The sequence below is a fragment of the Methanoregula sp. genome, assembly GCF_023227875.1.
Lineage (GTDB): Archaea > Halobacteriota > Methanomicrobia > Methanomicrobiales > Methanospirillaceae > Methanoregula.
Genome location: NZ_JALOCH010000009.1, coordinates 1 through 57,317, shown reverse-complemented (window position 1 = coordinate 57,317; position 57,317 = coordinate 1). Strand labels below are relative to the sequence as shown.

General features: G+C 56.7%; 54 protein-coding genes and 1 pseudogene (1 of these 55 running past the window's edge). 35 read left to right on the top strand and 20 right to left on the bottom strand.

The window, feature by feature from the left end; all coding sequences use genetic code 11:
* The 9 genes from M0R30_RS10450 to M0R30_RS10410 form a co-directional block, all read left to right on the top strand.
* On the top strand, positions 1-219 hold the 3' portion of the coding sequence (locus M0R30_RS10450) for a DUF4062 domain-containing protein (protein ID WP_292546591.1). Its footprint begins 69 nt before the window's first position; 219 of the gene's 288 nt are visible here — the last part of the coding sequence; its start codon lies beyond the left edge, outside the window; it ends in the stop codon at positions 217-219.
* A gap of 126 nt (positions 220-345) precedes the next feature.
* Complete coding sequence (locus tag M0R30_RS10445) at positions 346-1,167, top strand: hypothetical protein (protein ID WP_292546589.1); 822 nt, start codon at positions 346-348, stop codon at positions 1,165-1,167.
* Positions 1,168-1,284: 117 nt separating this feature from the next.
* Positions 1,285-1,611 carry a transcriptional regulator gene (locus M0R30_RS10440; RefSeq protein WP_292546587.1) on the top strand — a complete coding sequence of 109 codons (327 nt, stop codon included), beginning with the start codon at positions 1,285-1,287 and terminating at the stop codon, positions 1,609-1,611.
* Between the two features lie 3 nt (positions 1,612-1,614).
* Positions 1,615-2,145 (top strand): hypothetical protein, encoded by a 531-nt coding sequence (locus M0R30_RS10435; RefSeq protein WP_292546585.1) that lies wholly within the window; start codon positions 1,615-1,617, stop codon positions 2,143-2,145.
* Between the two features lie 4 nt (positions 2,146-2,149).
* The gene (locus tag M0R30_RS10430) at positions 2,150-2,476 is read left to right on the top strand and encodes a type II toxin-antitoxin system PemK/MazF family toxin (RefSeq protein ID WP_292546584.1); all 327 of its coding nucleotides are present in this window, start codon (positions 2,150-2,152) and stop codon (positions 2,474-2,476) included.
* Between the two features lie 791 nt (positions 2,477-3,267).
* A complete protein-coding gene (locus tag M0R30_RS10425; protein ID WP_292546582.1) occupies positions 3,268-4,734 on the top strand; it encodes a 2-isopropylmalate synthase in 1,467 nt (488 codons plus the stop codon).
* Positions 4,731-6,407, top strand: coding sequence for a biosynthetic-type acetolactate synthase large subunit (gene ilvB / locus M0R30_RS10420; RefSeq protein ID WP_292546580.1), 1,677 nt, complete (start codon positions 4,731-4,733; stop codon positions 6,405-6,407). The genes M0R30_RS10425 and ilvB overlap by 4 nt, the downstream gene beginning before the upstream one ends.
* Positions 6,404-6,907: an acetolactate synthase small subunit gene (ilvN, locus tag M0R30_RS10415; protein ID WP_292546578.1), complete on the top strand. Its 504-nt coding sequence runs from the start codon at positions 6,404-6,406 to the stop codon at positions 6,905-6,907. The genes ilvB and ilvN overlap by 4 nt, the downstream gene beginning before the upstream one ends.
* A 134-nt stretch (positions 6,908-7,041) precedes the next feature.
* Positions 7,042-7,953 (top strand): 4Fe-4S dicluster domain-containing protein, encoded by a 912-nt coding sequence (locus M0R30_RS10410; protein WP_292546576.1) that lies wholly within the window; start codon positions 7,042-7,044, stop codon positions 7,951-7,953.
* 77 nt (positions 7,954-8,030) lie between these two features.
* Here M0R30_RS10410 and M0R30_RS10405 read toward each other — a convergent pair whose 3' ends face one another.
* Complete coding sequence (locus tag M0R30_RS10405; RefSeq protein WP_292546574.1) at positions 8,031-8,942, bottom strand: ATP-binding protein; 912 nt, start codon at positions 8,940-8,942, stop codon at positions 8,031-8,033.
* Positions 8,943-9,220: 278 nt separating this feature from the next.
* On the opposite strand from M0R30_RS10405, the gene M0R30_RS10400 reads away from it, so the two are divergent.
* The gene (locus tag M0R30_RS10400; protein ID WP_292546572.1) at positions 9,221-9,910 is read left to right on the top strand and encodes a hypothetical protein; all 690 of its coding nucleotides are present in this window, start codon (positions 9,221-9,223) and stop codon (positions 9,908-9,910) included.
* 115 nt (positions 9,911-10,025) lie between these two features.
* On the opposite strand, the gene M0R30_RS10395 is transcribed toward M0R30_RS10400, so the two are convergent.
* A complete protein-coding gene (locus M0R30_RS10395) occupies positions 10,026-10,631 on the bottom strand; it encodes a TetR/AcrR family transcriptional regulator (RefSeq protein ID WP_292546570.1) in 606 nt (201 codons plus the stop codon).
* A gap of 154 nt (positions 10,632-10,785) precedes the next feature.
* On the opposite strand from M0R30_RS10395, the gene M0R30_RS10390 reads away from it, so the two are divergent.
* Genes M0R30_RS10390 through M0R30_RS10380 form a run of 3 tightly spaced genes read left to right on the top strand, consistent with a single transcriptional unit; the run spans position 10,786 to position 14,027 of the window.
* Complete coding sequence (locus M0R30_RS10390) at positions 10,786-12,120, top strand: S-layer protein (protein WP_292546568.1); 1,335 nt, start codon at positions 10,786-10,788, stop codon at positions 12,118-12,120.
* Positions 12,110-13,327: an FtsX-like permease family protein gene (locus tag M0R30_RS10385; protein ID WP_292546565.1), complete on the top strand. Its 1,218-nt coding sequence runs from the start codon at positions 12,110-12,112 to the stop codon at positions 13,325-13,327. Before M0R30_RS10390 ends, M0R30_RS10385 begins: the two co-directional genes overlap by 11 nt.
* Position 13,328: 1 nt before the next feature.
* Positions 13,329-14,027 (top strand): ABC transporter ATP-binding protein, encoded by a 699-nt coding sequence (locus M0R30_RS10380; RefSeq protein WP_292546563.1) that lies wholly within the window; start codon positions 13,329-13,331, stop codon positions 14,025-14,027.
* 58 nt (positions 14,028-14,085) lie between these two features.
* Here M0R30_RS10380 and M0R30_RS10375 read toward each other — a convergent pair whose 3' ends face one another.
* Complete coding sequence (locus M0R30_RS10375) at positions 14,086-15,654, bottom strand: L-lactate permease (RefSeq protein WP_292546561.1); 1,569 nt, start codon at positions 15,652-15,654, stop codon at positions 14,086-14,088.
* A 210-nt stretch (positions 15,655-15,864) separates the two neighbouring features.
* Here M0R30_RS10375 and M0R30_RS10370 point away from each other — a divergent pair, with 210 nt between their 5' ends.
* The 3 genes from M0R30_RS10370 to M0R30_RS10360 all read left to right on the top strand — a co-directional run bounded on the left by M0R30_RS10370 (position 15,865) and on the right by M0R30_RS10360 (position 19,144).
* Entirely contained in the window at positions 15,865-17,196 is a 1,332-nt protein-coding gene (locus M0R30_RS10370; protein WP_292546559.1) for an ABC transporter substrate-binding protein, read from the top strand.
* A 72-nt stretch (positions 17,197-17,268) separates the two neighbouring features.
* Complete coding sequence (locus M0R30_RS10365; protein WP_292546558.1) at positions 17,269-18,147, top strand: branched-chain amino acid ABC transporter permease; 879 nt, start codon at positions 17,269-17,271, stop codon at positions 18,145-18,147.
* 4 nt (positions 18,148-18,151) lie between these two features.
* Positions 18,152-19,144: a branched-chain amino acid ABC transporter permease gene (locus M0R30_RS10360; RefSeq protein WP_292546556.1), complete on the top strand. Its 993-nt coding sequence runs from the start codon at positions 18,152-18,154 to the stop codon at positions 19,142-19,144.
* Positions 19,145-19,442: 298 nt separating this feature from the next.
* Here M0R30_RS10360 and M0R30_RS10355 read toward each other — a convergent pair whose 3' ends face one another.
* Together M0R30_RS10355 and M0R30_RS10350 are read right to left on the bottom strand one after the other, a co-directional pair.
* Positions 19,443-20,138, bottom strand: a complete 696-nt coding sequence (locus tag M0R30_RS10355) for an ABC transporter ATP-binding protein (protein ID WP_292546554.1) — start codon at positions 20,136-20,138, stop codon at positions 19,443-19,445.
* Positions 20,139-20,153: 15 nt separating this feature from the next.
* Positions 20,154-20,891, bottom strand: coding sequence for an ABC transporter ATP-binding protein (locus M0R30_RS10350; RefSeq protein ID WP_292546551.1), 738 nt, complete (start codon positions 20,889-20,891; stop codon positions 20,154-20,156).
* Between the two features lie 200 nt (positions 20,892-21,091).
* Between M0R30_RS10350 and M0R30_RS10345 the strand changes: the two genes are divergently transcribed.
* On the top strand, positions 21,092-22,303 hold the full coding sequence (locus tag M0R30_RS10345; RefSeq protein WP_292546549.1) for a cation:proton antiporter: 1,212 nt from the start codon (positions 21,092-21,094) through the stop codon (positions 22,301-22,303).
* A 274-nt stretch (positions 22,304-22,577) separates the two neighbouring features.
* Here the strand turns inward: M0R30_RS10345 and M0R30_RS10340 are convergent, their stop codons facing one another.
* From M0R30_RS10340 to M0R30_RS10330, 3 genes are all read right to left on the bottom strand, one after another.
* On the bottom strand, positions 22,578-23,441 hold the full coding sequence (locus M0R30_RS10340) for a mechanosensitive ion channel domain-containing protein (protein ID WP_292546547.1): 864 nt from the start codon (positions 23,439-23,441) through the stop codon (positions 22,578-22,580).
* A gap of 2 nt (positions 23,442-23,443) precedes the next feature.
* Positions 23,444-24,481 (bottom strand): hypothetical protein, encoded by a 1,038-nt coding sequence (locus M0R30_RS10335; protein ID WP_292546545.1) that lies wholly within the window; start codon positions 24,479-24,481, stop codon positions 23,444-23,446.
* Between the two features lie 348 nt (positions 24,482-24,829).
* The gene (locus M0R30_RS10330) at positions 24,830-26,626 is read right to left on the bottom strand and encodes a chloride channel protein (protein WP_292546543.1); all 1,797 of its coding nucleotides are present in this window, start codon (positions 26,624-26,626) and stop codon (positions 24,830-24,832) included.
* Positions 26,627-26,937: 311 nt separating this feature from the next.
* Between M0R30_RS10330 and M0R30_RS10325 the strand changes: the two genes are divergently transcribed.
* Positions 26,938-27,474, top strand: coding sequence for an SPASM domain-containing protein (locus tag M0R30_RS10325; protein ID WP_292546541.1), 537 nt, complete (start codon positions 26,938-26,940; stop codon positions 27,472-27,474).
* A 192-nt stretch (positions 27,475-27,666) separates the two neighbouring features.
* On the opposite strand, the gene M0R30_RS10320 is transcribed toward M0R30_RS10325, so the two are convergent.
* On the bottom strand, positions 27,667-28,053 hold the full coding sequence (locus M0R30_RS10320; RefSeq protein ID WP_292546540.1) for a hypothetical protein: 387 nt from the start codon (positions 28,051-28,053) through the stop codon (positions 27,667-27,669).
* Between the two features lie 320 nt (positions 28,054-28,373).
* Between M0R30_RS10320 and M0R30_RS10315 the strand changes: the two genes are divergently transcribed.
* From M0R30_RS10315 to M0R30_RS10300, 4 genes are all read left to right on the top strand, one after another.
* Positions 28,374-28,853: a hypothetical protein gene (locus M0R30_RS10315; protein WP_292546538.1), complete on the top strand. Its 480-nt coding sequence runs from the start codon at positions 28,374-28,376 to the stop codon at positions 28,851-28,853.
* An 11-nt stretch (positions 28,854-28,864) separates the two neighbouring features.
* Positions 28,865-30,325: a lysine 2,3-aminomutase gene (ablA, locus tag M0R30_RS10310; RefSeq protein WP_292546536.1), complete on the top strand. Its 1,461-nt coding sequence runs from the start codon at positions 28,865-28,867 to the stop codon at positions 30,323-30,325.
* Positions 30,312-31,151: a putative beta-lysine N-acetyltransferase gene (gene ablB, locus M0R30_RS10305; RefSeq protein ID WP_292546534.1), complete on the top strand. Its 840-nt coding sequence runs from the start codon at positions 30,312-30,314 to the stop codon at positions 31,149-31,151. The genes ablA and ablB overlap by 14 nt, the downstream gene beginning before the upstream one ends.
* A gap of 102 nt (positions 31,152-31,253) precedes the next feature.
* The gene (locus M0R30_RS10300) at positions 31,254-31,982 is read left to right on the top strand and encodes a YkgJ family cysteine cluster protein (protein WP_292546532.1); all 729 of its coding nucleotides are present in this window, start codon (positions 31,254-31,256) and stop codon (positions 31,980-31,982) included.
* Between the two features lie 12 nt (positions 31,983-31,994).
* On the opposite strand, the gene M0R30_RS10295 is transcribed toward M0R30_RS10300, so the two are convergent.
* On the bottom strand, positions 31,995-32,165 hold the full coding sequence (locus tag M0R30_RS10295) for a hypothetical protein (protein WP_292546530.1): 171 nt from the start codon (positions 32,163-32,165) through the stop codon (positions 31,995-31,997).
* Positions 32,166-32,288: 123 nt separating this feature from the next.
* Here M0R30_RS10295 and M0R30_RS10290 point away from each other — a divergent pair, with 123 nt between their 5' ends.
* The 8 genes and pseudogenes from M0R30_RS10290 (at position 32,289) to M0R30_RS10260 (ending at position 39,395) form a co-directional block, all read left to right on the top strand.
* Positions 32,289-33,539: a cation:proton antiporter gene (locus M0R30_RS10290; RefSeq protein WP_292546528.1), complete on the top strand. Its 1,251-nt coding sequence runs from the start codon at positions 32,289-32,291 to the stop codon at positions 33,537-33,539.
* Between the two features lie 313 nt (positions 33,540-33,852).
* Positions 33,853-35,358, top strand: coding sequence for a sodium/solute symporter (locus tag M0R30_RS10285; protein WP_292546526.1), 1,506 nt, complete (start codon positions 33,853-33,855; stop codon positions 35,356-35,358).
* An 18-nt stretch (positions 35,359-35,376) separates the two neighbouring features.
* Positions 35,377-35,529 (top strand): annotated as a pseudogene (locus M0R30_RS14780) (zinc ribbon domain-containing protein); the annotation flags it as partial.
* Between the two features lie 96 nt (positions 35,530-35,625).
* Entirely contained in the window at positions 35,626-36,177 is a 552-nt protein-coding gene (locus tag M0R30_RS10280) for a hypothetical protein (protein ID WP_292546524.1), read from the top strand.
* Between the two features lie 61 nt (positions 36,178-36,238).
* Entirely contained in the window at positions 36,239-37,555 is a 1,317-nt protein-coding gene (locus M0R30_RS10275) for an FAD-dependent oxidoreductase (RefSeq protein ID WP_292546522.1), read from the top strand.
* Positions 37,556-37,621: 66 nt separating this feature from the next.
* Positions 37,622-38,320, top strand: a complete 699-nt coding sequence (locus tag M0R30_RS10270) for a glycosyltransferase (protein WP_292546521.1) — start codon at positions 37,622-37,624, stop codon at positions 38,318-38,320.
* 30 nt (positions 38,321-38,350) lie between these two features.
* Positions 38,351-38,761, top strand: coding sequence for a PaaI family thioesterase (locus tag M0R30_RS10265; RefSeq protein WP_292546519.1), 411 nt, complete (start codon positions 38,351-38,353; stop codon positions 38,759-38,761).
* A 73-nt stretch (positions 38,762-38,834) separates the two neighbouring features.
* The gene (locus M0R30_RS10260; RefSeq protein WP_292546517.1) at positions 38,835-39,395 is read left to right on the top strand and encodes a DUF2148 domain-containing protein; all 561 of its coding nucleotides are present in this window, start codon (positions 38,835-38,837) and stop codon (positions 39,393-39,395) included.
* A gap of 27 nt (positions 39,396-39,422) precedes the next feature.
* Here M0R30_RS10260 and M0R30_RS10255 read toward each other — a convergent pair whose 3' ends face one another.
* Positions 39,423-41,060, bottom strand: coding sequence for a hypothetical protein (locus M0R30_RS10255; protein WP_292546515.1), 1,638 nt, complete (start codon positions 41,058-41,060; stop codon positions 39,423-39,425).
* 444 nt (positions 41,061-41,504) lie between these two features.
* Here M0R30_RS10255 and M0R30_RS10250 point away from each other — a divergent pair, with 444 nt between their 5' ends.
* Positions 41,505-42,584 (top strand): GHMP kinase, encoded by a 1,080-nt coding sequence (locus M0R30_RS10250; RefSeq protein ID WP_292546513.1) that lies wholly within the window; start codon positions 41,505-41,507, stop codon positions 42,582-42,584.
* Between the two features lie 44 nt (positions 42,585-42,628).
* The gene (locus M0R30_RS10245; RefSeq protein ID WP_292546511.1) at positions 42,629-43,129 is read left to right on the top strand and encodes a YqhA family protein; all 501 of its coding nucleotides are present in this window, start codon (positions 42,629-42,631) and stop codon (positions 43,127-43,129) included.
* 71 nt (positions 43,130-43,200) lie between these two features.
* On the opposite strand, the gene M0R30_RS10240 is transcribed toward M0R30_RS10245, so the two are convergent.
* Positions 43,201-43,869: a VTT domain-containing protein gene (locus M0R30_RS10240; RefSeq protein ID WP_292546509.1), complete on the bottom strand. Its 669-nt coding sequence runs from the start codon at positions 43,867-43,869 to the stop codon at positions 43,201-43,203.
* 183 nt (positions 43,870-44,052) lie between these two features.
* On the opposite strand from M0R30_RS10240, the gene M0R30_RS10235 reads away from it, so the two are divergent.
* Complete coding sequence (locus tag M0R30_RS10235) at positions 44,053-44,925, top strand: PEGA domain-containing protein (RefSeq protein WP_292546507.1); 873 nt, start codon at positions 44,053-44,055, stop codon at positions 44,923-44,925.
* Positions 44,926-45,046: 121 nt separating this feature from the next.
* Here M0R30_RS10235 and M0R30_RS10230 read toward each other — a convergent pair whose 3' ends face one another.
* The 8 genes from M0R30_RS10230 to cdhA all read right to left on the bottom strand — a co-directional run bounded on the left by M0R30_RS10230 (position 45,047) and on the right by cdhA (position 56,078).
* Positions 45,047-46,372 (bottom strand): PEGA domain-containing protein, encoded by a 1,326-nt coding sequence (locus tag M0R30_RS10230; RefSeq protein WP_292546505.1) that lies wholly within the window; start codon positions 46,370-46,372, stop codon positions 45,047-45,049.
* A gap of 58 nt (positions 46,373-46,430) precedes the next feature.
* Positions 46,431-47,057 (bottom strand): class I SAM-dependent methyltransferase, encoded by a 627-nt coding sequence (locus M0R30_RS10225; RefSeq protein WP_292546503.1) that lies wholly within the window; start codon positions 47,055-47,057, stop codon positions 46,431-46,433.
* Positions 47,058-47,173: 116 nt separating this feature from the next.
* A complete protein-coding gene (locus tag M0R30_RS10220) occupies positions 47,174-49,039 on the bottom strand; it encodes an ASKHA domain-containing protein (protein WP_292546501.1) in 1,866 nt (621 codons plus the stop codon).
* A 56-nt stretch (positions 49,040-49,095) separates the two neighbouring features.
* Positions 49,096-50,544, bottom strand: coding sequence for an acetyl-CoA decarbonylase/synthase complex subunit gamma (gene acsC, locus M0R30_RS10215; RefSeq protein ID WP_292546500.1), 1,449 nt, complete (start codon positions 50,542-50,544; stop codon positions 49,096-49,098).
* Positions 50,541-51,788 (bottom strand): CO dehydrogenase/acetyl-CoA synthase subunit delta, encoded by a 1,248-nt coding sequence (gene cdhD / locus M0R30_RS10210; protein WP_292546498.1) that lies wholly within the window; start codon positions 51,786-51,788, stop codon positions 50,541-50,543. The genes acsC and cdhD overlap by 4 nt, the downstream gene beginning before the upstream one ends.
* Positions 51,769-53,172: a CO dehydrogenase/CO-methylating acetyl-CoA synthase complex subunit beta gene (cdhC, locus tag M0R30_RS10205; RefSeq protein WP_292546496.1), complete on the bottom strand. Its 1,404-nt coding sequence runs from the start codon at positions 53,170-53,172 to the stop codon at positions 51,769-51,771. Before cdhC ends, cdhD begins: the two co-directional genes overlap by 20 nt.
* 11 nt (positions 53,173-53,183) lie before the next feature.
* Positions 53,184-53,723, bottom strand: coding sequence for a CO dehydrogenase/acetyl-CoA synthase complex subunit epsilon (gene cdhB / locus M0R30_RS10200; protein WP_292546494.1), 540 nt, complete (start codon positions 53,721-53,723; stop codon positions 53,184-53,186).
* A gap of 3 nt (positions 53,724-53,726) precedes the next feature.
* Positions 53,727-56,078, bottom strand: coding sequence for a CO dehydrogenase/acetyl-CoA synthase complex subunit alpha (gene cdhA / locus M0R30_RS10195; RefSeq protein WP_292546492.1), 2,352 nt, complete (start codon positions 56,076-56,078; stop codon positions 53,727-53,729).
* A gap of 258 nt (positions 56,079-56,336) precedes the next feature.
* Between cdhA and M0R30_RS10190 the strand changes: the two genes are divergently transcribed.
* Both M0R30_RS10190 and M0R30_RS10185 read left to right on the top strand, forming a co-directional pair.
* Complete coding sequence (locus M0R30_RS10190; protein ID WP_292546490.1) at positions 56,337-56,792, top strand: PIN domain-containing protein; 456 nt, start codon at positions 56,337-56,339, stop codon at positions 56,790-56,792.
* A complete protein-coding gene (locus M0R30_RS10185; protein ID WP_292546487.1) occupies positions 56,773-56,982 on the top strand; it encodes a hypothetical protein in 210 nt (69 codons plus the stop codon). Before M0R30_RS10190 ends, M0R30_RS10185 begins: the two co-directional genes overlap by 20 nt.
* Positions 56,983-57,317 lie beyond the last annotated feature (335 nt).

The following is a 57,317-nucleotide window of genomic DNA, read 5'->3' as shown; positions in this document are numbered from 1 at the left end:
AGACAAGTATTGTCACAATTCTCCGTGGACATCCACGGTATGGAGGTCTTTGGTGCACGGACCCAGAAACCGCTCGATACCTGCCTTTCAGAAGTACTCACATCTGAAGTTTTCATCGGTATCATTGGGATGCGCTACGGATCTGTTGATGAAGCAACGGGGAAATTATTCGTTGAACGGGAGTATGAAACTGCAATAAGGAGCAGTCTTGAAATCTAGATTTTCCTAATCGATGAGGAAAATGCCGGGGTCCCTCCGAAATTTGTAGAGTGTGAAAATGCTGAAAAATTAAAAGATTTTAAGAAACGGCTGAAAACCGATCACACGTGCTCTATTTACGTTTCGGTGGACGATCTAACATTAAAAATCAAAGGAAATCTGGAAAAATTTTTTTCCAGGAAAGTGAGTGCCCCGTCAACATCAAGGGCATTTGTCTCCGCAACGGTAAGTTCAGTGACAATTGCCAAAGGTGATGAGATCCATATTACCGGGACTGCAACAGAAACGACCTATTCTGGTATTGCGATCTGGATTTTCGGACCGAATTCATTCAATCATTGGTACGTCAATGTCAATGAAGATGATAGTTATATTTTGACGTTGCCCTCCCAATTTTCCAAAGCCCTTCTCACAGGGCAATATTTTGTCGTGATTCAGCATCCCATGGACAACCATACCTACGATGTCATGCCGGTTGTATCGCAGGATTCTATGATCGTGAAAAATTCCTTTAATAATGAAAAATTCATTGTGACAGGGAAGGGCAGTCTTAACAGTATGGAAGCTGCGGTCAATCGCATTGAATTTCTCAATAAATCTGGTATAGACGACACGTATACAAAGCTTCAATTTCTGATTGAAGAGCCCTTAATCCGGATAGATCCAATCTCTCCAAAAAGATCCGGTGATAAATTCACAATTACCGGAACGACAAACCTTGCAGTTGATGATGAGATTCTTGTTGAAGTGATGTCAAGAATTGTGCCTCATACAGCTGAAGCTTATTTTGGTATACGCGGAGTATCAAAAATTATCAGAGGTGAGGCTGGGATGAATAAATTATCTTTTGATGTCGAACTTGTCGATACTAAACCAGGAGAATATATCATCAATGTCATTTCTTACAAGATAGAAAAATTCTGGAGTCAGATATTCCAGGTAATATGAATTCTCTCACACGATTTTTCGATTTTATCACCATCCAAATTTACTTTAAACTTTAAGTAAATAACAAAGTAAATAAAACTAACCAACCAATCATCATGAAAAGGAGAGACCCAAAAAATGCAGAATGATATCCTCTCCATCCTGAATGAATCCGAAGGGCTCAACGCAAAGGTCTTCTCGCTCGTCCGGCTGAAACTGCTCGCGAGCCTTGCTGCCCTCGGACAGGACGGGGCAACCTACCGCGAACTCAAGGCGGCGCTCGACATCAATGACGGCGTGCTGTTCGCCAACCTCAACGTTCTCAAAGACATGGGATATCTCACCTCCGAGAAGATAACCTCGGAAGGAAAAGAACTCGAACTCTATATCATCACGACCGAAGGACAGGATGAATGGAAAAGAACACGGACCTGGCTGTGCAGGTTCCTCCACTGCGGTGCATGAATTATGGAAAAACGGAAAAAAGTAATTGCCTTCTTTAAGGAACTGAGCTTCGGATTCGATATCTCGCGATTCGACGACCGGCTCATCGCCCAGAAACTCGTCTGCCTACTTGAGCTCAATGGTATCGACCTCGGGTATTCCTGCAGCCTGTATGTACGCGGGCCCTACTCTCCGGACCTGACAAAGGACCTGTTTGCATTCACCCCCGAATTCGAGAACCAAGAAACCGGCTCCCGACTTAATGCTGCAGAAAGAGAGGTCGCAGGGGAGCTCGGCAGGATCTTCGGGCTCAGACCCGTCCCGCTCGAAGTCGGCGCAACCTACGGGTATTATGCGATCCGGCAGAATTGCGATCCGCTTGAAGCACTACGGCAGGTAAAAAGGCTCAAACCGTTCTATTCAGAGGCCCAGATCGCGCTTGGCATCTCGAAAGCAAAGGAGTTCCTCTATACCCCCTCACAAAAGGATCTTGAGGAACTGAAAAAAGAGACGGGAATCTGGCAGAGGGCCTCATTGAAATCACTGGAGCACTGACCCGATGAAGAACGGTGCTGTCTGGCTCGTGGATCTCACCGATGCAAAAGGACATGAGCAGCGGGGGATGCGACCGGCAATTATTGTCGGAAGCGCGAACGGCCTCGTCCTTGTCGTCCCGCTGACCAGCAGCATGGGCAGCGCCAGGTTTTCCCATACCCTCCCTATCTCCCCGGACTCGCACAACGGCCTCGATACAGAGAGTGTCGCACTCGTCTTCCAGATCGTTGCCCTGGACCGGGAACGGTTCCGGGACCGGATTGGGGCCGTCAGTGAACAGCACCGGCTCGCGATCGTTGCGCTTATCCGGGATCTGTTGGGCCTCGATTAAATCTGTTATCAACATCATCGGTTGTATACCGGCAGCCATCAGACCAAGATCTATTTTTGTCAAAATCATCCGGCATCTCTCCCGGGGCCCGACAAGAGTTTATCGTCGGTGAGGGTTTTATCGCCCTCCTGAAATCTCCCGTGGGAATTCTGGTATAACGGAGCCCGTACCGGGCCCGGTTGTACCTCTTTTCCCTCAACCCCCGGATTGGGGAGGTCATAATTCGCAAAAACGCGGAACCGGGCCGGAATGAATCGCTGTTCTCCCTTGGGAATGGATGAGGGTGTATTTAGCAATGTTACAGAGGCCGACAGATGGCAGGCATGTAATTCTGAACCAGGGGGGACAGAAAGAAGGGTTTTCCGGATCCGGGCAAAACCCGGTTCGTCGACACTGCGTTCGTAAATATCCGGGATAATTCCCTCTCGGATTCTTTCAGGTGTTTTCGAGTCTTCAGCCGTTCGGCAAGCCGGATATGGTCTTCAATGATCTCCTTTTTCCGGGTCTGCACCGCAAAATAACTCCGGACAATACGTCACCATTCTGTGTGATGAGGTAACCGACATACACGGGTTAGGAGAATATCTTTGACCTCGCTTCGTGCATCTGACCCAAGGAAAACCATTTTGTTGGCGTCAACAAAATGGTCAGGAACAATATTGCCGAAGGTCTCACAGGATTCTTTGGCTTTTTCAATAACAGACCCTGGTGCAGGAATATTTTTTATATTCTTCATTCCAACGAATATTCATGGTGATTTGCCATGAGTGAATGTTTTATTTGTCAATAACATGCGCTTTTTAGATACCACGTTACGGGACGGGGAACAGACCCCCGGAGTATCGTTAAACCCTGACCAGAAACTTGAGATTGCAACCCGGCTTGCGGCCATAGGTGTCGATGTCATCGAAGCCGGTTCTGCCGCGGCCTCGGATGGCGAGCGCAACGCGATCCGGCTCATTGCAGATGCCGGGCTCTCTTCCGAGATCTGCACGTATGTCCGGGCCATGCACGGGGACATCGATTATGCTGCGGATTTCGGGGCAGACTCGGTCCACCTTGTCATCCCCGTGAGCGACCTGCACATTGCGAAGAAGATGCGGAAGACCCGCGATCAGGTTGCGGCGATGGCCTACGATGCCGTGGAGTACGCGAAAGGCCGGGGGCTGATCGTGGAACTCTCGGGGGAGGACGCGTCACGAGCCGACAAGCAGTTCCTGCACGAGGTCTTCTGTGAAGGCGTGCAGCGGGGAGCCGACCGGCTCTGCTTCTGCGATACGGTAGGGCTCCTGACCCCGGAGAAAGTGGCGGAGTTCATCCCTCCGTTAACCAGGATCGCCCCGCTCTCGATCCACTGCCACGATGACCTTGGCTTTGCCCTGGCGAACACGATGGCGGCCTTAAAGGCCGGCGCCTCGTGCGCCCACGTGACCGTCAACGGCCTTGGTGAACGGGCCGGCAACACGCCGTTCGAGGAAGTTGTGATGGCCCTCGAAATCCTCTACGGGTACAAGACCCGGATCAAAAAAGAGCTGATCTACCCGCTATCGAGCCTTGTCTCCCGGCACACGGGCGTACCGCTCGCGGTGAACAAGGCGATCGTGGGCGAGATGGCGTTCACGCACGAGAGCGGCATCCATGCCCATGGCGTGATCCGCGAACCGTCCACGTACGAGTCCGTGGAACCCGGGATGGTCGGCCGCAAGCGCCGGATCGTGCTCGGCAAACATTCCGGCACCGCATCGGTCGAGGCGGCCCTGCACGAGATGAACTACAAGGCCGAGGACAAGCAGGTCAAAGAAATTGTCAAGCGTGTGAAGCAGCTGGGCGACGATGGCAAGCGGGTCACGGACGCCGACCTGATGGCCGTGGCCGATGCCGTGCTCGCGATCGAGTGCAAGCCGGTCATTAAGATGCGGCAGTTCACCGCCACCTCCGGCAGCCACATGATCCCGACTGCTTCCGTCACGCTGGTCGTGAACGGTGTGGAGATGACCGGGGCGGCGACCGGGGACGGCCCGGTCGATGCGGCCATGCAGGTCCTGCGCAAGTGTGTGGGCGAGGTCGCGGATATCCGGCTCGAAGAGTACCACGTGGACGCGATACAGGGCGGTACCGACGCCCTTGTCGAAGTTACAGTAAGATTAAGTAAAGACGGGAAGATAATTACTTCACGCGGCGCCCGCACCGACATCATTATGGCAAGTGTCGAGGCGATGATCGCCGGTATGAACAGACTACTGAGGGACAGAACATGAAAACCGGGGCAAAAATCCTCGTCGAATCTCTGCAACGCGAAGGGACCGAGATCGTCTTCGGCTACCCGGGCGGGCAGATCCTGCCGGTCTATGATGAACTCTATGATTCTTCATTACGGCACATTCTCGTACGGCACGAACAGGCTGCTGCGCACGCCGCCGATGGCTATGCGCGAGCGAGCGGTCGTGTAGGCGTATGCATCGCCACATCCGGCCCCGGTGCATGCAACCTTGTTACCGGCATTGCCACGGCGTACATGGACTCCGTACCGGTGGTCGCGATCACCGGGCAGGTCCCCACATCCATGCTCGGGAACGACGCATTCCAGGAATCGGACATCACGGGCATCACGATGCCCGTCACCAAGCACAACTACCTTGTCAAGAAGACCGACGAGATCAGCAGGACAGTGCAGGAGGCGTTCTACATTGCCGGGACCGGCCGGCCGGGCCCTGTCCTCATCGATCTCCCCAAGAACACCCAGACCGGGACGGCAAAGGATCTCCCGCGTGCCGACAAAGTCGTGCTCCGGGGATACAATCCCACCTACAAGGGCCATTCCCGCCAGATCGACAAGGTTGTCGCCCTGATCATTGAAGCGGAGCGGCCGCTTATCTACGCCGGTGGCGGCATCATCGCGTCAAATGCTTCAGAAGAACTGGTTGCGCTCGCAACCCGGATGGGAATCCCGGTCACTACGACCCTGATGGGCATCGGCTGCATCCCCGGCGATCACCCGCTCAACCTCGGCATGCTCGGCATGCATGGCACCGAGTACGCGAACTTTGCCGTGACGGAGTGCGATCTCCTCATCGCCATCGGGGCCCGGTTCGATGACCGGGTCACCGGCAAGATCGATACCTTTGCGCCGCACGCGAAGGTGGTCCACATCGATATCGATCCCGCGGAGATCGGCAAGAACAAACGGGTCGATGTCCCGATTGTCGGGGATGTGAAAGCGGTCCTGCAGGACATACTCGCGTCCATCAAAAAGAAAGGTGTACACGATGCCTGGCGGAAGAAGATCCAGCACTGGAAGGAGCACCACCCGCTCAAGTGCCCGGCGAACGGTGCGCTGCACCCGCAGTTCATCATCCGGACGTTGAGCGATCTGGTCAGGGACAAGGCCGTGATTGTCTCCGAAGTCGGGCAGAACCAGATGTGGACTGCACAGCACTTCTGCTTCCACAACCCGCGGACCTGGATCACCTCCGGGGGCCTGGGCACGATGGGCTACGGGCTCCCCGCAGCGATGGGGGTGCACTTTGCCCGCCCGGATGTGCCGGTCTTTGACATTGCCGGCGATGGCAGTATCCAGATGAACATCCAGGAGTTCGGCACCCTTGCCTCTGACAACATCCCGGTGAAGGTCGTTATCCTGAACAACATGTATCTCGGGATGGTCCGGCAGTGGCAGGAGCTCTTCTACGACCACCGGTATTCGTACACCGAACTCCCGCCGGTCGACTTCGTGAAGATTGCAAATGCCTATGGCATCGAAGGCATTCGGGTTGAATCTCCTGACGAAGTGCTCCCGGCACTGCAGGCGTCCATTGACTGTGACGGCCCGTTCGTGATGGACTTCCGGATCGAGCGGGAGGAGAACGTCTTCCCCATGGTCCCGGCCGGTGCTGCGATCAATGACATGATCGGAGGGCATCCGCGATCATGAAGCCGCACACGTTATCCATCCTTGTCGAGAACAAGGCCGGCGTGCTCTCGCGGGTCACCGGGCTCTTCTCCCGGCGCGGGTTCAATATCGAGAGTCTGGCGGTCGGGCCCTGCGAGGAGCCGGATATGAGCCGGATTACCATTGTTGTCATCGGCGACGATGAGAAAGTCGAGCAGGTGATGAAGCAGCTCAACAAGCTCATCGATGTGATCAAGGTCTCGGACCTGACGGACAGCGAACGGGTGGAACGGGAGCTTGCCCTGATCAAGGTCACCGCAGAACTCGGGACCTCCCGTGCCGAGATCATGCAGATCGCGTCCATCTTCCGGGCGTCCATTGTCGATGTCGGGGCAAAGACCCTGATCCTCCAGGTGATCGGCGATACCAACAAGATCGATGCCCTGGAGAAACTCCTGCGCCAGTACGGGATCAAGGAGTTCGTCCGGACGGGAACGGTCGGGATCCTCCGGGGGTCAAAGACCGTGACGAGCGGGAAGTAATTTTTCCGGTTTCATCTTTTTTAAAATTTCCCTGCACAGGATGCCCGTTCAACCTTCCCGCATACCTGCCGGATGTTCCCCGTTCGCAAGGTTGATACCCTGAATGGGCAATACCAACGAAAGGGATGATGGCCATGAAGCGGAAGATCATCAGCATCGACGAGACGAAATGCACCGGCTGCGGCCAGTGCATCCCGGATTGTCCGGAAGGGGCGCTTCAGCTGATCGACAACAAAGCCCGGCTGGTCAGCGACCTCTTCTGTGACGGCCTTGGTGCCTGCATCGGCACCTGCCCGGAGGGTGCGATTTCCGTTATCGAGCGGGAGGCAGTGCCGTACGATGAGAAGACCGTGCTCGGAAATATCGTAAAACAGGGGGTGCCCGTGATCAAGGCGCACCTCGAGCACCTCGCGGGCCACGGGCAGGTCCCGTTCTACAACGAGGCGATCGAGTACCTGATCGAGAACAATATCCCCATTCCGGAGCATACGGCACCGGAAGTCCGGAGGAAACCGTTACCCTTTGGCACACGGTCGTCGCACATCGGGAAACCTGCCGTCTGCCATGCCGGGCCCCACGAGCCCAACCCATTTGCCGGATGTCCCGGTTCGGCAGCCCGGAGTATCCCGCGGGATGGCAGCGGGGCCGGTCCGCGCCAGCCGGTTCCCGGGGCAACCTCCTCCGAGCTCCGGCAGTGGCCGGTCCAGCTCGCGCTGCTCAATCCCGGGGCCGCGTACTTCGACAACGCGGACCTCCTCATCTCCGCGGACTGCGTCCCGTTCGCGTACCCCGGGTTCCATGCAGAGTTCCTGAAAGGCCGGATCCTGATCATCTTCTGCCCGAAACTCGATGCGGATATTGAAGGGTATATCACCAAACTCGCCGCGATCTTCAAAGAGCACGCGATCAAATCGATCACCCTCCTCCACATGGAAGTGTCCTGTTGCGGCGGGGTGCGGTACGTGGTGGACACGGCGCTTCTTAAGGCCGGGGTCATGATCCCGGTTGAGGAGAAGACCATCACGATCGACGGGAAAATACGGTGAGCGGTATCCGTTCGCTCTTTTTTTACTGCCCTGATATCGTTCGGGTGTTTTTTCAAAAAAGAATTATTGTCCCGTAATCAGATCTGCCGGAACACGCCGTTCGGGACGGAGATCTCGAACCGTGCCCCGTCACCCGGGATGCCCGACTCCCAGATCGTGATACCGGTGACCGCAAGGGTCTCCCGGATCAGGAAGAGGCCGTACCCGGAATGCTTCCGGTTGCCCCATTCCTTGGGGAAGAGGAACGCCTTCTGGTCCTTTGGGATCCCGACGCCATCGTCTTCAAAAATGATGAGGAGCCGGTCTTCCGCCTTCTTGCGGTACACCCGGATCCCGGTCATCTTGCTCCCGCCATATTTCAGGGAATTGCTGAGCAGGTAATAGAAGACCTTCTCCAGGAGCGGGTCGGCATAGACCTCCACGTCATGGATGTCCATCTCAAAATTGATATGGCCGAGGTCAACCCCGACCTTTGCGCGCATGATCGCGTCCGCAATGTTCTGCCATGACGGGGGAATGGCACCGATGTCCTGGTACTCCTTGGTGAACTTGATCTGCCGGCGGATCCGCCCGATGGCATCGTTCACCTTGGTGATCTCGGGGGTCACGGCCGCATTCTCCAGGTCCCGGTGGAGCTGGGTCATCTCGTTGAGCATGTCGTACCGGGTAATGTTGTTGAGGAACATCAGTTTGGTATTTGCCCGCTCCAGTGCTTTTTTCGACGCCGCGATCTCGCCGGACACCTGCGTCAGCTCGTGCCAGCGCCGGATTACAAAGAAGACGAGGCCGAGGACGATGAACAGGGTCACGATGATAAACGCGCTGGCATGCTGCGCGCCGGATGTCTGGAGAATCTGGAGCAGCGCGTCCGTCAGGTTCAGGAAATACGCCGCAATATACACGACGACCGCCAGGATGATGATGACCAGGATATCCATGAGGATCCTGATATGGGGCGATGGCGTTGTTTCTACGGTCTCATCACTCATACAGGTATATCGACCTCTCAAAGATTATCAATTTTCTGAATATGTTCTGCCGGATAAAAAACCGGTACCGTTCCTTTTGGTATCCCATCCCGCAACGCAGACGGTTTTTGAGTCTGAACGAACACATTCCGCATAATATTAACTCACGGGTTGAATGAACTAAACCGGTTGTTGATATATTTCCGGCGGTGCATGAATCCAATTTATATCATCCTGCTGACAGGATAGGTGCAGGGCAGCTGACGTTTAGCCAGTTGCCGGAACGGAGGAAATATATCGTGAAGATTCTCAATCGGCCGGTCATGGTGCTCGTCGCACTCTGGTGCGTGGCCGTGCTTCTTGTGCCCGTTGCCCTTGCAGAAGTGCAGGGGGGAATGCAGGGACCAGGGGGAGCCGGCCCCGCAACCGGGGGACAGGGGAACATGGACCAGATGCAGGCGCCGTCATCCGGAGGTCCCGGTGATTTCGGATCGCAGGGAAGCAATGGCGGCCCGGGCAACGGGAACGGAGGACAGATACGCCAGCCGCCATCCGGTGGGATGGGCAACGGCACCATGACAGCCCCAAATGGAACAGGTAATGGCAACACGACCCTGCGGGAACGGCCCGCGTTCGATGTCGCAAACATGACTGCCACGGGCGGTCCCGGCGGGTTCCGCGGCGATGGCAACATTACCCCGCCGGACTCCGGGAACATGACCGCAACGGGCATGAGGGGTGGTCCCGGTATGCACGGGAACAGCACCATGTCCTCTGGCAACCTGACCGCTCCCGGGGGAGCGGGGAACTGGCAGGGCAACGGCACCATGACCGCACCTCCCGACCGGCCGGACGGTGTGCAGGGAGACCAGAACCCGGGTCAGGACTCCGGAAACCAGCAGGCAACAAAAGCACAGCAGCAGACAAAGGAAGATCTGGTTGCCAGCCTGATCAGCCAGCTCCAGGCGCTGATGTCCGGTAAGACGTAATAACACCATAAACAAAGCGGGAGTCCCTCTCTTTCCCCTCCCTGATCCGGAAAGAGAGACCTGTTGTGTCTATTCCCTGCGGTACTTGTCCTGACAGAATACCCACTGAAAGGGATTATGTCCGGCATCCGGGTCTGATGCCAAGGATCCGTTCCACCGAATCGATCCACGTCATTTTTGCCTCATCGGAATCCCTGCCAAGGAAGAGCGCACTGATCCGCAGGCCCATGCTCATCGCGATAAGCGTGGCTGAAGCCGTTTCAGGGTCAACATCCCTGGACAGTTTTCCTTCAGCAATCATCCGGACAAGGTAGTCGCGGATGAGAATCCGGTTGCCATCAAAGATAACGGAAAAATCTTCCCGGTACCGCGAATCCTGTATGAGCCGGACCGGCAGCTGGAAGAAGATCGCTGCATAGGGCTTCTGCTGCTCGAAGATCAGATCGGCAAGGCCCTGGATCATGGTATGGGTATCATCGCTGCCGGAAAGTGTTCTCTCGATCCCGGCCCGGATATTCCGGAACACCTCCTGGATCACCTCCCGCAGCAGGGCATCGCTGTTCTCAAAATAGGCGTACAACGCCCCCTTGGTGACGCCGACTCTCTTTGCAATCGCGTCCATTGTTATTGCATCCCAGCTCTTTTCTGAGGCGATCGCAATGGCGGCCGCTATGATCTTTTTCTTTGCATCTTCACGGTATTCCGCGTTGATCCGTGGCATAATACAGTACAATCATTGGCCGGGGGAGTATATTCACCTTGTGTTTGCAATAGTAATCTTTTGTTCAATAAACTAACCAAATGTTTATGTAATTGAACTGTTGTACACCTTTCAGGGACATGAAGCCCGCACAAACCCGGAAACTCCGGAGGAGATGGCGATTTTTGTGGAAGAAGAAAGACAACAAGGCATCAGGCAGCGCGAGCGGAACACCGGAACAACAACCGGGGGCATCGGGCCGCTGATCCTGGTATTATCTGCGCTGATCCTGCTTGCATTTATCACGGTACCCGCAGGAGCAATTGATAACGGGGCAGGCACAACGAACCCCACGGTCATCATCACGGACTATACCGTGACTCCCGCAGTTCTCCTGCCAGGCGACATGGGCACGATCACCCTGACCATCCGGAACACGGCCGAGAGCGCCTCGCAGAACGAGAACAGCGGCATCACCACCGGGGGCACATTTGCAAACTCGAAGAGTACCGACATCAACGTTTTCATCGAGAACGTGCACCTTGAAAAGAACGGTGTTGATGTCCTGACCGGCGACTTCGACCGGCTCGGAGAACTCGGGCCCGGCCAGTCGATCCCGGTCACCTTTGTCATACGCGCTCCCGAAAAGAGCGGGATCTATTTTCCCGAGGCATGGATCGATGTCAAGGATGGGAGGAGTACCCGGTACCCGCTGACAGTCAACGTGAACACCGACATCTCAACCCAGAAGAAGCCGGCGCTCACCGTCTCGCAGTCGCAGCCGGAACGCGTTGCCCCCGGGGATGACTGTACCGCGGGGATCATGATGGTTAATACCGGGCTCTTACGGGCAAGCGATATCACGATGGTGGTAAATTCGACCACAAAATCACTGGTCCTTAAAACCCCCGGCCGATATTACACGGAACATCTCGATCCTGGCGAGGGTGCAAACATGACACTCGTTTTAGCAACCGACAAGAACACCCCGCTCGGTATCGACCCGGTCACCATTGTCATCACCTACCGGAACCCGGACGGGACAACCGAGCGGCAGACTGAAACTCTCGGAATACCGGTCAAGGGCCGGGCGGATATTGCGGTCAAGTCCTTCTCCACCGACCCGGTCCGCCCGGTACCGGGCAATGCCTTCACCCTGATCATCCGGATAGAGAACACCGGTACCGACCAGGCCACATCCGTGCGGGCAATGCTCGACAGCCCGTTTGCCGGGACCACGACTTCGTTCATTGGATCCATCGACAAGGACAGCGATGCCCCGGCGGTCTTCTACCTCCAGACCACAAAGGACGGGACCGTGCCGGTCAACCTGACCGTCAGTTATATCGACGACTTTGGCCCCCACGCGATCGCGGAACAGGCAACGGTTACGACCAGCTCTTCTTCCGGTATGGTGCCGGTCGCCATTGCGATTCTGGCTGCCGGTATCATCGCAGGTGCGGCATACTGGTACTTCCGCATCCGGCCGGGGAAGCGGCATGGAGAATAACCATGGCGGGTACGGCGTCTCGCTTTACCTTGCCGTGCGGGCGATCCGGCGCGGCAACCGGAGTACGCTTGCCCTCACCATCCTGATCATCGCACTTGTCATGGTCCTGATGAACTTCCTTGGTATGATCATCAGCGGCGTTGTCACCCTCTACAATGACCAGATGATCGATTACCAGTACGGCCACGTGGCCATCGAACCCCGGGACAAGGAGATCGTTATTACCGATGCCGATGCACTCGTGAAGCGCCTGAAACAGATCCCCGGGATCTCCGGGGTTTCGGCCCATACCAGTACGGCAGTCACCATCACGAATATCAGGAACGGGAAGTTCCAGTCAAAATCACTGACTGCCTTCAATCCGGAAGACGAACAGAGCGTCACAAAGTACCCCATGGTCATAACGGACGGGGACTATCTCTCGAAGGGAGACACCGGCCAGATCCTGATCGGGACTCTCCTTGCGGGTAACGAGGATGAATCGCAGGACAAGCTGCCCTCGCTCGGTGGAGTCAAGGTTGGCGACCGCGTTGAAGTGGCTTACAGCAACGGGGTGGTGAAGACATACCGGGTGAAAGGGATCTACGAGTCCCTCGGGGCCCTGATTGACTCCTCGGCATTTGTTACCCGGAACGAGATGGACTCTATCATGCACTCGGAAGACACCGCAACCGAGATCCTGGTACGGGGCGCATCGGCTGACGAAGCCCCGGCGCTCAAGTACACGATCATGAGTTATGGCGTGGAGGATAAGGTGAAGACATGGAATGAGAAGGGCAAAGGGATCCTGGGCGACGCCATCTCCAGTCTCAACCTTGTCAAGAACATCATGACATTTGTCTCCCTCATTGTCGCAAGCGTCGTGGTCTTCATCGTGACCTATATCAACATCATCAACCGGAAGAAGCAGATCGGGATCCTCAAGGCCATCGGCATCCGGAAGCAGATCATTGTGGGCAGTTACCTCATCCAGGTGCTCTTCCAGTGCACCTGTGGGATCGTCACCGGGATCCTGATGCTGAACGGGATTCGCTTCATCCTGACAATACAGAAAATCCGGTTCCCGATGGGAAATCTCACACCCGAGATCGAATATGGGTCGGTTCTGGTCAGCATCATCCTGCTCTGCCTGGTCTCCCTGCTGTCCGCGTACGTCCCGGCCCGCCAGGTGACAAACGAGGAGATCCTTGATGCGATGAGGGGTTAAGATGATCGAAGTTACCGATCTAAAAAAGATTTATCTGCTGGGTGAAGTCGAAGTGGCGGCCCTACGGGGCGTTTCGCTTTCCATTCATAAAGGCGAATTTGTCGGGATCATGGGCCCTTCCGGGAGCGGGAAGTCCACGCTCCTCCACCAGCTCGGGCTCCTCGACACACCATCATCCGGCAAAATCCTGATCAGTGGCACGGATGTCTCCCGGCTCGATGACGAGGCCCGGACCCGGTTCCGGCTCCTGCACCTTGGCTACGTATTCCAGGATTATGCGCTGGTCTCCGAGCTGACGGTGAAGGAGAACGTGGCGATCCCGGCGATCATGCAGGGCCGGCCGCTCGATGAGTGTTACATGGCAGCCACCGCGGTGCTGGAGAAGGTCAGCCTTTTGAAGCGGCTCGATCATCTCGTGTACGAACTTTCGGGTGGCGAGCAGCAGCGGGTCAGTATCGCACGGGCGCTCGTGAACCGGCCTGCCATCGTCTTTGCAGACGAGCCGTGCGCTAACCTCGATACCGAGAACTCGCGGACGGTGCTGGAACTCTTCCGGGCCGTGAACCGGGATCTCGGCCAGACCGTGGTCATGGTCTCGCATGAACCGTGGCACATGGAGTACTTCGATCGGATCATTTTCATCCGTGACGGGCTGCTGGATACGGAGCGGATGGAACGGGAGGGGAAACAATCCCGATGAGTGTCAAGGCCCATCCGCTCTCCCGCTAATTTCCCGGTAGATTGTACCATAAAAAGGATCAGAGTGCCAGCATCACGCAGAGCATCACACCAATCAGGACCGTGAGTACAATTGCAACCGGCGCAACCTTACGGATGACCTCGCCTTCGATGCCAAGCTTATCGATCACTGCTGCCGCGTTCACGATCTTTGCAACTGCTACACCTGAGGCAACCCCGCCGGCAGTGGCATGGGCCGCGTACACCGGCAGGAAGTCCAGCGAGAGGACGTCCGTTGACTTGTCCAGGATCCCGTAGAACATGACATTGGACGACGCCTCGCTGCCGGATATGAACGACCCGAAGAGGCCGAGGAGCGGGCTCGCGAGCGGGAAGCCGATGCCGAAGGTGAGCGCGAGGGTGAGCCCGATGACCGCGTTCATGTTGAACGCATCGGCGCCGGGCAAAAATGCCAGCGTCCCGCCAATGACCGACTTGCCGGACCAGTCCATCACGTACGCGATGGCAAAGAAGACCATGGCGGCAAGCGTGGGGCTCCATGCCCTTTTTGCCCAGAGCGAGAGGATGGATGTCGCCTCGGCCCGGCTCCGGACAAGGAGCGGGGCTGAGATAACGGTGCTGACCACCACCCAGAAGTAGGCCTGGTTGAGGAGTTTTAAGTCTATCACTTTGTCGGCAACGACCGTGATCTTCTGCGCCGGGCCCAAGATGCTATAGAGCCCGGCCTGGATGACCGGGATGCTGATGATGACCGCAAACGAGACGAGCAGGATCCACGGGAAGGCCGCTTTCCAGAGGGGCATGCCCCCTGTGGGTACCGTTGCAGGCTCTGCGTCAACATGCGCAGGCCTCCCCCTGAGGGCACGGAGGAGGAAGAGGACCGCGATGGTGACCAGGCCCGAGAAGACCCCGACCAGGCCGATGGCGGAGGCCGGCAGGATGTTCACGAAGAGAATGGCGGAGAACCCGAGCGTCAGGCCGGCAACGACCGCTGTAAACAGGCCCTTCCGCACCCCCTCAAATCCATCCGCGATCCAGAGCATGCCGAGTGCAATACCTGTCGAGATGACCGGCAGGAAGAGCGCGACCTGGCACCCGAGCGCCTTGGCATCGAAGCCGAAAGCTGCGGCCGGGATCGTGATGGGGACGGCAAGGAGCGAGAAGGATGTGAGCGGGTCGTAGCCAAGACAGGGAAGGGCAACGGCCGCGATGGGCGAGAACCCGAGCGCCATCATGATAGGCGGGAGCATCGTGACCGGGGTTGCCCCGATCGAGACCAGGAACGACCCGAAGCCCACGTTCAGGATCATGATCTGCTCGTAGCGCTCAGCCGCAATCGATTTGATGTACGCGGTGATACGACCGATTGCGCCGGTCACATCCATCATTGTCACCTGCAGGATGGTGAAGAGGACCATCAGAGAGATCCCAAACGAGGATAGGACGCCGGCCCATGAGGCGGCGAGCGCGACCGAAAGCGAGGTCTGGAAGAAATACACGGCGATGATGACCGTGAGGAGCCAGCCGAGAATGCCCATCGTGGTCCGTGACAGCTTCAGGAAGATGAGACCGGCAAAGATCAGGATGATCGGGAGGACTGCAAGGAAGAACTGGGGCGCGAGATCCACGTGAAAACCATCCGGGTGTGAACAGATCTATCCGTCAGGATCCAGCAAAACCATATCGGTTTATTCTTTCATTGGCAGGCAAGATCAAACGGGGCATATGGGAATGGGCTTCATGCCAGGTGCACCACGCCGGAGATAAACCGATACTATTATTACGCCGGCTCCCCATCAATCCTATGCCATGCTATATCATAGCATAGAGGAAGTTCCATGAAGTATTCTGTTCTCGTAATTGTGGTCCTGCTCATCGCGGCCGCATTCATCGCTGGCTGCTCACAACCAGCTTCAACGCAGCAGACCCCTGCTGCATCGCAGGACGTCGTCAGGGTCGGCGTCATTGCGTCCCTGACCGGCCCTGCAAGCAATGTCGGTACGAACATGTGGCAGTCTGCCCAGGTGGCGGCCGAGAAGATCAATGCCGAGGGTGGCGTGACCTTACAGGATGGGAAAAAGGCCCAGATCACGCTGATTGTCGGGGACGACGAGTCCACACAGGCTGGCGGCCAGAAGGCCGCGACCAAATTGATCACCGATGACAAGGTCGACATCCTTGTCGGCGGGTACTCGAGCGCTGTCACCTCGGCGTACGAGCAGACCATCGCCGAGTACAAGGTCCCGTACATCGTGACCGGCGCATCGAGCCCGATCATCACCCACCGGACCGACATCGATACGAGTTATATCTTCCACCACTGCCCGACCACGGACACGTACGGCCAGTATACCACGCAGTTCATCGACCAGGTTGTCCGTCCTGCTGTTAACCAGAAAGCGGGCGCGTCCTCCGACCGGCCGTTCCGTCTCGCCCTCCTCTACCAGGACACGGCATTCGGCAAGGGGATACAGACCGCGGTGAACGATACGATCACGAAGAACAAGCTCAATATCGTCCTCGTCTCCCAGCAGAGCTTCAGGATGGGGGAGAGCGACTTCCGGACGCAGCTGACCGCGATCAAGGCGGAAAAGCCCGATGCCTTGTACCTCGGTGCATTCCCGAACGAGGGGGCTCCTGCAATAACGCAGGCACGCAGGGACATCGGCCTGAACACGATCTTCCTCTCGGCCGAGAACAATGACAATGCCCAGTTCTACAAGGACGTTGGCCAGTACGGCGAAGGAGCGATCATCGAGAGCCGGTTCTCGCCCTACACTGCCCCGGCAGGCGCTGTTGCAGCCGACCAGGATGTATTTAAGCAGGCATATTTTGCCAGGTTCGGGACGTACCCGGACATGATGGGGGCATCGACCTATGACGGTGTCTTTATCGCAGTAAAGGCGATCGGGAACGCAGGGACAACGGACAAGGCCGCGGTGCGACAGGCCCTCGTGGACCTGAAGATGCCGCAGGTTATCGAGGCGATGAAGGATGGCACCATCTCGTTCTCATCCGATTACCGCGAATCGGGTTTCGACCTCTGGATGGAGCAGCTCTCGCCCGATGCACAGTCCGGTGAGACCCGGCCTGCAATTGTCTGGCCCGACAACCTGAAGACAACCGGGTTTGTCCTGCCGTCATGGTACGTGGCAGGCAGCAGCTCGTAGGCCATCATATTCCCTTTTTATAATGGGCATAACGATATACTGCATATACCCGGGCAGGTGCTGATTCAGGCCATGGACGAGTTCTCGATCTTTCTCCAGATCATCTTCTGGGGACTCTATGCCGGCTGTATCTACATCCTGCTTGCCACCGGGCTGAACCTGATCTTCGGCGTGATGAAGGTTGTCAATTTCGCACACGGCGAGTTCCTCATGATCGGTGCCTACATCACGGCCACGGTATTTTTCCTCACGGGCTTCAACCCCTTCGTCATCCTCCTTTTGTCAATGGTCGTTCTTGTGGGCATCGGCGCGGTCGTCGAGCGGCTCTGTTTCCGCCCCATTCTCGGCACCGGCAAACTCAACGAGATCTTCCTCTCGATCGGCCTCATCTACATATTCCAGAACGGCGCTGCCATGATCTGGGGGGACGCATGGCAGAGTGTCAAGAGCCCATATGAAAGCATGACGGTCCCTATCGGCCCGCTCTCGGTCCCCCTCGACTACATCATCATCATGGTCGTCACCGCTGCGATCCTCTGCGGATTGTTCCTCTTCCTGAAGAAGACCACGATTGGCATGCAGATGCGGGCAACGAGCCAGAACCGGAAGGGGGCGATGCTTGTCGGGATCGATGTCGAGCGGATTGATGTGATCAGTTTCGGCCTCGGGTGCGCACTCGCTGCAGCGGCAGGCACGCTCTGGGTGGTGAGCGGGCAGGTCTTCAACCCGTACATGGGTTCGATCCCCGCGGTCAAGGCATTCGCTATCATCATCCTCGGCGGCCTGGGCAGCATCCCCGGTGCGATCATCGGCGGGCTCCTGATGGGCCTGGCCGAGAACGGTGCCGCATTCCTCCTGGGCGGCATCTGGAAGGACGCGGTCTCGTTCATCATCCTGATCGTTGTACTCATCATCCGCCCGACCGGTCTCTTTGGCGGGAAGGAGGGATGATGCCATGCAGCTGACGCGGGAGAACGTGACAATGTACGGCACCATCGCGGCACTGCTCATTGGTGCAGCCATTCCGTTCCTCACCGATAATATGTTCATCGTCAACCTCGCGGTCCTGATGCTGATCTCCATCATCTTTGCGTCGGCCTGGAACCTCCTTGCATATTCCGGCCAGGGCTCGCTTGGCCATGCCGCGTTCTTTGGTATCGGCGCATATGCGTCGACAATCATTGCGGTGAAGTTCGGCATTACGCCGTTCGTCACTATCTTTATCGGCGCTGCAGTCGCGGCTATCATCGGAATTCTCATCGGACTCACCTGTGTCCGGCTCAAGGAATGGTTCCTTGCGATGGTCACCTTCGGGTTCGCCATCATCGTCCAGACCCTGACCGTCAGCGTGCTCGCGCCCATGACCGGGGGATGGGACGGGATCCCGTCGCCCCGGCTCGTGAGCCCGTCCGTCCCGGGCTACCAGTTGATCGAATATTACGCAATCCTCATCATCACCATCGGTGCTATCGTCGCTATCTGGTATATTATGAGATCAAAAGTCGGCCTCGCCTTCCTTGCGATCCGCGAGAACGAGACCGAGGCACGGGCGGCGGGTGTCGACCCGGTCCGCTACCGGCTCCTCGCATTTGGGATCTCCGCATTCATCGCAGGAGTTGCCGGGGCGCTCCAGATCCACCACATCGGCTATATCACGCCGGAATTATATGGCGTCGACAACTCGTTCTGGCCGATCACGTATGTGATCCTCGGCGGGCTCGGCACGTTGGCCGGCCCGATTGTAGGCACGGTAGTCCTCACCATCATATGGGAGGGTTTGAAAGAGACCGGGCTCACCTTCGCGAGGTACGTGATTATCGGAGTCATCCTCATCCTCACTATCATCTTCCTTCCCAAGGGGCTTGTCAGCCTGCCGGAACAGGTGCAGGAGTGGGTGAAGAGGAGGAAGAGGAAGGAACCTGAGGGAGAACCGGTGGCAGCGGGTTAGCCTAGCATTTTTAAAATTTTAATTTTATTTTTTTCATTTGATTATGATGGCTCCCCGCCTCAGGCCATCTTCGACGATTGAGTGGTTCGAAGAGCTTACGACTCTTCTCCTCCTCGACTTTCTGATGAAAGTATCAGATTCATCCGAACCACAAATTCGAAAAGAACCCATCAGGGATCTTTGAGGCACGGTGAGGCAATTACTTAAAATTAACATCCAGGCAATCATCCCAGCGAGGTCCCGTCGGGGAGGTCGAGCGACCCCCGAAGGGGATGGGAGAACTCACAAAGTAAAAAAATCAGAACCCCAGATACGCCTTCTGTATCCGGGCATCGTGCATGAGTTCCCTGGAATTGCCTTCCTGCACGATCCGGCCGTTTTCCAGCACATATCCCCGGTCGCACATCGCGAGCGCATTTCTCACGTTCTGCTCCAGCAGGAGGATCGTCATTCCTTCCCTGCCTAGCTGCTCGAGCGACCGGAAGACCTGGCCGGTGAGGAGGGGGGAGAGGCCGGTCGATGGTTCGTCAAGGATGAGGAGGCGGGGTTCCGACATGAGTGCCCGGCCAATGGCAAGCATCTGCTGTTCGCCACCACTCAATGTGCCTGCTTCCTGCCGTTCCCGCTCCTGCAGGACCGGGAAGAGCCGGAAGATGCGGGCGAGGGCCGCTTCCGGGTCCTTGTTGCCCATACCTCCGAGACGGAGGTTCTCGATAACGGGCATTGACGGGAATATCTCCCGTTTCTCGGGAACCAGGGCAAGTCCTTTTGAGAAGAGTTCATTCGGGTGCTTTCCGAGAATCGGCTCGCCATCGAACACAACCGATCCCGTTGCCTTCCGGTTGAGCCCCACGATCGTCTCGACCGTGGTCGTCTTGCCGGCTCCGTTCGGGCCGATCATGGTTACGAGCTCGCCCTTGTTGACCCGGAACGAGAGGTCCCAGACCACCTGAAGGTTCCCGTGGAAGACATTGAGACTGGAGACTGACAGCATGGATGCGATACCTCCTTAAAATGCGTCGATATCGCCGAGGTATGTATCGATGACCCGCTGGTTGTTCACGACATCATGTGGGTGGCCGTCAGCGATCTTCTCGCCATGGTCGAGCACGACAATGCGGCTGGAGACACCCATGATAACGCTCATCACGTGCTCAATGATGAGGATGGATGTCCCGTTGTCCCGGATCTTACGGATGAGCCCGACCGCTTCGTTACTCTCGCTCGGGTTGAGCCCGGTAGTGATCTCGTCAAGGAGGAGGAGTTTCGGGTGGCAGGCAAGGGCACGGGCGAGCTGCAGGCGCTTGAGTTCGACCACGTTGAGGTTCCGCGTCAGGGTTCCGGTCTTCTCCCTCGGGAAATTGACTTCGTCAAGGATCTCCCTAGCCTCTGTCTCCGCTTGCCGCATGCCCGGGGCATGGTGGTTTCCGAACAGTATTCCGATCATGACGCACTGCTCTGCGCTCAGGTTCGGGAAGGATTCTGCGATCTGGAATGTCTTTGCTATCCCCTTCCGGCAGATACGGTCCGCTTTCATGCCGGTGATATCTTCGCCCAGGAACGAGACCTTCCCCGCGGTCGGGGAGATCATGCCGGAGATGATATTCAGGAGCGTGGTCTTGCCGGCGCCGTTCGGCCCCACAAGTCCTACGATCTGGCCGTCACCGATGGTCATGTCGACATTGTTCACTGCGGTGAGGCCGCCTATCTGTTTGGTTACTCCGGTGAGTGCGAGCGTTTCAGTCACCTCGGGAAGCGGGGATGCTCTGTGCTATAGGTTAGCACGGTACGATATTAAAGATCGTATTACGTCAACAGTTTTGAGCTCTTGTGGTTCAATCGACAATTTACACGGATTGTCCGTTTTTAAGGTTTGCACCGGAACAATCTGGAATCTGTCTTGAAAAACCAGAAACTGTTTTTACTCTCGCTTCCAAGTAAATCACGATGGATAACCTCTTCACTTCGCCGGAATTCCAGATGAGCCTGCTCCTCTTCGTGGCGCTCGGCGGATACCTGATTGCGTCAAGGATCAACCAGTCCGCCGTTATCGGGCTCATCCTTGTCGGGCTCCTTGTCGGCCCGAGCGTGCTCGGGTGGATCACCTACACGGACTTTGTCCGCAGCCTCGCCCATCTCGGCGCAGTCATCCTCCTGTTCGTGATCGGGTTCGAGTTCAACATGAAGGATATCATCCACCCGAGAAATTTTGCCATAGCTCTCGTCGGGGTGATCGTCCCATGGATCGGCGGATGGTGGCTTGCCGTCCTGTTCGGGTTCGATTCAGCCAGCGCGATCTTTATCGGGACTGCGTGTACGGCAACGAGCATCGCGATCACGGCGAATGTCTTAAAGGAACTGGGCAAGCTCCAGACAGACGCCGCCAAAGCGATCATCGGCGCTGCGGTCATCGATGACGTTCTCGCCCTGCTCGTCCTTGCAATCAGCACGGATGTTGTTGGCGGATCGTTCTCGTATCTCGGGATTGCGCTGGTAAGTATCAAGGCAATCGCTTTCATCGTCATTGCAGCAGCGTTCGGCCTGCTCGTGGTCAGTAAATTCCTCGTCAGGCTTGATTCAACGGCATTCGTGAAGAAATTCCCGGAGTTCATCTTCCTCTTTGCCATGATGCTTGCCTTTCTCTATGCGATGCTCGCCGAGATGGTGGGACTCTCGGCAATTGTCGGTGCGTTCATCGCAGGCGTTTCATTCAAGGATGTCGAGCTTCACCAGAGCCACAGCCTCAAAGAAGGGGCGGAATATCTCCAGATCATCTTCGCCTCGATCTTCTTCGTTTCGCTGGGGGTCATCGCCGACCTCCACGAAGTCACGTATGAGATCTTATTGTTCTTGGTCGCCCTGACCATTATTGCTATCATCACCAAGGTAGTCGGCTGCGGGATCCCGGCAAAGCTGGGGGGCCTCTGCACGAAAGACTCGCTCATTGTCGGGTTCGGCATGGCCCCGCGGGGGGAGGTGGCGATGATCGTGGCCCTTATCGGACTTGAAGCCGGTATCATCGGGCAGGGCGCATATGTCGCCATCGTGCTCATGAGCCTGCTGACAACCATCGTTACGCCAATCGTGTACCGGAACTGGTTCTACAAAGGAGAGTGCACGTATGGTACCGCTGGCGCACCCGGGGATGAGGGAACATAACCCTCCTGTTTTCTGGCACTGATAATTCCGTGTAATGCCCGTCCAGAGATTGATGGGAAACGGGAGATTACGGCAGAATTTACCGGGCCGGTATCGGCTGGCAGTGAGGCGTCAAGTCTGGCATCTCCTGCATTATCCTCGTTTTCAGGGAAGTATTCAAATTGTTCAGCTCGGGATTAGAGTCAGGACTATACTATGATCACGCCGTTCCTGGAGCAGGACAGTAATGCCCTGTGCGGGTAAGTGTTGAAAAAACATGGCAACAATAAAAGGACTATGTGCTCGTCTGCGGTGGTTCACCGCGTAACGTTCCCGAAGGCGGCACAAACGAAGGCGGCAGTATCCCCTCCTTCTGGAACTCGCCCCAGGCTCTTCTCGTCACTTCCGATTTGAACTCAAACTCCAGCCGGAGATCGTTGACATATCCCTTGGCACGGACACGCTTGTAGAACGGGAAGTCCTCGAGCAGCACGGTATAGGGATATTTTTTCGAGATTATCACGTATTTCGAGGTAACCAGCGCCTCTTTGAGGATCTTCATTGCCTTCTCGGCATCGGAGCTGGGATGGATGAAGAGATCAATGACGATCATCATCGCCAGGTCGCCGGCATTGCCGCTGGTCACCGGCCGGCTGAACAGGGTAAAGTTCGGTATCGATACGAGTTCGTCGGCGGGTGTCTGGATGCGTGTCGAACGGATACCGATATCCTTCACTTCCCCGTACTTGTCGTCAATCGTCACCTTGTCGCCGATCTGGTACGGTTTTTCAAAGATGATCACGACCCCGCCCACGATATCCGCAAAGAGATCTTTCAACCCGAACCCGATGGCAGCACCAAAGAGCCCCGAGAATGCGATCATCTGGGTCAGCGAGGGTTCGATCACCGCGATGATGATATAATACAGGGCCACGATGTAAACGAGGAGTTTTAAGAGCGGGATGGTCATCGTGATCGATGTCCGGTACCAGCCGATCCGCTCCGATACGTGTATCAGGATGAAACTGAGCAGCCAGGTGAGGACATAGGCGATGACGATGATACTGATAATATAGACGATCAGGTTCACATCGATATTCTTGATCGGGAGTTCGGACGCAACTTCGGACGTGACATTTGTCAGCAGGGTATCTGCCATGATCACCACAGCCTCCGGGTCTTTTTCAGGTAATCGATCACCGGGCCGAGGGCAAACGGCGGGATGCTGTAATAGCCCGCGTTATTCTGGACAAGGCCCTGCTGGACAAGCCGGTACAATACCTGCTTGATATCCATCTCCGACCCGGCAATCGCCGCTAAGTCCTTCTCGTGCAGGGATTCCATGGACAGGATGACGGAGAGGATGAAGGATTCATTGGTATCAAGGGAGATGGAATACGGGGTTTCGGTAATAAATCGCAGCGAGATAGTGTTCTTATCCAGGCTCGAATTCCAGAGGAGGGTAGCAACCCCGGGATTTCCTTGGGCTATCCGGTTGATCTTTTCAAAGATTACATCCTCGATGGAGATCTGGAGTCGTTTTTTCCGGGGAAGCTTCCGGAGCATCAGGGTAAAATTCAGTTTTATCCACGGAAGGGGAATTTCGGCGGTGGTCAGCGGCAGTCGTACCTTCTTATGGATCAGGGAAAAAAACATCGACCGTTCGGCTGCCCCGTCCTCAATGAACCGGATCTCCCCGGGCTTATACCGCGAGAGGATCACCTGCTTGAGAACGGGAGTATCCATCCGGGTCAGCGTAATGATCGTGGGGAAATAGACATCAATGTGCATGACAGAGGACAGGTATTGCCAGCTGTAGGTGTTCCATGCCGTGATAAAGATCTTTTTTGAAGTAATCTGCGTGCGGAGGAAGATATCAAGAACATCAAACCCCCCGATAACCCGTGTCGCAAGGAACTGGCAGTTGTCGATGAGGATGATATCACTGGCAAGAGTGGAAAAATCCGGGAGATCGGACTCCCGGATGACAAAGTCCAGTGGCAGGTAGTGCACCCGATCGCCATAGATGCGCCTGATTTCAGCAACGAGCGTTTTGCGGCCGGCCATCTGTTCTGCAATAATGGCAACGTGGGACGGTGCATCCGACCCGGAGCGTTCGATAGCCCCGCAAATCTCCTGTAATTCCCGTTCATAGCCTATGATGCAATTCTCGCAAACAGGCTTCCCCTCGTGTCCCATAAACAGTGCACGGTTCCTACCAGTGAAATAAACGGGAGAATTATTAAAGGATATGCAAAATCCTGCCTCCGGGAGTCTGGTCTTTTGGCGGGCGCTGCACAAAACAATTATGGGGAATTTTTTGTCCCCGGAACACCGTGCGAGTCACCTGTCACGTTGACGATACATCAAAAATACCGCATCCGTTCCTATTCATGCCCGAATGAAAGATTGTAAAATGTGTGCCTTTGATAACGTCACCGGTCTGCGCCATGCGAACGCGTGGAGCGTGATCCTTCGGTTTGCCGTTCTCCCCTTTTGACTTGGCATTCCGGACCTGCGGGGTCTATTTCGGGTTCCTGCTATCTCCTACGATGGATGGCTGGACTTTGCATACATTTTCATAATATTGGTCCTGGTGAGAAAACCCACCAGCCGGTCCGGCGACTCTTTTTCCACAACGGGGAGATGGTTGAAGTCCTGGCCGACCATGATCGCAAGGGCATCCTCAAGGGAATCCTCCGGATGGATCACGGATGGAGCTGGCGTCATGGCCTCCCGGACGAATTGGTGCATTCCGTTGGCAACGGCAGTCGTCCGGGTGTCCCGGTTCGTGATAATCCCGATAAGACGGTCATCTTCGAGCACGGGAAAACCGGTATGCCCCGTTGTTGCTATCAGATCGGGGACTTTGAGCGACTCATCTGCGGGGGAGACTGTAATGACTGCCTCCCGGGGGATCATCGCATCACGGACCGGGATTCGTTCGAGTGTTTTCCGGTCATATTCGCCGCGATGGGCACCGGACTGGGCTTTTGTTTCGACCTGTGCCTGGAAGATGGTCTTCTCTCCTTTAAACAACGTCGAGATGCCTACTGCAGCCATTGCCGGTACCAGGATCGTGATGCTCCCGACCATTTCGACAACCATGATCAACACGGCAATGGGGGCATTTGCCACCGCCCCGAACAGGGAGATCATACCGACAACCACAAACACCGGCACCGATGCCAGCGGGACATACTCCGGGGCAACCAGGTGCAGGATCATGCCGAGCGACCCGCCAATTGCCGCACCGATCGTTAGCCCCGGGGCAAAAACACCTCCGCTCCCGCCGGAACCGAGGGTCAGGGATGTTGTCAGGATCTTGAGAAACGGCAGGAGGATAAGCACGACAAGCGGGACCATCGAATAGATCATGAGCTGGTCAAAACCATAGCTCGACCCAAGGCTCGCGAGACCAAGCATCTCTCCCTCCGGGGATATGATGGAAAGTGCAATGACGATAATCCCGAGGAGGACCGCTCCCGCGACCGGTTTCAAGTACATGGGGAGGTTATACCGTTTGAATGCAGCAGCGAACTGGTCGCGGCTCCAGTAAAACGTAAAGATATAGAGAAGCCCGAACATCGCACACAGGACCCCGAGCAGGAGGAACATGGGGATCTGCCAGACATTCCAGACAAGCGATTCGAAGGCAAAGATGGGGGTGTACCCCTCAAAGAAGCCAAAGATCGCATACCCGATCACTGATGCAAGAAACGCCGGAACGATTGCATCGGATTCAAAGTCCCGTGTATAGAGCACTTCGGCCGCTAGGACTGCTCCCCCGAAAGGCGCCTTGAATATCGTCCCGATCCCGGCGCCGATCCCGGTTGTCATGGCAATCCTCCGCTCACGGGGGGACAGGCCGAGCATATCCGCAACCATGGACCCAAAACCTGCCGAGATCTGGGCCGACGGCCCTTCCCTCCCCGCGCTCCCCCCGGTCGATATGGTGAGAATGGCCGTAACTGCTTTGACGAGCGGGACTCTTCTCCGTATCCTGCCATCGCCATGGAATGCCCTGATCGCCGCATCGGTACCATGGCCTTCAGCCTCCGGAGCAAACTGCGTTACCAGGATGCCGGTCATGAGGCTCCCGAATATAAGGATGGGCAGGAGGAGGACCAGTGAATGGGGTTCGGACCACTGGCTGATCCCGGCAACGGTCTGCCCTTCCACCGGGTACGCCCACTGCAGGAGATAGCCCATGAAAAATGCCGTTCCCCACTTGAGGCCTTCAAAAAAGAGAAGAGACCCGACACCGGCAATGATACCGACAACTATCGCGATAACGAGAACCCGTTTTGTCGGTGTGATACCGGAAGGGAAAGAGAATGTCATGGATTCCGCGGTTTTTTCCTATCTTTCGCCCGGATGTATTTTACTGTTCCCATTTATTTCCGGGATATGTTAAACAGGAACGATTTTTGATTATCGGAAATCCTGCGGATACGTGCGATGGTCAGGACCACGCTGACAAAGGAGAACTGCAATGAACTCGGCGCCCTTGTCGACCTCGCAAAAGCTATCGGGGCCGGTCGGTTCTGCCTGTACTGGCTGGTGCCGACCGGACGGGGCATGGATGCGTACAACCGGCTGCAGCTCGGGCCCTCATCGCATCCTCAAACGGCGGGTGCAGTGCCGGCGACCGGGTGGCAAATATCGACCCGCAGGGCAATGTCTATCCCTGCCAGTTCGCCCGGTCCCCGGAATTCCTTGTCGGGAATGTCAGGGAAAAGCCGTTTTCAGAACTCTGGGCTGATGCGTTGAACCCCGTGCTTGCCCGGTTCCGGGAAAGACCGGTGCCGTTAACCGGACCGGTCCTTATTATCGCCGAGGGACTGTTCATGTATCTCCATGAGGGGGAAGTCAGATCTCTCCTCCTGCGGTTGCAGCAGAAATTCCCGGGGAGCCTCCTGGTATTCGACTGTTTCAGCGCAGATGCAGTGAAACGCATGGCGGCTCACCCGTCCATACAAAAGACCGGAGCAGGGATTTACTGGGGAATTGACAATGCAGCGGAGATCGGGCAATGGAACAAGGGAATATCCCTGCTCGAAGAATGGTATTTCACGCAGTCGGATGAGATCCGGAAACTGGATCGCGTATACAGGATGCTCTTTACGATTGCCGGACTGTTTTCTGCTGCAAAAAAAGCACACCTCATCCTGGTATTCAGGCTGGATTGATCTTTCTCTGTGGGATCCGGACCTATCGTAAACAAGTGAAAAACCTGGTTCTCACGTCCCCGCGTTCAGGAGCCGGCTCTTTTTCGGCTGGTGGGCAGTTGTCCCGGTTGCCGTGGCTCTGGAAAGACATGAAGGGCGTAAACGAATAGTACCGAAGATGGCAGAATAAATCCGATGAGCGACTCCGGTACCTCAATCGAAATGTATTTTACCCATCTCTCCCCGGCGTTTCAGCCAGAGGAAAATCGCTGCACTGATGAAGACGAGGAAAAAGGTAAACCGGTTCACAATCACGAGATTTATCGCTATCCCTTGGGGAGATACGAGAATCCCGCCGATCAGGAAGAGAAGGGTTACGATACAGACCGCAGGAATTGCATAGTACCTGCTCGACCAGTACGACAGGATGAGGGGAATCAAATAGAGCAGCCAGACCGGTTCTCCCAGGGGTGTTATGGTGTCGATCAGGTAGACCCCGATAAAGACCAGCGCGATGATCAGTACGATACCCGGATCCGATGCAAAGGACCGGAGTATCCGGGTCAGTGAAGAATTGTTATGATGTCGGGACGGTGACATAGGACACTTCCTCTGTCGCGGGAACTGGCATTTTCTTAATATATTATCGTACTCCGGGGGGATAAAGGGATTACGATCTTTCTTTGCGTATCTCTGATCGGGTAGGAAAGAGCAGCCGTAAATAAGATCCCGTCCACCAGGCCGCCGTCGCATAATCAGAATCAGAAAGGGTTTAAAATAGAAGTCCCAAAGAAACGTTCACTGACTTGTGCATCCGGTTACTATGAATTTCTGTTAATGTCAATTGAATGAACATTTTCGCACAAATCAAACCCTGCCCTCTTACGGGCAGAGCAGAACCCCCAAATGAGGCAACTCAAATGTTCCCTAAGTACGTACTATCAATTTCCGAGCTCGACAACCTTATCGGGTCCGCCCCCAATGGGAGGGAGAAGATGGAGACGGTTACGGATCTCTTTCCGTTCCGTTCCAACAGTTATTATCTCTCCCTCATCGACCGGAAAGACCGGCACGATCCGCTGAAAAGGATTATTCTTCCTGGTTCTCGTGAACTCAAAACCGGGGGATCTCGTGATCCGTCCTGTGAAAAATATTCTGCAAAAAAACCCGGCCTGCAGCACAAATATAATCAGACCGGCCTCCTTCTCCTCACTGATATCTGCGGCGGCATCTGCCACTTCTGTTTCGGTAAACGCCTTTTCATGCGGTACTACCGGCCTTCCCATTTAAAAAAAATCGGGAAGGTCATGGTCTCCAGGACAAACGCGATGGCCCGGTGGTTTGACGATTATCACCATGCCCTGACAGATTTGAAACCGAAAAAAGTATGCGTATTCTAAAAGAGTGAACCATGACAACCTCATCCGACACCAATGACCGGGACCGCCAGAGACTGCCTCCTCTTGATCCTGCACGGAGGTTTCAGTACCTGAGCGGGGAGATGAAAAATACTGTAAAGGACTTCGTCTCGATCCTGAAAGGACACACCCAGGGTGCCGAGAGCCGGGGCGATCCGTCACTGATCCAGAAGAGCCCGGAACCGGAGTACGCCCCGGAGTACTGGAGGGACTGGCGCTGGCAGGTCCGGCACCGGGTCAGGGATATTGATACATTCCAGCAACTCCTCGGGATAAAATTCTCGCCGTCCGAGCAGGAACAACTCAAAAAGACGATTGAGAAGTTCCCGCTCAGCATCACCCCGTATTACCTCTCGCTCATCGATGTAAACGATTACAAGAACGATCCGATCTTCAAACAGGCGTTCCCTTCTCCTGAGGAACTGATCGTGGAAAATTACGAGCTTTCCGATCCGCTGGCTGAGGATAAGGACAGCCCATGCGACTGCATCACCCACCGGTATCCGGACCGGGTCCTCTTCCTGGTCAGCAACACCTGCGCAATGTATTGCCGGCACTGCACCCGGAAACGAAAGGTCGGTGACATTGACTCGATCCCGGATCGGAAGCAAATCCTTGCAGGGATTGACTATATCCGGAAAAATCCGCAGATCCGTGATGTCCTCATGTCCGGGGGAGACCCGTTCATGCTCAACGATGATTACCTGGACTGGATCTTAACCGAGCTCCGTTCCATCCCTCACGTGGAAGTGATACGTATCGGGTCCCGGGTCCCGGTCGTCCTGCCTTTCCGTATTACGGATGGACTGGTCGATGTCCTGAAAAAACACCACCCGCTCTGGGTCAACACGCAGTTCAACCACCCTAAGGAGATGACAGACTCTGCCCGGGCTGCTGTGGCAAAACTCGCTGATGCCGGCATCCCGCTTGGCAACCAGTCAGTCCTCCTTGCAGGTATTAACGACTGCCCGCGGATCATGAAAGAACTTGTCCACCAGCTTGTCCGGAACCGTATCCGACCGTACTACCTTTACCAGTGCGATCTCTCGGAAGGCATCAGTCATTTCCGCACCCCGGTATCCAAAGGCATCGAGATCATGGAGAGCCTGATCGGCCACACGAGCGGGTTTGCCGTTCCGCGCTACGTCGTGGATGCTCCGGGCGGCGGGGGGAAAATCCCCGTCTTCCCCAACTACCTGCTGACCTGGTCGGTGCACAAGGTCGTGCTCCGCAACTATGAGGGAATGATCTGCACCTACCAGGAACCCGCCAATTATGATCGTATCTTCTGCGACGGCAATTGTGATCACTGTAAACTCCAGCTGAATATCGATCGCGCCGATGAATCAAAAGTGGTCGGGGTTGCAAAACTCCTCGCCGATTACGATGAAACAACGACCCTGATCCCGGAGAACAATGTCCGGATCGAACGGAGGCAGGATGACACAGAATGATGTTGTCCTCCGCCGGGGGAAGAGCGTCATCCAGCACGGCCATTTCAACAACCGGGTCTATGTCATGAAACTGGCCCCGGAAGATATTCCGGACATCATCCGTTACGCAGACGACCTCGCCCATAAAGAGGGGTATTCCAAAATCTTCGTCAAGGTACCGGTATCGGTTGCCGGGGTTTTTGCCCGTGACGGGTACATCACGGAAGCCACGGTCCCGTTCTTCTTCCATGGCAAAGAACCTGGTGCGTTCATGGCGAAATATCTGGATCCCACGCGAAAGGTGGTACCCGATGAGTCAAACATTGCAGATGCACTGTCGGCAGCCCTCGGGCATGCGGGTGAGAGATCCTCCCACACGCTGCCGGACGGTTTCTCGCTCATGCATGCCCATGCCGATGATGTCGGGGATATTGCGTCAATCTACCGCAATGTTTTCAAGACATACCCGTTTCCCATCACGGACCCCGATTACATTCGCAAGACCATGCAGGGATCGATCCGATATTACGTGATTAAAAAATCCCCTCTCCTGTGTGCCGTGGCGTCCTGCGAGATCGATGCAGAGAACCGGAATGCTGAAGTGACCGATTTTGCTACCGGGCCGCTCTTCCGGGGACGCGGGTTTGCAGGCCTGCTTCTCCATGCCATGGAGACCGGGATGAAAGAAGAAGGGATCGAACTGGCCTATACGATCTGCCGGGCAGGGTTCGGGCCGATAAATACCGTGTTCGCAGAAGCGGGTTACCAGCACGGAGGCATGCTCCCGAATAACACCAACATCTGCGGATCGGTGGAGAGCATGAACGTCTGGTATAAAAAACTGTGACCGCTGGTTATGAACATGCGTATTGCCGAAAACCGCGTATGCGTGATGCATCCAGGTGGATCGCGGTTTTTCTTGCAGATACAGGAGGGTGACTGATGTTCGATGAGCTGCTTGTACTCATCTGCTGATATCCCCATTCCCTACCGCATCGTCGCGCTCCGGCAGGAGCAGAACCGCCTCTTTGCATACCCTCTTGACCGTCTGGTGATATCAATCTGGGCGACCAGGTTCCGGTGTGTTTGTTGCGGTGCGTGCTGTACGCGAGCGGTCAACATGCATATTTTTCTTCTGGATCGCGATGTAGCTGAAGTAAAAAAGATCGATCCTGGGGCCTATGAACCCGCACCGGGCCCGGAGTTCTGCGACCAGAACGGCATGCTGTATGTTTCAGGGTATGCGCTCCGGATGAGAGATGATCAGCACGGATCCTGCTGGTTCCTTGAAGAGGGCAGGTGCCGGATCTACGACCGCAGGTTTTCCGGCTGTCGCGTCTATCCCCACCTGCTCCGTCGCGGTGCAGACCCGAAGGGAAAGATCACATGGCTGAAGTTTGCCCGTAAATACGAACACGGCCAATATGACCCGGCACAGCCCCTTGAAGAGTGCCTCGAGCTCGCCCGCGAGGTCAGGGAATATGAGAACGCGCTTCTCACCCAGCAGATCTCATTCCTTGAAACCATTCACGAATATTTTACCGTGCATAGTCTTCGGCATGATCCAAAGATGCACAAAGACCGTCTGAATGAGTTCCGACAGGGCAGGCCGGTCGAAATAAAAGTGTTTCATGAAGGGGAACTCGAAGAGTGCCGGGTTGCAGGAACGCCGGTATGAACATTGGCGGTATCAGATGATGTGCAGGACATTGTGGAGAATAAACCATATGATGAGAATCAGACAGGCTGTCACGGCTACGACCTGAAGAACCCTAAACGCGTCTATTCCCTCATCTTCATCGATGGGTTCCCCATCAGATTTACTATCCGGTCTCTTCTCTGAACTGCTCCCTTGTTTCATGTCCCGATATAGGGATGAACGCCATATATCTTTTCTGTGTGGGGCGCATCTCTTCAGCATTTGAGTCCATTCGGGAATGGTTCCCAAAACATATTATTTCCCTCCAGATCAACTCATTATTGAATGGATGCAGCCGTAACCGTACTCTTCCTGGGATTACTCATCTTTATCGGCAACATCCTCTCGCGGTTCTTCACACTCACCAAGATTCCCGATGTGCTCTTTCTTATCGCCATCGGGATCATCATCGGCCCGTTCCTGGATCTTGTTGAACCGTCAGCATTTGGCGTTGTCGGCCCGCTATTTACAATGGTCACGCTCGCCATCATCCTGTTTGAAGGCGGCCTGAATATCACGGTCGAGCACCTCAAAAAGGCCATCACCGGGACAACCGCCATCACGGCAGCCAATTTTGTTGCCATCATCGGCATCTGCATCGTGGTAATGCATTTTTTCGCAGGATTCACGATCATGGAGTCCTGCATGCTCGGCGCTATCCTCGGAGGCACAGCCGCAGCCGTGGTCATCCCGTTCACCAATTACCTCAACATCAGGCACGATACAAAGGCAATCCTTGCGCTTGAATCCGCGATTGGCGATGTGCTCTGTATCGTTATCCTGCTCGCTCTTCTCAATATCGTAGAACTGAAGGAGTTCAATGCCGGACTGATTGTCGGCAGCCTCATCTCCTCGTTCCTCATCGCGATCATCATCGGGATCCTTGCCGGCATCTGGTGGTCATCCATCTATCATAAAATCGCCAGTATTAAGAGTATCTTTCTTACACCGGCGTTCGTCTTCATTGTTTTCGGATTCGTCAACCTCCTCGGATTCTCCGGGGCGATTGCCGCACTGGCACTTGGCCTGACGCTTGGGAACCTCCATTATTTCAAAGCCGAAAAGTTCCTTCCGTTCCTTGGTGATGAGGTAACTCAAGTCGAACTCACCCCCATTGAAAAAACTTTTTTCACCCAGCTCGTCTCCCTCTTGAAAACATTCTTCTTCATCTATATCGGGATCTCCATTCACTTCACGAACATGGAGATCATCTATATCGGCGCCATTCTTACAGCCCTGTTCTACCTGGTGCGTATTGTCATCGTCTGGTTCACGATCCCCCGGAGTATCCCGGCATCGGATGCGGCAATTGTGGCGGTCATGGATCCCAAAGGACTTGCGGCAGCAGTCCTTGCCTCAATGCCTCTTGAGGTAGGTATTGCGGCAGGACAGAGCATCCAGGATATCACGTATATCGTGATCTTCTTTACTACCCTGGTCTGTTCGGTGATGGTATTCCTGTTGGAAAGAACTGCGTTTGCCGGGGTGTACCGTAAACTGTTTTGGATGTTCGGGAAAGAGACACCTCCATCCTGATCATCAGGTTTCTGGTTTTTGTTAATTTCAATAATTATCAGATATTCCAGATTCGTTCTCATCGTTCATGATACGAAGAACCAGTAACCCTTCAAATACCGATCGGATTTTTAAAAGTGAGAATAATACAGGGATCTCATGTCATATCCACACAACAGGATCAAATCCGATCGTGTTATATGTTAGCATACCACAAACTATTTGGATAGCATGTTTGGTTTGCCATTTCTTACTGTCGCCCTCGTCGGGGGGGTCTGTCTCGTACTCATTCTTGCACTGTTGATCTGGGGCCTCACGTTCAAGGAGGACCTCTATGTCTGATATCATCACTATCGTTCTTGTTGCCCTGTATTTCCTCCTCCTGGTCGGGATCGGCATCTGGGCTTCGAAGAAGATCCACAACATGGAGGACTATGTCGTTGCCGGCAGGTCTCTCGGGTTCTGGGTCTTCACCCTGCTGATGATAGGCTCGGTCTGCTCGGGCATGTCGCTTCTGGGTGTCTCGGGGCTCGGCTACAAGTTTGCCTGGCCGACCATCTGGGAACAGATCGCGGTCCCGCTCTCCATCGCGTTCTGTATCATCTTCTTCGGTGTCAAGATGTACGCGGTTGCAAAAAAGTCCGGGTACATCACCGTCCAGGACTACCTTGCCCACCGGTTCGAGAGCAACACGACCCTCCGGGCATTGAGCGCACTCTCGGGCATTGTTGTCTCCATGATCTACCTTGCCGGCCAGTACACGGCCGTCAGCATCGTCCTCATGTGGCTCTTCAAGATCCCCCACCTCTGGGCACTTTTGATCGGTGCCGCGATTGTCACAACATATACGGTGATCGGCGGCCTCTATGCGGTCTCGTGGACAACGCTCATCCAGGGCATTGTCCTTATCGCGGGAGTTGTCATCATGGCTCCTATCGTCATCATGGCGGCCGGAGGATTTACGCATGTCAATGAGGTGATGGCATCCATCAACCCATCGAATGTTGACCCGTGGGTTGTCGGGGGTGTCTTCTCGCCCGAATATGTCGTCTCCTTCTTCCTCCTGCTGACCATTGGTCTTGCCTGTGCCCCGCATGTCATCAACAATGTCCTTGCGGTCAAGGATATCCGGTACTTCAAGTGGGCCCCGCTGATCGCTTTTGTCGTGTACGGCATTGTCATGTTCCTCCTGAAATTTTCAGGATTTGCCGGTATGTCCATGGTAAAGGAAGGGATGATCGTCCTGCCTGATGTGAAAAATGCATCTGACTATATCTTTGTCGCGGGTGTCGAGTATGCACTGCCAAACGTTTTCCTGTGGGGCATCCTTGGCGTCATCATCCTCGCAGCCGTGATGTCGACAACCGACCGGCTCATGCTCACCATCGGCACCTACTTCTCGTGGGATATCTACAAGAAGATCTTAAACCCTGATGCACCGGATAACCAGGTCGTCCGCGTCAGCCAGATCTCGGTCTTCGCTGCGGCAGCAATCACGCTCCTGATGGCAATCAGTCCCCCGGACATGCTCGTCTGGCTGATCTGGGCCGGTATCGGGATCATGTTTGCGACCTTCGCTGTCCCGCTGCTCGCCGGGCTTTACTGGCGGGGAGCTACCCGCGAGGGTGCGATCGCCTCCATGGCACTCGGTCTCATCTCCGCCCTGTTCTTCGGGGCCCTGAGCTACTTCAAGATCAATCTCATCGCCATGCCCATGCACTTCTCGTTCTATGCCTTCGTCATCTCGGTCATTGCGATGATTGCCATCAGCATGGTCACGAAGAAGACCTCCGACAAGGTGCTGGACGAGACGATGACCGGCTGGTATATCCGGAAATAATCTCTTTTTTGCAGGGCCGTGGAATCCACTACGGCCGGAACTGAAAGAAACCTTTTTTCCTCATCCCGGGAAAGGAGAATACCTGCATACCCGGTGATTCTTTTGCGATCCTGTCCTGCCTGTGGCACCACGGCAAAACCCGACGATAAATTTTGTGGTCAATGCGGTACAGCCCTTGATCCGGCCCCCGCTGGTGGCACTGACGGACTGTCGCCGCAGCCCGTCCCGGCAGGTTTGGGTGGGAAAGGCCCCTCACGTCGCATTTTAATGGGAGCGGCCCTTGTCGTTCTTGGTCTCATCGTCATTTCCGGAATGTATTTCCTGCTCACCGGATTTGGCACCGGTGGTTCTCCTGCGACTGCATCACCGGTCACGGGAACCGGGAACCCGCTTGGCGATTCGCAGAACGGATCGTATGTAATTGTCGAGAACGAAGAACCGCTGCCGGTTGCCACCACTCCCGTTTCGACCAACGCAGTCCCTTCAACCCTCACCACCAGCCCGACAACCTATCAGACCACAAAGCCCGTTGTCTGCGCAGCAGACCGGATGAAATGTGACAACCGGTGCGTTGATGTCAGGTACAGTTCGAGCCATTGCGGGTACTGCAACAATACCTGTCCCGAAGGCCAGTCCTGCATGAACGGCCACTGCCAGATCGCATGTTCATTAGGGGAGACCAGCTGCATCGACGGCTGTTACGATACCCTCACGGATCCCGACCACTGCGGTTCGTGCCTCAATAACTGTCCCGCCGGCCTGCTCTGCCGGTACGGCCAGTGCACGGCCCCGGCGACACCGATAGCGATTACGGTCTGACGGGAGACCGGCCCCGTATTAACCCTCACGAATATAAATCCTGCACGCCAACGTATGTGCAGTGACGATTACAATTCTTGGTGGCGGACTCTCTGGCCTTACGCTTGCCCGTCTCCTCCACGAGCGGGGAGACGATGTCATCGTTCTTGAAGCGGAACCGGAGTATGGCGGCCTCTGCCGTTCAAGGGCGAAATCCGGGTTTACGTTTGATATCGGCGGTTCCCACATCATCTTTTCACGGGACACTGAAGTCCTCGCGTTCATGCGCCGCATGATCGCGGAGAACGAACAGCGGAACAACCGGAACACCAAGATCTTCTACAATGGCCGGTACGTCAGGTACCCCTTCGAGAACGGGCTGTACGAACTCCCCATGGAAGACCGGTTTGCCTGTATCAACGGTTTTGTCCAGAACCTCATCGAGGTCGAGAGAGATATTGCAAAGAAACCGGAGAACTTCCGGGAGTGGATCTATTTCACGTTCGGCCCGGGCATTGCCGAGTGCTACATGGTGCCCTACAATGAGAAGATCTGGAAGTACCCCACGGAGAAGATGTCGTTCCACTGGGTGGACGGCCGGATCCCCCGCCCCCCGGTCGAGGACATCATAAAATCCGCGATCGGGATCGAGACCGAGGGCTATACCCACCAGGCTGTCTTCTCCTACCCGCTCGACGGCGGGATCGAAGCCCTGGTACGGGCGATCGCACAACCGGTCGAACCATTCATCCGCACCGGATTCCGGGTCACATCGGTAAAGAAAGACGGGGATGCCTGGCTGGTCAGCAACGGCACCGGGACCATCAGGGCCGACCGGGTGATCTGCACGATACCGGTCCAGCACCTGCTGTCCTGCCTTGAGAATGTCCCGCCGGAAGTAAACGAGGCCTGTCGTGCGCTTGTCTACAACTCGCTTGCCTGCATCAACATCGGTATACGGGGGCCCATTCCGCCGATCTCATGGATGTACCTCCCGGATAAAAACCTCGGCAGGACCAACCGGCTCTCGTTCCCGTCCAGTTTCAGCAGTCATGCCGCCCCGGAAGGGTGCAGTTCCATCCTTGCAGAAATCACGTACCAGCCAGGCGACGAGGTCGCCAGCCTTTCTGATGACGATCTCGTACGGGAAGTGACGGGTATGCTTGCAGAGATGCAGATCTGCACCCCGGATTCGATCGTCTTTTCATCCGTTGAACGACAGCCTTTCGCGTACGTGGTCTATGACCTGTCATACCAGAAGAACATCGCCACGATCAGGGACTACTGCGCAAAGGCCGGCATCCCGCTCGTCGGCCGGTTTGCCCAGTTCGAGTACCTGAACATGGACGGGGTCATCCGGTCCGTCTTCAACTTCGTTGCACAGGAACGATCCGCGTAAACCTGGTTTGTGCATCACGCTTATCATCCGACAGACCCAAAAATGAGAGAGGAGTCAAGCATTTCCATGATATCGGTGGTCATCCCGACCTTTAACGAGGAAGAGAATATCGCACAGTGCCTGGTCTCGCTCTGCCACCAGAGCGTCCCGCGAAGTGAATACGAGATCATCGTGGTCGATGGCGGATCGAAGGACGCGACCTGCGAGATTGCGAAAAAATATGCCGACAAGGTCTTTACCCAGACCAGCAAAAAAGTCGGCGGGGCCAGGAACGACGGTGCAATGGTGGCAAAAGGGGAGATCATCGCCACCACGGATGCCGACTGCATCATTCCCTCAACATGGATCAAGCGGATAGCCGAGGACTTCACCAACCCGGATGTAGTCCAGCTCTATGGCCCCGTGTACCCGATCGAAGAGGGGATCGGTAACAAGTTCTCGCTCTTCCTGGCAAACACCTTCTCCCGGATCGGTTACTACAGCCAGACCTTCTATTACACCCTCGGGTGCAATACTGCGTTCCGGAAGGATGCGTTCCTGAAGGCCGGCATGTACCGGTGCATCGATGCCGGCGACGACCTCGAGATTGCGATGAGGATGAAAGACCTCGGTACCGTGAAATTCGACGGGAAACTGAAAGTCGGGTTCTCCATGCGCCGTTACCAGCAGTTTGGCACCATGCAGTCCCTGTACGAATGGGTGTACATTGTCGCGGACGGCGGCGAGAGCGGGAAATATTCCTACACCCGGAAAAAATACAAGTGAGGATCTGGTGGTCTCAAATCATCACGTTTTATGACCGGCACACCGCATGAACACCCGGATACTGAGGCAGTGAAGGTACAGGTACAGGAGTTCAACAACAGCGAGTATGCACGACTGCTGGGCATGGAGATCATCGAAGCCCGTGAAGGGTACTCCCGCGTCACCATGGATTGTACGGGCAAGATGAACCCGGGCGGCGTGGCCCACGGGGGGGCGATATTCTCTGTTGCCGACCAGGCCTTTGGCATTGCCGCAAACTGCTGCGGGACGCACCGCGTGGCGGTCTCGGTCAGCATCCTGTATCTCGTCCCCGCAACGGGCTGGCTCGTTGCCATTGCAGAACGGGTGCAGGACAACGGGGCCTGCGACACGTACCGGGTCATGGTGTACGAGGGCGAGCGGCCCGTTGCCGAGTTCACCGGGGTCGCGTTCCGGGTGTGATTTTTTTAGTTTTTCAGGATCCTGAATAACCTGGATTGATAACTTTTTTCATCCGATCCTCCCATACTCACCTATGGCACGTGAAACGAACGCGGTGATCATGGTGGCCGGGCTGATGGCCCTTGCAGCACGGACCGCACCCAAGGGAAAGGGCACTGACACGATCGAGATTGCAATTATTCCAAAAAAAGACCTTAAGGCCTTTGCCGCCCGGCTGGAGCAGATCGGAACAGAGAAGAATATCGGGTTCTTTATCCGGGATGCAAAGAACATCGCGGCCTCCGATGCGTGTCTCGTCATCGGTTCACGCGGGGATACCACCGCAGGGATCAACTGCGGGGGCTGCGGCTATCCCACCTGTGCCGGCCTTGAGAATGCCCGCCGGAAGAAGAAACTCTCCTTCACCCCGTACGAAGGCCCGAACTGCGTGATCCGGATGGCAGACCTCGGGATTGCTGTCGGTTCCGCGGTCAAGACCGCCCAGATCCACAATGTCGACAACCGGATCATGTATTCCGGCGGGGTTGCCGCCCGCGACATGGGTATCGTGCCAAAAGAGTGCACGGTGGTTTACGCGATCCCGCTCTCGGCCACCGGGAAAAATATCTTCTTTGACCGGCCGAGTTCCCGGTAACCTCTTTTTTTATCCGGCAGGTACAGGTCACAGGAACAGCAGCGGGTTGAGTTCTGCGGCAGGATCCGTGTGTTTCCGGATCCTCCGTATGAGGGCCAGCTCGGTTTTCAGGCCGAGGTCCCTGCAGAACCGCCCTGCCTGTCCGAGTTTGTCGGCCGTGTCGGCATACTTGTCGGGGAACTTCTCGGCCGCATGGTGGTAAAGCAGTGCCTCCGAGATGGCCATCTTGACGATCCCCCAGCGGGAATTGATCTGGCAGTAGATCTCAAACGCATTATCGTATTTTGTGTCGAGGTCGTCTGGAAGGGGCGTGCCTGTTTTCTGGTACGCGACCCGTGCCAGTTCGCATTCCCCGATAAGGGTATGTGCAAATCCCCGGATGTTCCGGATGCGCTGGAACGCAGCCTTTGCCTCGTCATACTTCCGTGACGCCCCGGCTAAATGCTGTGCCTGTTCCGGGCCGGTGGCGGAGAATGCCAATGCCCGCAGGAGTTCTGCCTGTTCGGGCAGGAGCCATGCCATCCCCCGGAACATCTCTCCCTCGCGATAGATCGTTTCAGCCGCTTCATAACATGCCGCAGCATCGGAGAACCTGCCCGCTATGCGGTGGGCGGAGCCGGTCATCCGCAGGATGTCGGCCCGGAGTTCCTGGACGTCCATGTCCGTCCCCTCCGGGTCCGCATCTTTGCACAGGTTCAGGGCAAGGGAGAACCGGCCCATCACTGACGGCAGGTTCGGATCCCCGCTGATCAACTCCACCATGCCGGCACCGAACAGGTTCTTCGCCTTTGCGAACGGGCAGGCCCCGCTGCTCTGGAACCGGTCGAGGAATGAACTCTTTGCACCGGCCAGGTCGTTGAGGTAGAAGAGGATCGAGCCGCGGGAGATCCGGGCACCTTCGAGAATGGCCCCGATATCCAGCCCGCGCTCCCGTGCGAGTTCCACTCCTTTATCGAACGTATCGAGCGCCTCCTCGTGCAGGTCGAGCGTATGGAAGAACTGGGCATACCAGATAAAGAACCGGACCTCGCTCTCCTCTTCGGGAGCCACGACAACGAACCGGAGGAAGTCCCGGGCCAGCTGGCTGTCGATATCGCTCTCCGGGACGCGGTTGTCGTAAATGTCCGAGTAGATGCCTTCAAGGTAATCGCCAATGGCCGCACTGTTGCCCAGGTGTGTTTTGAAAGACTGGTATCCTGCAGCCACCTGATGACCACGTTCCGTGCGCTCCCCGAACGCCGAGATGAAACGCGGATGGGGCAGTGCTGCATCGACACCCCCGCCCTGGCGGGAGATCTCACGGAGAAGGATCGTGAGGTCGAGTAATTCGCTCGTCGCGCCGTCACGACACTTGGTCATGATATAATAATTGAAGAGCCACTGGCGGCGGATGAAGTAATACGGGTTGATCCGTTCGCTGCCGGTACGTGCAATAATGCCATGACTGATGAGTACCTCCAGCCGTTTCCTGAGTGCGGATTCGGAGAGGTCACGCGAATTATTTTTACCCTCACCAATAGTACCTGCATGTGCATTGATCGCAGCAAGGATCTGCCGGAGTCTCAACGGCCCGTCATACAGTGTAGCGAGGGTCTGCCGGCCGGCAATGGTGAGATCCGGTACCTCGCTCACCATGCGTTCAAATGTTGCCTTGTCCGGATACATGGATAATTCTTAATTACCAGTGACAGGTATTAATTCCCGATCAAATGAATCCGTCAGCGATCAGGTGAATCGATATTAATCCGTGAACGCCGGGAACTACCGGGACGTTGGAAAATTCCGGTCATTTTTTTTCCAACTTACCGTAGTATTTATACTAGTCTGGATAATCTGGTGATCAGGCCCCGGGGACATAGTCCCCCGGAGCATATACGGAACGGATACTGACCTGAATGAAACCGGAGGTGGTTATAACCAGTGAGTGCACAGAATAACCATCACGACAATACCAACATGCCAGCGAATCAATCACCAATCTATTCAATGCCCTCCACATCTGCATGCCGCCCCGTAGCGGAAATTCATGGAACCGGGAGAATACAACCGGTTCCCTCTTTTACATAACAAACCTTAAACTCCGATCACTCCAAACAGGAATTGTTACCTATGGCGATCATGAAGATACGCGGCGGCGATCTCGATCTCGTTGAGTATGAGTTCAAAACGTTTGCCCCGGGAAAAAACACGAAGACGCTGGGGCTTGAGAAAAGGAAACATGCCTTGAAGCCGGTCAAAGGCTCCGTCATGGTCAGGGCCCCGGCGCGGATCCACTTAACCGTGTTGGACATGAACCGGTTTGCGCCGGACCACCCGGGCGGCGGGGGCATCGGGTTTGCGATCCAGTGTTACTGCACCGCTGAGGTCCGCTGCACGGCAAAAGGGATCGCGATCGATTACAACCGGGCGCCCATTGTCCGGAACTTTATCGAGGTCTTTAAAAAAGCCACCGGCTACAAGGGCGGCTTCTCCCTGAAGGTGACCGACCACGAGCATCAGCACGTGGGCCTCGGGTCGACGAGCACCGTCATGATCGCGGTCGCCACAGCGCTGAACGAAGCGATCGGATCGCCGCTCACCACCACCCAGCTCCGCCACCTGATCGGCCATAATTATGTCGAGGAGACGGCCAACGGGAAGATCGCGTTCGGGTTCGAGACCGGTGTCGGCCCGGCCGTGAGCATCCACGGGGGCATGGCCCTGATGGGCGACGAGCTCTCACTCGTGTACCACCACCCGTTTGCCGAGGGAAAAAATGTCTACATCCTCATCCCGCCAACCGACATTTCTTCGGCAGGGACACAGGAGTTCGACCTCCTCATGAACAAGGCACGGACCCTTGATTACCGCGACCGCGAGCTCAAGGCCTACATGTTCCTCATGGACCTTGTCCCGGCACTTGAACGTGATGACCTGAAGAAAGCCGGGGACGTCATCTGGGAGATCGAGTTCCGGGGATCGAAGCGTGCGGAAGTGGAACACCATAGTTACGGCATCTACCATTACATGAACCTGCTCCGCGAGAGGAAACTGGAGTTCGTGGGCATGAGTTCGGTAGGCCCATCGATTGCCGTGGTCACTGCGCTCGACCGAACGGCAATGAAAAAACTGCTCAAACCGCTCGGGCTGACGATTGCCATCGCCACCAAAGCCGACAACAAGGGACTGGTCATCAGCCGGTCCGCATAACGTTTCAGGAATTATTTTATTGCCCAAAAGGAGATGCTTGAATAATGTTCTCCCGGTTCTTCTCCCTCCGGTATATCTCCGTCATTGCGGTGATCTCCCTCTTTGCCGGATCGGTGCTGATGTTTTTGTCTGGTGCCATCTTTACCATCAACGCGTATCTCATCTTCTTCTTTGGCCGCAGCGTTGCCATACTGCCTGGCCACTTAAGCGAGGAAACGGCGGCATCGGTTGTCCTCATCCAGGCCGTCGACGCGTTCCTCTTTGCGCTCGTCCTCCTGATCTTCTCCTTTGGAATTTATGCCTTGTTTATCCACAACGGGAAAACCAGCACTACGGACCTCCCCCATTGGCTGCATATTGGGAATATCAGCGAGCTCAAGACCCTCCTTGTCCAGGTGATCATCGTGATCCTCGCGGTGAACCTGCTTGAACACGTGATCGTGGTAGGTTCCGAGGCCCTCAAGTGGGAGACCCTCATCATCCCGGCCTCCATGGTCGGCCTTGCCCTGGCCCTGAAACTGATGCACACGGGAAAGGAAGCGTAGATCTTTTTACAGAATCGATGCGACCGCTGACAGGCAGGTCTCCGGTCCGCCCCAGGCCGGATTAAAAAAAATTATTCGTCCGGTTTTTTCTCTTCTGCCGGTTTCCTGAGACACGCGGAGATGACGCTCGCAATGATGAAGATGATCGTGCCCACCATAAGGACGACGACTCCAATCATGAGGAGGCTCATGTTCTCCTTCACCACGGTAAATGTGCCGAGGTAATACCCCCCGAGTACCAGGCTGAGCGTCCATGCAACGGCCCCGAGCACATTGTAGAAGAGGAAGCGGTGGTACTGCATGGTACCGATTCCCGCCAGGAACGGGGCAAATGTCCGCACCATCGGCACAAACCGTGCAACAAAGATGGTGGCCCCGCCATATTTTTCATAGAACCCGTACGTCCGGTCAATGTATTCCTTCTTCACGAGGTTCGGGAACCGTTCAAGGAACAGGTGGAGCCCGACGCGGTTGCCGATCCAGTAATTGAGGGTATCCCCGAGCACGGCGCCGGCAATGACCACGATGATCAGCCACCATACATCGAGAATTCCGCCAGCTGCTGCTGCACCCCCGACAAAGAGCAGGCTGTCCCCCGGCAGGAACGGGGTGATGACAAGACCGGTCTCGAAGAAGATGATGATGAAGAGGATCACGTAGGTCCAGATCCCGTACTCGGTGACCACAACCGGCAGGTTCTGGTCGATGTTGAGGAGGAGCGGGATGATCGAGTCCAGCATAACTCCCGGAATATGCGCCGCGTCGCTATATTAAGATGGACGGTTACCCGGAACGGTAACGGCGAAACACAAATGCTTAACGGTTGCCCGGATAAACCTGATCATATAAATAACCGAATCCGTGTGTCCCGGCCGGGTCATCCGGAGAGGTTTCCCGTATTTATTTCACGAGGGACTCCTGTCATGTCAGAATACAACCATATGCTTTCCCGCTGCACGCTCCTGTTTATCTGTGCCGTGCTTCTTGCCGTTGCACCGGTACATGCGTTCACCGCGGAGTCGCTTGATATCACCGTCGACAAGGGTGGGGACGCAACTGCCACTTTCCGTTTTGCTCTGGAAGGTTTGATCGAAAATGCGATCCCGCAGTCCATGCTTGAAGAACAGCTGGTAAAAGGGCTCTCCAGCAGTTCCGAGCCCCCCCAGCTCATCTCGATGGACCGGTCGAGCGCCACAATACTCCTGAAAAAATTTTCCCTGGTGAATGATGTCCCCACGGGAACCGAATACGTGACCAGCACCATGGACTTCAAGAAGGCGGAGATCGCCCTGCAGAGTTCTGCGGTGAGCAGCGTGATAACCGCGGATTTCTCCCCCACGATCGTGACAGTGAAGTTCCCGGACAACTATGCCCGGACCTTCAATAACGTGGATTCGCTCCCCTCCATCACCCACACGATTGTTGATCCGGTAAAAGCTGCGGCAGCCAAAGCCGCAGCAGCACAAGCCGGTTCAGTGGTATCCGCCAACGGGGCGATCAAGGTCACTGCATCTCCCGCAGATGCAGAGGTGTGGGTTGACGGTGTCTACGTGGGCAATGCCCCGTCAACCTTTGACGAGATCTCGGCCGGTGCCCATACACTCCGGTTCCAGAAGGACGGGTACGCACCCGTGTCGAAAACAGTTAACGTAAGTGCCGGCAAAACACTGCAGGTTTCGGTAGTGCTTGCGTACTCGGGCCCGACATCAACGCCGGTATCTCCCGGTTTCAGTGCGCTGTTCGCTCTGTTCGCCCTTGCCGGCTGTGCTGTCGTGTGGTCATCCCGCAGGCACTAATATCAGAACCGCCCTCCCTTTTTAATCAGTCCATATTTTTACGGATGGTTCTCCGGACAACAGCCTGGGTATTATTCGCGACCATGCCGTGATGGCGGGGCCTGGTAAAAAAAAGAATTGATCAGGGTTTCCTGCGGATCACGACCAGTGCTACAAGGAAGAGTGCGAGGAGACCGGCTGCGGGAAGCATCGCGGACCTGGGTGTGGGTGCGGGGGTGATCGTGGTCAGTGCAGCCGAAACCGTGCTGACCGCCCCGGCATTCACCGGTGTGGTAACGGAATATTCCTGGTAGCCGTCAAGCCTGAGCGAGACCACATGGTCCCCGGTAGCAACGGAACTGAGTGTCAGCGGGCTGATGCCCATGAACGTGTTGTCCAGGAAGACATTGGCGCCCGGGGGGGTTGACGTGACAGTGAGGCCGCCGGTGCCGGACGGTGTCGTGGCCGGCTGGAGGATGGCACTCACTTCGGTCACCGTGTTAGGTGACACGGATGTGGTCGCAGAATAGGGCTGGTAGCCGGGACGCGTGAGCGTCACGGTGTGGCTGCCGGTTGCGATATTGTTTAGTTTCAGGGAACCGGAGGAGGGGGTCTCGCCCTTGGGACTGCCGTCAAGGGTCACGGATGCCCCGCCGGGACTGGACGAGACATAGATCCAGCCGGTCGTGCTCGCCGGCATCGGGTTCAGCGTGGCGTCAACCGTCCGTGTGCCTCCCGCGGGTACGCTGACGCTGGATTTCCAGTCATAATACCCGGCATGGTCGATCTCGAGGATGTGCGAGCCGGAAGCGAGGTTGTTCAGGGTGATGGGCGTTGACCCCTGGTATGCCGAGTCAAGGTATACGTTCGAGTTCGAAGGGGTTGACAGGACGTAGAGTGCACCGGAGGTTTCGTGCTTCGTGAGCGGGCAGTACACGCTCGTCATGATACCGGATGAGACCCGGGCGGTGGTCGAGTAGGTCTGGTAGCCGGACTTCTCGGCCCGGATCGTATAACTGCCCGGCCAGACATCGGATATGACGAGCGGTGCAAGCCCGCGGTAATCCCCGTTAAAGTAGATCTCCGCGCCTGACGGCTGGGAACTCACGGAGATCGACCCGTAACTCACCGGGGTCGGCGTAACAATCGGGTTCAGCGTTGCATAGACCGTCGTTGTTTCATCTGCAGCAGGCATGGTAACGGCACCGGTATACGAGGTGTATCCCGACTTCTCTACCGTAACAGACTGGTGGGGCGTCCCGGTCGTGTATACCGGGATGGTCAGGGATCCCCCGGCGGTTTCACCCTTGTACTCCCCGTCAAGGTACACGGAGGCACCGTTGACATTGCAGTCAACGCGGATCCATCCCTCGTCCCCGCCAATGCCGGACGCTCCCGGGATGATCGCGAGTACGAGGCACAGGGCGATGCAGGCCACTGCGGTCAATGATCTCATCGTATGTCTCATATGAGGGAAGGTGGGTGCGGATACAATAAAACATTTCGACCGATCAGGGCGCCGCGGATCATTTTCTGAACAACGCGGAGATCTCGGACCGTGCATAGTCCTTTCCCCGGACCCGGAGGGTCCAGTCGTGCCGGCGCAGGGATATCAGATCGAGCCCGGGAAAGAGGCCGGCCACTTCATTATCTGTAAAATAGTGGGTGAGAATCCCGTTTCCCCGTACAAACGTGCCGGGTTCTGCTTCATGCCCGGTACCGTTCCGGAAATCACCGGTTGAAAAATCACAGAACCAGAGCTGCCCCCCGTGCCGGAGGACCCGGCAGAGTTCCCGTGCGATCCGGCAACGGTCCGCAGCCAGGCCGTGCGCCAGGATATGGTTGGCCGCCACTCCGTCAAAGGATCCGTTCTGGAACGGGATCGTCCGGGCATCCGCGACCACGACCTCCGTCCCGGCACCGTCCCGTGCGATCGCCCGGGCCATGAGCGTTGCCCTGGGTGAGAAATCGATCGCGGTCACGCACCAGTCCCGGTGTACCATCGCAGAGAGCGACTTCCCGTTCCCGCACCCGGCTTCCAGCACCCGGGAACCGGCAGGGAACGGGGGCAGCTGATGCGGTGCACCCCCGAAGAGGTTCCCCTTCCGCGAATAATCTGCCTCCCAGTTGTCCCGGGTGTTGTCAGCACTCATCTGTACTCATCCTGGTACAATCATTCGCCGTACTGGTTGTATAAATGTCCCGGAACTCCGGGGTTTCCTGCAACCGGAACCAACCGGTCGCCCGGCCCGTATTGTTGTGAAACCGGTCAGTGTTTCGGGAAATACTCCGGTTTGCCCGGGATGTAGACCGCTGCACTGTACTCCTCGATGAAGTCGGCGTCCACCAGCAGGTCGATGTACACCATCTTCTTTGCAACATCGGCCGCCTCCTGCCGTTTCTTCCGTGAGATGAGGGTGGCGCAGGCACCGGCAAGGGAGCCGTTCCCGATCTGGTGGAACTCTGCCCGGTAAAAGTCCGGGATGATGCCGAACGCGATGATCTTCCTGATATCCGCATAGGCCCCGAACGCACCGGCGAGGTAGACATGGCTGATGTCCTCCACACCCACGCGGTATTTTTTCATGAGCACGCCGATGGACCCGCAGGTGGCGGCCTTCGAGTCCATGAGGTAGGCCATGTCATCGCGGGTGATGAGGATCTCCTGCCCGGTAGCACTCCTCTCCTTTGGGACAAGGACGAATTCAAGTCCTCCGGTACCTTGGCGGACACCGGGCTTTCCTTCAACAATCTTACCGGTGAAATCGAGGATCCCGGCAGCCACCATCTCCGCTGCGGCATCGATGATGCCCGACCCGCAGATCCCGCGTGGCTTCCCGTTTCCGATCGTGGTCACCGTCACCTCCCCGCTGGCAGGGTCGATGTTCACGTGATCGATCGCGCCTTTCATTCCCCTCATGCCCGACGAGATGCCGGCGCCCTCGAATGCCGGGCCGGATGCGCACGAGACCGAGGCAAGCCACTCGGCGTTGCCAAGGATCACTTCCCCATTCGTGCCAAGGTCGATGACCAGCGAGAGTTCGCGGGAGGCATTCACACCAGCAGTAACAACGTCACCGACCGCATCGCCCCCGACAAACCTGCTCACGTTCGGGAGGCAGAAGACCCGGGTCTCCGGGTGTACCGCAATACCGAGTGCGCCGGCTTTGACAACCTCCGGGATACGGGAGATCTCCGTGTTGACGATCTCGAGGCACGAGGGGTCGTGGGCAAGGAGGAGAAACGCCATCACGGTATTGCCGGCAATACAGATATCGGTGATCTCCTGTTCCTTTACTCCGGCTGCACGAGCAAGCTGCCCGATCACCACATTGATGCTCTCCACCGCGGCAGCCTGGAGTTTTTCCTTTCCCCCGGGCTTCTTTGCAACGGCAATGCGGGTCAGCAGTTCCTCGCCATGCGTGATCTGCCGGTTCAGGTCGGATGCCTCGGCACAGATCGTGCCGGCATTCAGGTCAGCGAGGACGCCCACTACCGTAGTGGTGCCGAGGTCGAGCGCAACACCGTAATTCCGTGCGGTGGCGTCGCCCGCTTCGATCAGCATCACCTCGGGATATCCTCCCGTGCGGGTGATGGTGACGGTCAGGGTTTCCGTTGCTGCCATCAGCTGGTGGAGCTGTTCCCGGGTCATGTGGGGGCGGGTCTCCCGGTATCCCTCCAGTTTCAGGGACCGGTGGCCGGCAGCATGGGTATGGAGGTGTCCCGGGACGAGCAGGTGCCGGGTAACCGACGGGTCGGGCTGCGTCTCCGTTTCGTGGTGGTTTAAGAGGATCTTCGGGGAGTCGATGCGGCTTTCGACCGGTATGGAGAACTCGCAGGGCCCGAGGATATGCGTCTGGCAGCTGCGGCAGTACTTCTTTGAGATCTCATCCCCGGTCAGCCCCTTGGTTGCGGCGGGCGTCCCGGCATCGCAGTCGCCGAGAACATGGATCACTTTGCACTTGTTGCACTCGCCTTTCCCGCCGCAGATGCTCTCGACCTGGACCCCCGCGGCCCGGATCGCGGCAAGGACCGTAGTCCCGGGTACGACAGGTACTTCCTTTTCCATGGGGTGAAAGATCACCCTGAACGTACCTGTCATCGTGTCATCCCGGTATTCACCGGAATACCCCATGCGGGCATTCCAGCACTATGAATATGGAGAAAAGGTGGCAGCCGGAACTATTTAAATCAGGTTTCCGGCGGCCAGCGTTCCCGGAGGAACTGGGGAATGCCCGAGGAGTCCTTAGGCCCGACAAGGATCCTCCAGCCGGTCGCCTCCTCGGTCTCGCCGCTCAGCCGGGCGGCAAGGCCCGGGATGACGAGCGTCGTGTGGGTGACAAGGCCGGCAGCGTTGTTGGACTTGAGGGCTGCGGCGATCCCCTCGGCCGTGAAGTTCCGCCCGGCAACGGCGCTCTCGACACTCAGGCCGCCCGTATCGACAACGATCAGATAACAGTCGAGGTTTGCCACCTTGATGTCGGACTCCACGGTAAAGTAGGTCAGGGCATAGTTGGTGGTCATGAGGACCGGGGATTTGGCATCCGGCCTCCCGAATGTCCTGACCCCAGCCTCGACCGTAACGGGCTTCCGGGGATCGGTGTAGATGTTGAACCGCCAGATCAGCTGGGGCAGGAGCACCCAGCCGTCAAGGCTGTGCATGATGAGGAGGTCCGCGTACCGCGAGATGAGCATCGAGGCGGTGATCGCCTCGCGCCACGTGAGCACGTCTTCGGAGAGTTCCGTGCCGGTCCAGACCGTGAGCGGGACCCCGAGCAGGGGGAAGCCGAACAACTCATCGAACTGCTTGCAGGCAGAAGCCCGTATGGCCGTGAAATTGGCGATCGTGTCGGGGAATCCTTCATCCGCAAACGTGCCCGGGTCGAGCACAAGGTCCTGGACGCCGCAGGCAAGGAGCGTCTTTACAAGCGAGCGGAGCAGGGCGAGATCGTTCGGGGCAAAGATCGCGAGTGGGGCCTTGTGGCTGAGCGCGAGGTCGGCCATCGCCATCCAGTTGGTCTCGGTTGCCGCGTAGATGAGCGGGCGGCGTTCCTTTGCCTCGGCAAGGCCCGCAGCCATCACCTCCGGGTCGAGCGCACAGAGGATAAGGGGATGATGGCTTGCCCCGGTGATGGTCCGGACCGCATTCCCGAATTTCGTGGGATCTCCTGAGACAGAGCGGACGGCGATTGCGTTCAGCGTGAGCGTCCTGCCGATGTAATTGTACGCGAACTGTTCGATCTGCCGGACCCGTTCGAGCAGCTCGGCTTCTGGCATGAGGTCGTGGACATCGATGGCAATGGGCGTCGGGTTGTGGTACGTGAAATCGTGCCGCTGCAACACGTATTTCCCGCCGATGTTTATCGCACGCTCCCCGGTGCCGATGGTGACGGTGCGCACGGGGGGTGCAAGGAGGCGTTCGAGTTTCTCGCGGGATGCCCGGTACTCATCGGTGTGGAGCGGGGGACAGTCTACGAGCAGCAGTTCGCCGTTCACGAGCCGGGTGGCAAAGGCCATGCAGTTCGCCTCGCCGCACTCCGCGCAGTTGGTCCTGGGCAGGAGCTTGTACACGTCGATCGGGCTGATCTCCTTGATGCTCTTCCGTTTCTTTCCCGTTTCGGGCTGGCCGTCGGGGCTCATATGCGTACCCCCACCCAGTCGGCGATCTGGTCGGCATGGGGCGCACCGGTCTTTCCGAGCCGGGGGATGATCTCCCGGAGGGTCAGCACCGCTGCGGGGTGCATCATTAAGAAGAGGTCGACTCCCGCAAGGAGCAGCGTCAGTGCATTGATCGTCTCCCAGATCGGTCCACGGAGTTCCCGTGTCCCGTATTCGGGGGCCATCTTCATCCAGGCCTCCCGGGCAGCCCACGCGTTCGTGGCGGCCGAGATGGTCGGGTGGGCGAGCTCTGAATCTCCCATCAGGGCGGCGTACCGTGCCCGCTCGTGGATGGTGAAGGAGTACTCAAGGCCGTACCCGAGCGCGACGGTGGTGAGGTCCATCACGATCTGCTCGGGAGGGATGTACTCGTACAGCCGGCGGTTGAGTTCCTTGGCATTGTTCAGGTCAAGGCCGGTAAAGGCGAGCAGGACGTGCCCGTGGTCCCGGGCCGCGGTTGCCACGCGTTCGAGGGTTTTAGACTCCGCCATATCGAGGGTGACCGAGTTGATCAGGAGCCGTTCGCCTTCCGCCATCTGCGCAACGGCCGTGAAGACCTCGGCGTCTTTCTTCGGGTCGCCGCAGCCACCGATGATCACGGGGACGTCAACGGCCTGGAGGATCTCCTCGACCGTCTTTACCGCAGCAGCCGGCGTGGCATCGCGGAAGAGCGGGTCCGTGCTCATCAGGTGGATGGTGACCACGTCCGCGCCGAACTTGTTCACGTTCATCCGCGCCCATTCGGCCGGGTCGTTCATCACCTCGGCCACGTTCTCCTTTAAGACCTTGGGCAGGCCAACGGGCATATCGAAGACATCGAGCGAGATGACCGGCGGGTGGCGGGGCGGGTGCCCGAAATCAAAGTATGCTGGCGTGGTTGCACCGCCGATGGTGAGGGATTTTGACCTGCTCCCTCCCTCGGCCCTTGTCGCGCCCAGCCGGACCTCGCGGATCTTTCCGGGGAATGCTGCATTCGGGGGGAAGTAGGACTCGCGGATCAGGCTCGTTGGTTTTACCCGTGCGGGCGCGGGAGACGCTGCCGGGTGCGGGGCTGCGTGCCCGGTACCGGACGTGGGGATAAAAAGTTCCAGGTCGCCGATCTCCATGGAGAACTGTTCGAGCTCGATCTGGTGGACGCCCTTAAGCAGTTCGCGGAGCTGCGGTGCGAGGGCAAAGAGCTGCTCGGCATCGAGCGAGGGTCCGTTATCAGGGTTTTTGCGTGCCATGGTGCTCACCTCCCGGCCTGATCGGCTGGATGATCACTTTCTCGGCCGTGATCCGTGCGTTCTTGAGGATGATCCGGAACCCCCCGGAGGTGAGGGGGATGTCCCCGCCGGAGAAGACCTGCACGTGCCGGCCATCGCCGGCCAGTGCGTCCTGCCCGGCCTCAGGCCCGGTCTCCCAGCGCTTCATGACCGGGTGGTCATGTGCGGAGAGGAACGCCTTCAGTTCCGGGATCGATTTCACGTCCTTCTCCGTGGCAATCGCACCGTACACGGACTCCGGGATGTACTGTTTCAGGCGCTCCTTTGTCTCCTGCGGCATCCAGACAACACGGTTGTAACCGCCATCGGCGTCCATGAACTTCTTCGACCGCATGTACTCGATGGAGATGCCGTGGAACCCGTCGATCTGCCGGCCACCGGCCGTGGAGTCGGCCATCGTTGAGAAGGGGAGGCCGTTGACCGTGACATCCCGGAACCCGCGGAGGACGATGCCGAACCCTTCGACTTCCGGTATGTAAAAGGCAATGCCTTCGAAACACCCGCAGGACGTGTGGGGGTACCCGAACGCGGAATAGAGATATACCCGGCTCACCTCGCCCATCGAGCGCTTCTTCGCGCTCTCGTTCACCCCGGTATATTCGCCTTTCTCTGCATCGATGCAGGTCCCTTTCTCGATCGCATAGATCGGCCCCTTGGGGTCGATCCCGGCCGCGGCCCTGCCGTCAAACCAGCTGATCGCCCCGCAGTTCGCGTATCGCTGGGGGGTGATGACACAGACGTGCGTGGGGGCAAACGACTGGCACAATGCACAGCCGTAGAACGTGTCCACCTCCTCGTCGGAAAGCCCCCGTGCCCGGGCATCGCGTGCCTCGTACGTTGTGAGTGCTTCTGCATAGAGGGGCCTGATCGTGTCCGGGTCGGTGATGAACGTGATCTGGACCTTTTCGATAATGGGGAGCTCGTTTTTGAAGAGCTCGTGCATCACTTCCCCGATGAACCGGAACGAGGTGAGCCCTTTCTTGTAGGACTTCTTCGAGAGCCGGATCCAGATGTCGTACCGCTGGTTGAGGTGCATGAAGCCCTCAATAAAATTGGAGTACTCGTGGATCCGCCGTTCGACAACCCCTTCGAGGTCCGGCTCCACCTTTGCGCCGGCAATCTCGACAACGATGCCGATCGGGTAACTCTTACCTTCTTCCATCGCGCTGATGTCGGGGCCGGTAATGCGGATCGCACCGTCCTCGATCTGGTCGGCCGGCCTGACCCTGACAATCTCGAACTTTTCTGCGATGTGCGGGCCGCCCAGTTCCACCTGCATGTCGTTCTTGCGGACCCGCTCCCCTTCATGGACAAGGCCTACTTCAACCGGGATCTTCTCAAACATGGTGTGCTCCGTTAGTCCTCGAGATTCTCGACAATGCCCTTGAGGTTTGCCGCCCAGTCCTTGATCGTGCTGTTCGGGAACGACCAGCTCGCGTTGGGGTGGTACACGCAGTCGAAGGTCATGGTCTTGACACCGGGGGCAAAGTGCTTGAGCCCGGAGAGGATCGTCCATTGCATGGAATACGGGAGGCCGACAAAGATCGCAAGGTCGTACGACTCTTTTCCGTCAAGCCCCTTCCATTCCGGATCGGTCAGCCGGCTGCTGATCTCGACCGCCGACATGATGGCGGCGGGTTCGAATCCGCGGGAGAGGAACTCCTTGTTCGTGCTCGCGGAGACAACGACCGGTATCTTCGCTTTCCGGGAAAGGGCGATGAGGCAGTCGATGAGGGGCTTGCCCTCGACTTCGTACTCGATGATGCCGTGGCCGACGATCATGATCGGGCGTTTTGCCCGGCTGATCAGGGCGTCTGCGATGTCAGGCTTAATGATGAGGGAGGCTTTCTTGGGCCCGGGGATCTCGGCGGTCTGCCAGGAATCGGTCATCGGCATGGTCTAGTCACCCCTCTTCTGGTGGACCATGCGGGGCAGGAGCGTCGGGTCGGGGATCGGCGACTCCTTCCAGTCATGCCCGGACAGGTGGAGCAGGCACTCGTCCTTCATGGTCAGGGGGATGTCCGCATGGGTCCGGACAAGCCGGTACACGTCCTGCGGGATGCCGCCAACGAGCCGCTTGTGGAGGTCGATGTAGTTTGCGAGCTTGTTTGCCCGGCCCCTGCTCGTGTCGTTCGGGCGCATGGTCAGTTTTGCCACCATGACCATCGCCTCTTCCTTGGTCTCCGCGGCAAAGAAGAGGTGTTCGGGCACGGGACCTCCGTACACTTTCTCCCCGGTCCGGGCATCGTACACGAACCAGTCGGCATCCTTGTCGGCACGCCCGAGCAGCATGCGGCGGTATTTCGTACCATGAGGGCCGACAACAACGGGAATGCCAAGGCGCCAGAACCCGGCTGCGATCGATGCAGCCTTCTGCGACATGGCGCCCCATGCAACGCCGACTGCGCCGACCCGGTTGTACACGTAATCGGCGATCTCCTCGTAATTGCCCCGTAAGGGGCGCTTTGCAAAGATGCTCGCGATCTTGATCGCCGCGCCGGCAATGTGGGAGTTCGCCACGCAGGAGCCCACGTTCACGATCCCGCCGGCCTCGAATGCGCCGGAATACCGTTCGTACGCGGTCTTGCCCTCTTCGTCACGGTACATGCCGGCCGACATCGCAGAGCACCCGGAGGTGCAGACAATGTACCTCCGCCGTGCGAACTCCATGCACATCTCGGCAACTTCCCGCGAGCCTTTCGGGTAATTGGCGCAGCCGACAAACGCGACAATGCCCGGGATCTCGCCGAGCACAATGGGACCGCCGACCTTGCGGATCTCGAGGTCCTGGATGGCGCCCCGCCCGCTCCGCAGGCAGTAGGTCTCCTCCCTTGTCTTCTTGTCCGCGGCGGCAACGATGAGACTGTGTATAGGGATTTTCTGCTTGCAGGCAGATTCGCACCTGCCGCAGCCAAGGCAGTCATCGTAGAGCTCGTCGAGACCCGAGAGGTTTCCGGATGCCGCGAGCCTGATTGCCTGGGCAATCGGGAGGTCATTGGGGCAGGCACGCCGGCAGAGCATGCACTGGGTGCATTTTTTCGCCCACTCGCCAAGCTGGTGCTTTGTCGGGAGGACGCTGTGCTTCTTCCGCTTCGGGGCGACAGCCATTGCTGTTGCGACCGCGACCTCCCCGACTTTCTCCGGATCGAGAATAAGGGCGCCGGTGACCTTTCCGCTGACAAACCCTGCAACGATCGCGTCGACCGTCTCGTCCGTCATGTCGGGCAGGCCGAGGCAGTTCTTCTCACTTGTCGCGATGAGGGGCGCATGGATCCGGGCTGCTTCGGTCAGCGTATCGGTCCGGACGCACTGTTCATCGATGACGATGACATCGGGCACCCCGCTCCGGATATAGCGGAGCTGCCATGAGATCGGGCCGACAATCTTCGCCCGCGGCGAATACCGGGTGACATCGAGCGCCGTGCAGCAGATGCCGGTTACTTCGACCTCGGGGAAGAGGCCGGTCTCTTTTAAGTGATCGATGATCGCGGTTGCCGGGGGGACGTTGTGGCCGATGACGAGGATGACCGGTTTTTTGGTATCCACGGTGCCAAGACCGAGGTCGCAGAGGGGAGCTTCCGGGTCTGCCTTGGGAAAGCCGAGCGCCGAGACCTGCGCAATGTCGGCGACCTCCATTCCCACGTGGTCGATCATGCCGGCATGGAAGACCTTGGACTCAAAGTCAAGGTGGTTCCCTTCCTGGCCGGTATGGGTGACCGCGAGGAGCTGGGTCAGCTGGTTCTCGCAGTAGTCCAGCACGGGTTCGAGGTCCCCGAGCGTCTCGGGTTTGACCCCGCAGACCAGCCGGGTGATCGGCGCCTCGACTTCGACACTGGTCCCGCCGACATTGATCGGGCAGTCACGCCCGGAGGTTGCGATCACGTGGTTGAGGAGGTCCCGCGAGTGGCTGATGTGGGTGGCAGCCCCGATACACGCAGCGATAAGGACGGTGCGTGACTGCTGGGCGGGCATCGAGATCCCGCAGGCACCTTTCTTGGTGCCGGTCAGGTCGCATTTCCCGTACGTGCAGAGGCAGCAGAGGTCGCAGAACGGCATGTAGAACGGCTTGTACCGGCTCAGAAGCCGCTGGTCCCAGGAGCGGAGGGTCGTGAGCGAAGGGTACGGCGTGGGCCCCATCGGCTCTTCCCACCGCTCTCGGGTGATGGAGCCGATCGTGATGTTGAGGTCCCGGAACTGTGCAAGATCGGAATTGATCTCCTTTATCGTGAAATTGACACTTTTCCGGCTCACCGCAACCCCCCCTAAAGGTTCAACTATAGTTTGAGGGATGGGTAAAATAAGGTTATGGAGTTACTCCGGCTCAAGGACCTTTTCGAGAATTGTGGCAACGGATCAAACCGTGTACCCTCATTTACGTCTGGCCGTCCGGGTAGCCTGCATAAGGTTTTGTGTCGTGGCCCAACACTTGCGAGAGACGAGAGGGTGAAAACGCAAGCGGATACAATCATTTATTGATGCCTGGGAAAAATAAAGGATCAGGAGACTCTCATGCGAATCTACCTGGATGTCTGCTGCCTCTGCAGGCCATTCGATGATCAAACCTCAAACCGGATCAGGATGGAAACCGAAGCAGTGATCGCGATTCTCAAACGATGCACCGATGACTGGATCCTTGTAGGAAGCGAGACGATCGAATTTGAAATTGCCAGGATTTCCGATGAGGAGAGACGCAGACATGTTGGTAGCCTCATGCAATTTGCACGCGAACAGGTGAATCTCGATCAGGGTCTCATTACCCGGGCACGATCATTCCACGAACAAGGGATGGATACCTTCGATTCCCTGCACCTCGCATGTGCCGAACACGCCGGGGCAGCATTCCTGACGACCGATGATTCTCTCATCAAAGTTATTAAGAGGCACGAGGATAAGATTACTGTTGAAACCAAAAATCCCGTACAGTGGTTCATGGAGGTGACAGCCAATGGAAGTAAAGACGCTTAACGAGATCCGTATTCAGGGGTTTGAAGTGCTGGTGAAAAACCTCGGTCCTGCAGATGCAATCCGGTTCATCCAGAGTTATACCCATGGAAGCGGGGATTATACCAAAGAGCGCAAGACCTGGCTCGAAAAGGACTTTGATACGGTTGTTGCCGGGATCATGGAACACCGGAAGACGAAATCCCGGCTCTAATTTTTTTTATTCACTTAATCAACCATTTGTTGAATCGTGAGTCCTGTTCTTGCCGGGCCGATGAGGCCGGTCCCCGCGTGGCGGTGCATCCGTTGGGCCGGTGCTGGTGGGGAAGCCCCGGGCTGGCCGGGGGGTATGAACGCGGCTCGGCAGAAGAAATCCCATGAATGGGTCCATCCCACGCGATCGTTAAGGTGAGACAAAAGAAAAAGGTGATTACTGAATAGAAGCCACCCGAGAATACTCAGAGATACATTTCACTAGATCATCATAAAGGTCGTGCTGACGGTGATTGTATCTGAACTCCAATTCTTTCAGGTAGAACGGGAATTTCT

Excerpts from the sequence above, each read along its gene's own strand:
- M0R30_RS10440 (WP_292546587.1), top strand. The coding sequence starts at position 1,285 with ATGCAGAATGATATCCTCTCCATCCTGAATGAATCCGAAGGGCTCAAC.
- M0R30_RS10435 (WP_292546585.1), top strand. The coding sequence starts at position 1,615 with ATGGAAAAACGGAAAAAAGTAATTGCCTTCTTTAAGGAACTGAGCTTC.
- M0R30_RS10430 (WP_292546584.1), top strand. The coding sequence starts at position 2,150 with ATGAAGAACGGTGCTGTCTGGCTCGTGGATCTCACCGATGCAAAAGGA.
- M0R30_RS10425 (WP_292546582.1), top strand. The coding sequence starts at position 3,268 with ATGCGCTTTTTAGATACCACGTTACGGGACGGGGAACAGACCCCCGGA.
- ilvB (WP_292546580.1), top strand. The coding sequence starts at position 4,731 with ATGAAAACCGGGGCAAAAATCCTCGTCGAATCTCTGCAACGCGAAGGG.
- ilvN (WP_292546578.1), top strand. The coding sequence starts at position 6,404 with ATGAAGCCGCACACGTTATCCATCCTTGTCGAGAACAAGGCCGGCGTG.
- M0R30_RS10410 (WP_292546576.1), top strand. The coding sequence starts at position 7,042 with ATGAAGCGGAAGATCATCAGCATCGACGAGACGAAATGCACCGGCTGC.
- M0R30_RS10405 (WP_292546574.1), bottom strand. The coding sequence starts at position 8,942 with ATGAGTGATGAGACCGTAGAAACAACGCCATCGCCCCATATCAGGATC.
- M0R30_RS10395 (WP_292546570.1), bottom strand. The coding sequence starts at position 10,631 with ATGCCACGGATCAACGCGGAATACCGTGAAGATGCAAAGAAAAAGATC.
- M0R30_RS10390 (WP_292546568.1), top strand. The coding sequence starts at position 10,786 with ATGGCGATTTTTGTGGAAGAAGAAAGACAACAAGGCATCAGGCAGCGC.
- M0R30_RS10385 (WP_292546565.1), top strand. The coding sequence starts at position 12,110 with ATGGAGAATAACCATGGCGGGTACGGCGTCTCGCTTTACCTTGCCGTG.
- M0R30_RS10380 (WP_292546563.1), top strand. The coding sequence starts at position 13,329 with ATGATCGAAGTTACCGATCTAAAAAAGATTTATCTGCTGGGTGAAGTC.
- M0R30_RS10370 (WP_292546559.1), top strand. The coding sequence starts at position 15,865 with ATGAAGTATTCTGTTCTCGTAATTGTGGTCCTGCTCATCGCGGCCGCA.
- M0R30_RS10365 (WP_292546558.1), top strand. The coding sequence starts at position 17,269 with ATGGACGAGTTCTCGATCTTTCTCCAGATCATCTTCTGGGGACTCTAT.
- M0R30_RS10360 (WP_292546556.1), top strand. The coding sequence starts at position 18,152 with ATGCAGCTGACGCGGGAGAACGTGACAATGTACGGCACCATCGCGGCA.
- M0R30_RS10355 (WP_292546554.1), bottom strand. The coding sequence starts at position 20,138 with ATGCTGTCAGTCTCCAGTCTCAATGTCTTCCACGGGAACCTTCAGGTG.
- M0R30_RS10345 (WP_292546549.1), top strand. The coding sequence starts at position 21,092 with ATGGATAACCTCTTCACTTCGCCGGAATTCCAGATGAGCCTGCTCCTC.
- M0R30_RS10340 (WP_292546547.1), bottom strand. The coding sequence starts at position 23,441 with ATGGCAGATACCCTGCTGACAAATGTCACGTCCGAAGTTGCGTCCGAA.
- M0R30_RS10335 (WP_292546545.1), bottom strand. The coding sequence starts at position 24,481 with ATGGGACACGAGGGGAAGCCTGTTTGCGAGAATTGCATCATAGGCTAT.
- M0R30_RS10330 (WP_292546543.1), bottom strand. The coding sequence starts at position 26,626 with ATGACATTCTCTTTCCCTTCCGGTATCACACCGACAAAACGGGTTCTC.
- M0R30_RS10320 (WP_292546540.1), bottom strand. The coding sequence starts at position 28,053 with ATGTCACCGTCCCGACATCATAACAATTCTTCACTGACCCGGATACTC.
- M0R30_RS10315 (WP_292546538.1), top strand. The coding sequence starts at position 28,374 with ATGTTCCCTAAGTACGTACTATCAATTTCCGAGCTCGACAACCTTATC.
- ablA (WP_292546536.1), top strand. The coding sequence starts at position 28,865 with ATGACAACCTCATCCGACACCAATGACCGGGACCGCCAGAGACTGCCT.
- ablB (WP_292546534.1), top strand. The coding sequence starts at position 30,312 with ATGACACAGAATGATGTTGTCCTCCGCCGGGGGAAGAGCGTCATCCAG.
- M0R30_RS10300 (WP_292546532.1), top strand. The coding sequence starts at position 31,254 with ATGAGCTGCTTGTACTCATCTGCTGATATCCCCATTCCCTACCGCATC.
- M0R30_RS10295 (WP_292546530.1), bottom strand. The coding sequence starts at position 32,165 with ATGAAACAAGGGAGCAGTTCAGAGAAGAGACCGGATAGTAAATCTGAT.
- M0R30_RS10290 (WP_292546528.1), top strand. The coding sequence starts at position 32,289 with ATGGATGCAGCCGTAACCGTACTCTTCCTGGGATTACTCATCTTTATC.
- M0R30_RS10285 (WP_292546526.1), top strand. The coding sequence starts at position 33,853 with ATGTCTGATATCATCACTATCGTTCTTGTTGCCCTGTATTTCCTCCTC.
- M0R30_RS10280 (WP_292546524.1), top strand. The coding sequence starts at position 35,626 with ATGGGAGCGGCCCTTGTCGTTCTTGGTCTCATCGTCATTTCCGGAATG.
- M0R30_RS10270 (WP_292546521.1), top strand. The coding sequence starts at position 37,622 with ATGATATCGGTGGTCATCCCGACCTTTAACGAGGAAGAGAATATCGCA.
- M0R30_RS10265 (WP_292546519.1), top strand. The coding sequence starts at position 38,351 with ATGACCGGCACACCGCATGAACACCCGGATACTGAGGCAGTGAAGGTA.
- M0R30_RS10260 (WP_292546517.1), top strand. The coding sequence starts at position 38,835 with ATGGCACGTGAAACGAACGCGGTGATCATGGTGGCCGGGCTGATGGCC.
- M0R30_RS10255 (WP_292546515.1), bottom strand. The coding sequence starts at position 41,060 with ATGTATCCGGACAAGGCAACATTTGAACGCATGGTGAGCGAGGTACCG.
- M0R30_RS10250 (WP_292546513.1), top strand. The coding sequence starts at position 41,505 with ATGGCGATCATGAAGATACGCGGCGGCGATCTCGATCTCGTTGAGTAT.
- M0R30_RS10245 (WP_292546511.1), top strand. The coding sequence starts at position 42,629 with ATGTTCTCCCGGTTCTTCTCCCTCCGGTATATCTCCGTCATTGCGGTG.
- M0R30_RS10240 (WP_292546509.1), bottom strand. The coding sequence starts at position 43,869 with ATGCTGGACTCGATCATCCCGCTCCTCCTCAACATCGACCAGAACCTG.
- M0R30_RS10235 (WP_292546507.1), top strand. The coding sequence starts at position 44,053 with ATGTCAGAATACAACCATATGCTTTCCCGCTGCACGCTCCTGTTTATC.
- M0R30_RS10230 (WP_292546505.1), bottom strand. The coding sequence starts at position 46,372 with ATGAGACATACGATGAGATCATTGACCGCAGTGGCCTGCATCGCCCTG.
- M0R30_RS10225 (WP_292546503.1), bottom strand. The coding sequence starts at position 47,057 with ATGAGTGCTGACAACACCCGGGACAACTGGGAGGCAGATTATTCGCGG.
- M0R30_RS10220 (WP_292546501.1), bottom strand. The coding sequence starts at position 49,039 with ATGGGGTATTCCGGTGAATACCGGGATGACACGATGACAGGTACGTTC.
- acsC (WP_292546500.1), bottom strand. The coding sequence starts at position 50,544 with ATGAGCCCCGACGGCCAGCCCGAAACGGGAAAGAAACGGAAGAGCATC.
- cdhD (WP_292546498.1), bottom strand. The coding sequence starts at position 51,788 with ATGGCACGCAAAAACCCTGATAACGGACCCTCGCTCGATGCCGAGCAG.
- cdhC (WP_292546496.1), bottom strand. The coding sequence starts at position 53,172 with ATGTTTGAGAAGATCCCGGTTGAAGTAGGCCTTGTCCATGAAGGGGAG.
- cdhB (WP_292546494.1), bottom strand. The coding sequence starts at position 53,723 with ATGCCGATGACCGATTCCTGGCAGACCGCCGAGATCCCCGGGCCCAAG.
- M0R30_RS10190 (WP_292546490.1), top strand. The coding sequence starts at position 56,337 with ATGCGAATCTACCTGGATGTCTGCTGCCTCTGCAGGCCATTCGATGAT.
- M0R30_RS10185 (WP_292546487.1), top strand. The coding sequence starts at position 56,773 with ATGGAAGTAAAGACGCTTAACGAGATCCGTATTCAGGGGTTTGAAGTG.